The organism is Streptomyces sp. NPDC007808, from assembly GCF_042868655.1.
In the GTDB taxonomy this organism is placed as follows: domain Bacteria; phylum Actinomycetota; class Actinomycetes; order Streptomycetales; family Streptomycetaceae; genus Streptomyces.
On the sequence record NZ_JBIAEQ010000007.1, the window covers coordinates 387,975 to 444,715 of the forward strand.

Below are 56,741 nucleotides of genomic sequence, written 5' to 3' on the forward strand. Positions count from 1 at the left end.
CCGTATGCGGGACCGACGGGATGCTGGACGCGGCATGGGCCACGGACGCCATCGCCCAGATCGCCGCACTGCGGCAGGAGGCGGAGGCCGCAGCGAGCGCGCGCAGCGAACTCCGGTCGGCCGCGCGGGCCGTGCAGGACCTCGTCCACACGCCCCGACAGATCCCCGCCGCCCTGGCCGACCCGTGGCGCGCCTGGACCGCCTGCCGGACGATCAGTGATCCCGGCGAGCTCGCCCAGCGCGCCCACGAGGCCGCCGTGACCCTGGCCGATGCCTGCGCCGCGGTCAAGGAGAACGCCGTCAGGGAACTGGAGAAGCGGGACGAACGCTGGCGCGGGCTCGTCACCCGCCTGGCGGGCTGGGCGGAGAGGGCCCGTGCCGTGGAGGCGAACAAGCCCCGGCTGCGGGACATCAGGAAGGCGAGCACCTGGATCAAGGCGCTGGCCGCCGAGTTGCGGGAACAGCGGATGGAAGGCTTCGCCGACCAGTCGCAGCGCATCTGGGAGCGGCTCCGCCAGGAGAGCAACATCGATCTCAAGGCCGTGAGCCTGAAGGGCAGCGAGAAGGCCACCGTCCGCAAGCTCGTCATGGATGTCACCGTCGACGGCCGGGAGGCATCGGCTCTCGGCGTCATGAGCCAGGGCGAGCAGCACTCCCTCGCGCTGTCTCTGTTCCTGCCCCGGGCCGCCACCGCCGACAGTCCGTTCGGCTTCATCGTCATCGACGACCCCGTGCAGTCCATGGACCCCGCCAAGGTCAACGGACTCGCCCAGGTCCTGCACGAGCTCGGCGAGCACCGGCAGGTCGTGGTGTTCACCCACGACACCCGGCTCCAGCGGGCGTTCACCAGCCAGGGTCTGCCCGTGACGGTGTTCGAGGTCGAGCGGGCCAAGTCGTCCAAGGTGAAGGTCAAGCCTGTGACAGACCCGGTACGGCAGGCACTCGACGACGCGCGGGCCCTCGCCAGTACCAGTGACCTGCCGTCGGCGGCACGGACCCACGTGCTGCCTAGCCTGTGCCGTATCGCCCTGGAGAGCGCCTTCCTCGAAGCCGCCTGGATCCGGCATCACCGCTCCGGCGCGCCCGAGGACGAGCTGCAGGCCGCCGTCGGCAGCGCCGACAAGCTCATGAAGGTCGCGGCGCTGGCCCTGTTCGGCGACGCCGACCGGACCGGCGACGTCTACCGGGAACTGCGCACCCTTTGCGGACCGCGTGCGGTGGACCTCCTCAAGGAGTGCCAGAACGGCTCCCACGCCACGGGAGCGCAGATCACCGACCCCCACCGTTTCGTGGACGACATCGAGATCATGGCGCGGAAGGTGCGCAAGCCGGGGGTGGCCGCGTGATGAGCACTCCCACCACCTCGGTCGAGGAGCTCCTGCTGACGGCGGATCAGCTGCTTGCCGCCCGTACGGCTGCCACGGCCGCCGGCCGGCACCGTGGAGCCTCCCTCGCTCTGCGGACCGCCCTGGAGCTCTCCATCGACCGCGTGCTCGACGCCGCGGTGCCAGGGCTCGCCGACACCACGAGGCGGGCCAAGCTGCTGTGCCTCCACTGCTACACCGCGGCGGAGACCGCCCGCCGCGCCAACGCCGTCTGGTCGCACCTCTGCCTGGGATGCCACTACCACCAGTACGAGATCGGCCCCACGCACGACCAGGTTCGCGCCTGGCGGACGGAGGTCGGCGAGCTGGTCGGGACGTTGGCTATCTGACTGTTTGTTACCAGCAGGTCTCTGATAGCTATTTCGGCGGGGCCGGGCGTAATGCCTGTCGCAGCACCCTCCGGGGTGTTGCAGGGGGAGGGGACATGTACATGGGCACCACCACGCGCGTCGAGATCATCGCCGTCGAGCAGAAGGCGGTGGACCGCGCCTACGACTGCTACGCCGCGCGGTTGGCCGAAATGACAGCGGGCTCGGTCGCCATGGCCTCCGCCGGCGGCAAGGACAGCGTCGCCAACCGGATCACGGCCGAGGAGCGGGCCGCGGCATACGACGGACTCGGCAACGAGTCGCTGGTCATCGGCCGCTTCGACGCACCGGACGAGGACGATCCCGGCAGGGGGCCCAAGACCTGGTACGTCGGCCGACGTGCCGTTTCCGACGTCCTTACCCGCGACACCGTCGTCGTACTGTGGACCAGTCGGCAGGCCCAGAAGTGGTTCGAGGCGCTGCCCGAGGCCCCGGGCGAGGTGCTCCTGCGGCGGCGACTGCGCTGTGTACGGCGTGTCGTCGAGGACTACTTCGACGAGATCACTGCCGCCGCCCCCGTCCCGCAGCCACGGCCGGCGGCAGACGACGCCCAGCGGGAGGCCCAGCACGCGGAACCGGCCACCGTCACGCAGAAGGAGGGAGCACCGAGCCCGCCCGTCCCAACGCCCGCCGACATCGCCCGCCTCCAGCGCCAGAAGCCGCTGCAGCCCGACGACTTCCTCCTCCGCGAGCTTCAGCGCTCTCGCCGCGGCAGCATGCGGGACATCGTCGAGACCATCCGCCGCGACCAGATGGCCCTGGTCACCGGCTCGCCCTCCGACATCCTCGTAATCCAGGGCGGCCCGGGTACCGGCAAGTCGGCGGTCGGCCTGCACCGCGTGACCTGGCTCGTCAACAACGGGCACTTCAAAGCCCAGGACGTCCTCGTCGTCGGCCCCCATCAGCGATTCCTGGAGTACGTGAGCCAGGTGCTGCCCACGCTCGGCACCCGGAACGTCAACGCCGTGCAGGTGACGCGCCTGTGGGACGGCGAGATTCTCGGCACCGACACCCCCACGGCGCGGATGGTGAAGTCCGATGAACGCATGGCGGCCGTCCTGCGGCGGCGCGTCGAGATCGAGTGCCGTCCCGAGGCCGTCGACGAGTTCACCGCCACTGCCTCCTACGAGGGGGCCAAGCCGGAGTTCACCGTCACCGTGGGCAGCACGACCCTGCGGGTTCCGTGCTCCGAAGTGATCGCCCTTCTTGAGGACGTGCGCCAAGGCGACGGCTCCTACCGTGAGCGCCGCGACCGCTTCCGCGGCCTGCTCGTCGACCGCCTGCTGCGGGAACTCGCCGCCGTCGCCCCTCGCCGCAGCCGCGACGACACGATCCGCCGCGGCCTGGAACGCAACCGTCAGGTCGAGCGCCTCATCGAACGTGTCTGGCCTTCGCCCGGCGCCAGGGAAGCCCTCCGCACCCTCTACGACTCCGAAGACCTCCTGCGCACCTGCGCCGAGGGCATTCTCGACGCCTCAGAGCAGGCCGCTCTGCGCCGTCCTCGGGCCGACACGGCCGACGCCGATCCCTGGACGCTCGACGACCAGGTCTGCCTCGAAGAACTGCGGTATCTCATCACCGGGGAGACCCCGCAGCGGTACGGGCACATCGTGGTCGACGAGGCACAGGACCTGACACCCATGCAGGCCCGCTCCCTGCGCAGGCGCTCCGCCGCGCAGGGATCCATGACCATCCTCGGCGACCTCGCCCAGGCCACCGGCCCCCACACCCACACCGACTGGGACCGCCTCGGCACCCTCCTGTCCGACCACGGCGACTGGCGCGTGGCCGAGCTGACCACCAGCTACCGCGTGCCCGCCGAAATCATGGAGTTCGTCGCCCCCCTGGCCCGTACCGTCGCCCCCACACTGCCGTACCCGCAGGCCGTGCGCGCGGCGGGTCAGGACGCCGTACGGACGATGGTGACCGAGCCGTGGAAACTCCTCGACGACACCGTGGCCCAAGCCACCCGCCTCATCGGCACCAGCGACGGACACAGGCTGCGCTCCGTAGCTGTCATCGTCCCCGACGACTCCGGCTGGCTCGACGAGATCAGCCGCCAGCTGGACCTGGCCGAGGGCATCACCGAGCAGGGACGCGAGGCGGTGTCCGTGCTGGCTGCCGCCCAGGCCAAGGGCATGGAGTACGACCACGTCCTCGTCGTCGAACCCGCCACCATCGCCGACCGAGGCCCGGCAGGACTGCGCCAGCTGTACGTCGCGCTCACCCGCAGCACCCAGAGCTTGACCGTCCTGCACACGCCCCCGCTCCCGGAGGCCCTCACGAACACCGACGGCAGCAGTACCGAACCAGCACCCACCGAAGGCGAACCAGGCATGGCAGACGCTGACGTCCCCGACATCGGTACGGACGTCCGAGTCCGCGTGACCGGCCGGGCACCCGGTGGCCGGTACAAGGTCAAGGCCCTGTCGCCCGCAATCGACGTCCCTCTGGTCCTGACCGTCCGCCACGGCTCGGTGCCCCCGCGTCCCGGCGCGGTACTGGACTGCTGGGTGTTCGCTCACGAGACGAACCAGTGCTTGCTCACCGCGGACCAGCGTGGCCGCCAGCCCATCTCGCCGAGAATGGCGGAACGCTACCTGGCGGCGCTCAGCGTTCTCGACGAACTGACCAACGGTGACGGAACCGTTCCGGAGAACACCCGTGATCGTCTGTCCGAGCTCAAGAGCATGGCCAACCGCGTCCTCCGCCGTGACCAGGCGGACTGGGTGGACGTGCGCCGCGTGCTCGGTTCCCCGGACAAGCACCGCCTCAGCCTCCTGCGCGACCTCGCGGCACACACCAACCGCATGCTCAAGGACGGCGACCTGGACCTGAACCACCTCCAGACGGACCTGGCGCGTGCTGGCTGGGGCCAAGCCCTGCACGAAGCCCGGGAGGCCCTCCAGCGCCGGTTCGCCACGGGCGAACCCGAAACCGACGACGCACCCTCCACCGCTGAACAGCAGTCCGAGCAGAAGGAATCCGAGCCCGTGACACCCGCCGAAGACCTGCCCGCCACGCCCGCGCCAGCGCAGGGGCTTCTGCACTCGCTGGAGAGCGCGGCGACCGCCGACCGCACGTGCAGAAAGCACGAGGCGGTACGGCATGCTCTCAAGGCCGCCCTGCTCTGGGAGGACCTGCAGCCGACCGACTCCCCGGTCGTCGACGTCAGCCGGATCGCGGACGACGGCCACTTCCTCTACGAGGTCCTCGGTACCGGCCGCTCCACCTACGCCGACCTCCGCGCGGGAGCCACCCGCCTCCTGGAGATCAACCACACCCTGCCCGCTCCTGCCGACCGCCTCTACCTGGTGCTCTCCGAACCGCCCGCCGAGGACTGGTCGGCCGACACCGTGTTCGGTGTCTTCGGGGTTCAGGTCCTGTGGCGTACCCCCGACAGTTGGGGCGGCCACGACGCGGAAACCGCCCTGGGTTCCGGAGGGGCGTAATCACTTTCGACAGAAGCGCGATTCTTCCGTGCCGGTCGTGAGCTCCTTGGGCGCCCGAAGCGGAGCCAGAGCCCGAAGGCCCGGAGAAGACCGGGCCGGAGCCTGTGCCGGATGATGCTTATCCGCTGGAGAGACTTCGGGGGATCAACTCTCCGTCCGCTCACGCAAACGGCCCCGGACGAGGAGTCCGAGGCCGACTAAAACCCCTCCCGGGGGAGAAATCCCAGGTCAGAGTGGTAATGCATTGTGCCCCCGGCAGGATTCGAACCTGCGACACCCGCTTTAGGAGAGCGGTGCTCTATCCCCTGAGCTACGAAGGCGGGGCCTTGCGTGAAACATGGATGAACACTCTGAGTGACTATTCACCGCGGTCTCGGCAAGGGTGGACCGCCACCGAGGTGGCGGTCCCTGACAGGGTAGCGGATCGGGGTGGGGTGGTGGGCTGAGGTGATGCCTCAGCCCACCCATGATCGGCAGGGATTGTCGGCGCCGTTGCTGAGGGCGGTCCATAGAGAGCGGTCGAACAGACCCGCGCCCAGTCGCTGTTCATACGCACCGCGAGCGCGGCGCACCAGTTGCACGACGGGGGCTCGCGAACCGTCTGCCGGGCAAGCGGGCGGATCTGATCGTCCTCGACCGGGGCATCGCCAAAGTGCCCGTGAAGGACATCCGCGCCACCAAGGTTCAGTACACCCTGATCTCCGGACGAGTGGTCCACGACGCGGACTCCCCGACGGGACGGGCCCGAGCCGAAGCGGCGCAGCGCATCCGCGCGCAGGGCGCCGGCCGGACATCGGGCCCAGGCCGGTCCCGCTCGACGACCCGATGGGTCTCGTGCGGTCATGGACCGCCTTGGTCGTCGGCGGTGAGCCGCTGTTCCAGGTGGCTGAGCAGGTGGGTGCATTTCCGGACCGTGTCGAGGTCGTCGCCCAGGATGGCGGCGAGCTCCTGTGCCCAGGCGGCGCGCAGCACCCGGAGGTTGGCCGCCGCGCGCTCGGTCGGGCGTACGGCGATGCCGCGGCCGTTGGTGGCGGCGCGGGAGACCATCCCCTTGCCCTCGAGGCTGCGCAGCGCCGTGCTGACGTTGGTGCGCTGCAGCCGGGTACGGCGGGCGATCTCGCTCGGCGCGGCCCCGGGGTACAGGTCGACGACCCGCATCACCTGCCGCTCGGTTTCGGTCAGCGTCACCACCTGCGGGCCTTCCGGAGTCCGGGCACGCACCAGCCGGCCGACGTTGAGGATCAGGTCGGCTAGGTCGGCGAGCGGGCCACCGGCGTCCGCGCCGACGGTGTCTTCTGTGTCGCGGGGCATGGCGCCACCCTACTTAATTATGCCAACATAATTATATGTCCATAACTCATGGTGATGCGCAAGATCGGCAGACGGCCGCCACGGCGGAGAGCACCGACGTCCCGAAGCCGGTGAACCGGGGGCGCAGGGCGCGGCTGGCCCTGCTGCTCGGCTCGCTGAGCGCCTTCGGTGCGCTCACGATCGACATGTACCTACCCGCCATGCCGAGCATGGCTCACCAGCTGCACACCAGCGCGCCGCTGGTTCAGACGACCCTCACGGCGTTCGTCGTCGGCCTGGCCTTCTTCCAGATAGTCGTCGGTCCACTGTCGGACGCGTGGGGCCGGCGCCGCCCGCTGCTGGCCGGCATGGCGCTGTACCTGGCGGGGTCGCTGTGGTGCGCGCTGGCGCCCACCGTCGGCTACCTGATCGCCGGCCGGATACTGCAGTCGCTGGGTGCGGCCGCGGGCACGGTCCTGGCGCGGGCCATCGTGCGGGACCTGTTCTCCGGCACCGCCATGACCCGGTTCTTCTCCACCCTCATGGTCGTCAACGGCGTCGCCCCGGTCGTGGCGCCCGTCATCGGCGGCCAACTGCTGACGCTCACCACCTGGCGCGCGGTGTTCCTGGTGCTCGCCGCCGTCGGCGCCGTCCTGCTGCTTGCGGTCGTCTTCGCGCTGCCCGAGTCGCTGCCGGACGCCAAGCGGGCGCCGGCCCACCTGCGCGCGACGCTGCGGACCTTCCGGACGCTGGTCACCGACCTCCAGTACCTGCGGTACGTGCTGGCCGCGGCCCTGATGTTCGCCGCGGTGTTCGCTTACATCTCCGGATCGTCGTTCGTCCTGCAAGACGCCTACGGGCTCACGGCCCAGCAGTTCAGCCTCGTCTTCGGCCTCAACGGTCTGGGCATCGTGCTGCTCGGGCAGGTCAACGGCCGGCTCGTCGGCCGCGCCGCCGACGAGCACACCCTGCTGCGCGTCAGTCTGACCGTGGCGACCCTCGGCTCCGTCGGCGTCCTGACCTGCGCCGTGCTTGGCCTCCCGCTACCGCTGCTGCTGACCTGCCTTTTCCTGGTGGTGTCCATGCTCGGCATCGTGCTGGCCAACGCCACATCCCTGGCGCTGAGCGGCCACGGCTCCGCCGCCGGAGCCGCCTCCTCCCTGCAAGGGCTACTGCAATTCCTTTTCGGCGGCCTCGCCGCCTCCGCCATGAGCCTGCCCGGCCAGGTCACCGCAGTCGCCATGGGCACCACCATGGCCATCTGCGCCGCAGCCGCGCTGGTCGTTCTCAATGCCCGCCGTACGTGAAACACATGCTCATTTCCCCCTCGTCTGCTCTCGTCTCCTGGTCTCCGTAATAGGCGATGGCCGGCGTATCCAGCAGCTCCGGGTCGCGGAGGACCTGTGCATTGGTGCCCCCAACGATTCAATGCGTTTCAGTAGTTCGGCGTCTGTGGCTTCAGGGAAGGCGCGGTGGGGCGCCTGGCCCGGTCCTGATCGGGAGGAGAGGAACAAGTCAGCCAGAGTAGGGCGGGTTGCTCTCGCCGGTGCATTGCCGTCTCGTAGGCGATGGATGCCCCCATGCTGTGGCCGAAGTGGGCGGGTGGGGCATCAATGAATTGCTGGCATGCCTGTGCTGTGGAATACGCCAGCTCTTCCAAGGAGTCGGGCAGTGAGTCGGACGATCGGTCTTCTTGCCCGGGTCGGAGTGGCCGAGGGTCACTCCACCGTTCCTGAACCCCTGCGAAGTTCGGTCGGGTCGTGCTTGACCTCAAGTTCGCTTGAGATTTTACGTTCCTTGTGTGGCCCCCGCCGGGGGCGCAGCGCGATCAGAGGCGCGTACCTCACGACTCACGAATCGAGGCACACCCATGTCTTCGGCCCCGCACAGCCCGGTGATCCCCGCAGCCACCGACCCTGCCCTCCAGAGGCACCAGCCGACGCCCCCGCTGAAGATCGGCGTGCTCATCGGCAGCGTTCGCCCCGGCCGCTTCGCCGACAAGGTGGCCCGTTGGTTTCTGACGGAGATCGAGCAGCGCGACGACATGGAGACGCATGTCATCGATCTGTCCGAGCCCGCGCTCGCCGACGAGCTCAAGCTCACCCTTGAGCGGTCCACCGATCCGGACTCCACCCCGGACGCCCCTCCGACCCTGGCCGAGCGCATCGGCGGGCTCGACGGGTTCGTCGTGGTGACGCCCGAGTACAACCACGGGTACCCGGCCGCCCTGAAGCTGGCCATCGACTACGTCTACCGGGAGTGGCGGGCCAAGCCCGTGGGCTTCGTCTCCTACGGCGGTATGGCCGGGGGACAGCGGGCCGTGGAGCAGCTGCGGCAGGTCTTCGCCGAGCTGCACGCCGTCACCCTGCGGGACACGGTCAGTTTCCACATGGCCTGGGAGCGGTTCGACGACGAGGGCCGCCCCCACGACCAGGACGGCACCGCCAAGGCCGCCGCCGTGCTGCTGGACCAGCTCGCCTGGTGGGGGCTGACCCTGCGCGAGGGGCGTGCCGTCCGGCCGTACGACGGGTGAGAGAGCAGCGGGCAGGGTCCCGGGCCGCTTCCTGGGCGGCCGCCCGTCTCAGGACATCGCCACGCCCGCGAACCGCCCCGCCACCCCCAGGTCCCCCTCCACCCGGCTCGCCGTCTCCATCAGGTCCGGGAGCACGTCCCGAACGCACTCCTGCACCGAGCGTCGAGCCGCATGCATCGCCACGTTCACCGCGGCGACCGCCCGGCCGGTCCGGTCGCGCACCGGGACCGCCACCGACCGCAGGCCCTCCTCCAACTCCTCGTCGACCAGGGCGTACCCGCGCGCTCGAACGTCCTCCAGCTCGGCCGTCAGGGTCGCGGGGTCCGTGATCGTACGAGGGGTGAGCGGGCGCAGATCCGCAGGACCGGGCCACCGCCCTGCCGTCGTGGCCCGGTCCGGTACGTCCGCCAGCAGCACCCGGCCCGACGACGTCGCGTAGGCCGGCAGCCGCGTGCCCACCGCGACATTGACGCTCATCACACGGCCGGTGGCGGCCCGGGCCAAGTACTGGATCTCCTCGCCCGACTCGGTCAGCACCGCCAGTGACGCCGACTCGTGGACCCGGTCGGCGAGTTCGGCCAGGTGGGGGGCGGCGATCTCGGCGAGGGACGTACGGGACAGGGGCGGGAAGCCCAGGGACAGCACGCGCGGCGTCAGCACGAAACCGCGGCTGCCCGAAGGGCGGACCAGGCCGAGATGCTCGTACGTGATGAGCGCCCTGCGCGCGGTCGCCCGCGACAGCCCCGTCGCCCGTGCCACGTCCGTGAGCGTCAGCTCGGCCCGTCCCTCCCCGAAGGCGGTCAGTACGGTCAGCCCGCGCGCCAGCGACTCGACGAACTCCCGGCCCAACTCCTGCTTGGAGGCCCCCGTCCAGATCGCCAGGCCCTCGGGAGCCGTCCCGGACTGCGGCCGCGGCGCGTCGCGCAGTTCGCGTTCCATCTCCGCGACCGCCGCGCGCAGTCGGGGCAGGAGTGTGTCGCGCAGGTCGTCGGCCGTATGGCGGCTCGTGTGGCTCACCACGCTCGCCACGCAGGCGACTCGTCCGTTCGCGCGTGGCTCCCGCACGGGTACGGACACGGCGACCAGGCCGGGCTCGATCAGCTGGTCGTCCAGCGCCCAGCCGTCCCGGCGGGCCCGCGCCGCCCGGCGTTCGAAGTCGGCGTCGGGCGCCGCGTGCTCGCGGGGCGGTACGGCGGGGAAGCCCCGGTCCTGCGGGTCCGTCGCCCGGCGCTCGCGCCAGGCCTGCCACTGCGCGTCCGTCCACTGCGTCGCGAACAGCGGGCCCGGTGCGGTGCGTTCGGCCGGGAGCAGGTCGCCGATGCGGAAGCTGAGGGACATCGCCCGGCGGCGGGTCGCCTGGTGGATGAAGCGGATGCCGTCCAGGTCACCGACCGCCAGCGACACCGACTCGTCCAACTCGTCGGCGAGGGCGTCCGCGTGGGAGGAGAGAAGGGCGGGCAGGCGGAGGGCGGCCAGGTAGGCGTTGCCCAGTTCCATCACGCGGGGTGCGAGCAGCACGTCGCGGCCGTCGAGGCGGACGTACCCCATGCGGGCGAGCGTGGAGGTGATCCGGTCCACCGTGGAGCGCGCCAGGCCGGTGGCCCGCTCCAACCCGCTCGCGCTCAGCGTCCCGCCGGCCTCCGTCAGCCGCCACAGCACCGCGACGCCCCGGATCAACGGCGTCACCGCCTCCGCCGGCACAGCACGGTCGTCCAGGGTCGTCTTCGCGGGCATCGGCTCTCCGTACGGCGTCGCAGCAGCCCTAACGGTAATCCCGCCCCGCGCGCGCGTACGCCTACGTCGCCCCGCGCGCGCGTACGCCTACGTCACCGTCCCGCGCGCGCGTACGCCTACGTCATCGTCTCGCGCGCGTAAGCCTCCGCATGGTTCCCGAACGCCCACCCCTGCATCCCAGCCGCTTACGTCCCACCCGCTCACCCCGAGGCCCCCTCCCGCTACCCCCTCGTGACCCGCACCCGGTACACCCCCGCCAGATCCACCGCCACCACCTCCACCCGCACCCCCCGCTTCGTGTCCCGGAACTCCTCGCCCGGTGCGAAGGTCGCGTCGGACAGTTCGGCGTGGACGTTCGGGCTGCGGGTGCAGCCCCCGCTGTCCTGCCGGGAGTCGTGGACCAGTACCGGGCCCATCCCGGTGTCCACCTCCGCGTCGACCTTGTAGACCAGGACGCCGGGGCGGCACACCGCCTCGTCGTTGCCTTCCTTGGTGCGCACCTCGACGGCGTAGCCGCTGCGGTGGTCCAGGGGGATGAAGACCAGCTTCGGGCCGCCCTCGCGGGCCAGCGGAGTCAGGGCGTGCTCGGTCGTCCCGGAGGTGGCCGCGCAGCGTATCTGGGATGTGTCCAGCCAGCCCAGCTTCCACTTGTGCCAGCCGAGCAGGTCGTTGTTGGCCCCCCAGTCCTCGCTCATGATGTCCCAGTGGCCGACCGCGCCCCCGCCCTCCGCGGTGTAGAGGTCGGGCAGGCCGAAGACATGGCCGTTCTCGTGGGGGAGGACCCGGTAGCCGGTGCGGCGGTAGGAGCCGGAGCCGTCGTCCTGGCGGGAGTAGACGAAGGACGCGTTGGCGACGGAGACACCGTCGGCCACCGGTGCCTCGGTGTTGCCCGCGAACGACACCGACAGGACCGTGTCCAGGGCGGAGGGGCCGGCGTTCGGCGTGACCAGCACGTTCAGGAAGTCGTACGAGCGGAAGTCCACCCTTGGATCGGCCGCGGCCACGATGTCCTGGACCAGCTGCCGGTATCCGGGTTCGAAGGGCGCGCCGCGCTCTATGCCGTACGCCCTGAAGGACTTCGGCATGCGCAGCCAGTCGCGGATCGGGGTCTTCGGGCGGTAGTCGAGGCGGCCGTAGGAGCTGGTGCGGAACCACTTCTGGGTCTGCGGGAAGAACTCCGCGAAACGGTCGAGCGCGGGGCCCGGGCCGGGCGCGTCGGGGAAGTCGATCATCAGGGTCAGGGCGTGGACCGTGCCCGTGGAGCGGGAGTAACCGCGTGCCGTCGGTACCCCCTCGGACATCTGGACCGTCGGCCGTCCGGCGATCATGCAGGGGCCGAGGGGAGAGGAGCGGGCCGGTGCTATCGGTCCGCCTCCGGCCGCCGTCGGGAGGCCCGCCGTGTGGCCGCCGGTGCCTGCCGAGGTGCTGACCGCCAGGGTCAGGGCGGTCACGGAGGCGAGGGCGGCCCCACGGCGGGGGCGTATCCGACGGCGTGGCTGCATGCAGGGGCCCTTCCGTCCATGGCAGCCGCCTGACCGCGCGCTGCACCCTCTCGATCACCCTGTGTCGAGGGATGCGCGGGCGCGCGCTGGAAGAGACCGAACGTGGGTTCTCACGCGAGAGATCGTGACCCGGGTCACAAGAAATCTCTGGCGTGGCGGGAAATAAGCGGGGATCCCTTCCCCGTTTAGTCAGGTGTCCGAGCGAAACGGGGGAACTTTCCCCGGATCGCCCTCACCGGGAGCCTGACCGCTCCCACCTGGAACTCAGGAGTACGCCGTGCAGACCGCACACCCCGTACCGCGCAAGGCGACCCGGCCGCGCGCCGACGCACTGCGCAACCGGGAGCGGATCGTCACCGCCGCCCGGGAGTTGTTCGTCGAGTTCGGCCCCGACGTGCCGCTGGACGACATCGCCCGCCGGGCCGGCGTCGGCAACGCCACGGTGTACCGCAACTTCCCCGACCGGGACGCGCTGGTCCGCGAGGTCGTCTGCTCCGTCATGAACCGTACGGTGGCGGCGGCCGAACTCGCGCTCGCCGAGACCGGGGACGCCTTCGAGGCTCTGGAGCGGTTCGTGCACACCGCGGCCGACGAGCGGATCAGCGCGCTGTGCCCGATGGTCGAGAGCACGTTCGACCAGCATCACCCGGATCTGGTGGCCGCACGTGAGCGGGTCGAGCAGCTCGTCGGGGGGATCATGGGCCGCGCCAAGGCGGCCGGCCAGCTCCGCCCCGACGTGGACGTCGGCGACCTGCTGCTCGCCGCCGCCCAGCTCAGCCGGCCCCCGGCCGGAACCGGGTGCCACATCGCCGACCGCTATGTCCACCGCCATCTCCAGCTGTTCCTGGACGGACTGCGGGCCCCGGCCCGTTCGGTCCTTCCGGGCACGCCGATGACCATGGAGGACCTGCGCCAGGCCTGACCGATCAATTCAGGGCACCACAGCAGTCACCACAGCAGTCACCGCGGCAGTCACCACAGCAGTCACCACAACAGTCACCGCGGCAGAACTCCACAAGTCACAGCCGACGAGTCGTCCCTCTCCTTTCGCTCTCCCTTCGCTTTCTTTCACTTTTTCCGTCACGAAGTCCCGAAGTGGGTACCCCCATGTCTGAAACGGCCGCAAAGGCTCCAAGAAGCACCCTCGGTGCCGCCGACCCCAACCGCTGGAAAGCGCTCGTCTTCATCGCGCTGGCCCAGCTCATGGTCGTCCTCGACGCGACCATCGTGAACATCGCCCTGCCCTCCGCCCAGCAGGACCTCGGCATCTCCGACGGCAACCGGCAGTGGGTCGTCACGGCCTACGCCCTCGCCTTCGGCGGTCTGCTGCTGTTCGGCGGCCGGATAGCCGACCTGTGGGGCCGCAAGCGGGCCTTCGTCGTCGGTCTGGGCGGTTTCGCCGCAGCCTCGGCGCTGGGCGGCGCGGCCACCAACGAGGCCATGATGTTCGGCGCCCGCGCCCTCCAGGGCGTCTTCGGCGCGCTGCTCGCCCCGGCCGCGCTCTCCCTGCTCGCGGTGATGTTCACGGACGCCAAGGAGCGCGCCAAGGCGTTCGGCATCTACGGTGCGATCGCCGGCGGTGGCGGTGCCGTGGGTCTGATCCTCGGCGGTTTCCTGACCGAGTACCTGGACTGGCGCTGGACCTTCTTCGTCAACATCCCGTTCGCCATCGTCGCGGCGGCCGGTGCCTGGTTCGTCATCCGTGAGCCGGAGGGCGGCCGCAACCGCTCCCCGCTCGACATCCCCGGCGTGATCCTGTCCACCCTCGGTCTGGTCGCGCTGGTCTACGGCTTCACCCGCGCCGAGTCCGACGGCTGGGGCGACGCGACGACGGTCGGCATGTTCGTCGCCTCCGGCGTGCTGCTTCTGGCCTTCGTCCTGGTCGAGGCGAAGGTCAAGGCCCCGCTGCTGCCGCTGCGCGTGGTGACCGAGCGCAACCGCGGCGGTGTCTACCTCTCGCTCGGCCTCGCGATCATCGCGATGTTCGGCCTGTTCCTGTTCCTCACGTACTACCTGCAGATCGTCAAGGGGTACTCGCCGGTGAAGACCGGCTTCGCCTTCCTGCCGATGATCGCGGGCATGATCACCGGGTCCACGCAGATCGGCACCCGTCTGATGACCCGGGTCGCCCCGCGCCTGCTGATGGGTCCCGGCTTCCTGGTCGCCGCCCTCGGGATGCTGCTGCTGACCCAGCTGGAGATCGGCTCCTCCTACGCCGCGCTCCTGTTGCCGGCGATGCTGCTGCTCGGCCTCGGCATGGGTACCGCGTTCATGCCGGCCATGTCCCTGGCCACCCAGGGGGTCGAGCCGCAGGACTCCGGTGTCGCCTCCGCGATGGTCAACACCTCTCAGCAGGTGGGCGGCGCGATCGGTACGGCGCTGCTGAACACCATCGCCGCCTCGGCGACCACGGCGTACGTGGCCGACCACATCGCCGGTGCCACCAGCCGGTCCCAGCAGCAGCTGGTCCAGCTGGAGGGCATGGTGCAGGGCTACGCCAGCGCGATCTGGTTCGCCGTCGGCATCCTCGTGGTGGCCGCGGCCATCGCCCTGACCTTCGTCAACGCCGGCCGCCCGGGCGGTGCGACGGCGGCGTCCCTGGAGGAGGGCGCCGAGGGCGAGGTGCCGGTGCCGGTCGTCGCGCACTGAGCCCGACGACGGCCGTCCGGTCGTACCCCATGGGACCAGGCGTACGTACGGGGATGGGGACGCTCCGTACGTACCGCCTTCAGGACCTGCCCCGGCTTCGCTGAACGATCCGTCAGCGCAGCCAGGGCAGGTCCGCCCCCGCTTCGCTGGGCTGCAGGCCCTCGGCGACGATCCGCATGATCTCGCCGAGGGCCTTCTGCTGTTCGGGGGTGAGCCGGTCGAACATGGCCTGGCGCACGGCCTCCACATGGCCCGGCGCGGTCTGCTCCAGCACGCGCAGGCCTTCCTCGGTCAGCACCGCGAACTGGCCCCGCTTGTCGTCGGGGCAGTCCTCGCGCCGCACCCAGCCGTTCTTCTCCAGCCGGGCAACGGCGTGCGAGAGCCGGGAGCGGGTGATCTTCGCGAACATCGCCAGCTCGGTCATGCGCAGCCTGCGCTGCGGGGACTCGGCGAGTTTGACCAGGAGGCCGTAGTAGATGTGCGGCATGCCCGCGTCCCGCTGGAGCTGACGGTCCAGAAAGTCGTCGAGCAGGGTGGTCGCGTCGATGTAGGCGCGCCAGACGCGCTGCTCCTCGTCGGTGAGCCAGCGCGGCTGCCCCGCCGCCCCGGACGAGGGCGCGGACGCGGGTGGCTCGGAAGTCGATGCCGTGTTCATGTGCTCCACTGTACGAGAGTGCTCCTTGAAACTTTAACTACTTGGTCGTACCGTCGTAACCGAGGGAAGTTTTAGATTTGAAGCAAGTGGAGCTTCAGCCCCCTCGGAAGGAGTGACCGCCATGTCCGCCGCCCTGCAGGAGCGCATGCCCGCTCTGTACCTCAGCCACGGCGCCCCTCCGCTCGCGGACGACCCGGTCTGGCCCGGCGAACTCGCCGCCTGGGCCGCACGGCTGCCGCGCCCCGAGGCGATCCTCATCGTCTCCGCCCACTGGGAAGAAGCCCCCCTCGCGATCGGCGCCGTCGAGACGGTCCCCCTGGTCTACGACTTCTGGGGGTTCCCTGAGCACTACTACCAGGTGAGGTACGCCGCCCCGGGCGCACCGGAGCTCGCCGCGTCCGTACGGAAGCTGCTGCGCGCCCCCGGCACACCCGTCCAGGACATCCCGGACCGCGGCCTCGACCATGGCGCCTACGTCCCGCTCGTCGAGATGTACCCCGACGCCGACATCCCCGTCCTGCAGATCTCCATGCCGACCCTCGACCCCGTGCGGCTCATGGACATCGGCCGCAAGCTGGCCCCGCTGCGCGAGGAGGGCGTCCTGATCGTCGGCTCCGGCTTCTTCACCCACAACCTCGCCGCCCTGCGGCAGGGCGGTGTCCCCGCCTGGTCGGTGGAGTTCGACGACTGGGGTCGCCGGGCGCTGGAGAGCCGCGACTGGGACGGCCTGCTGGACTTCCTCCACAAGGCCCCGGCCGGTCGCTACGCCCACCCGCGCACCGAGCACTTCGCCCCGCTCTTCGTGACCATGGGCGCGGCGGACGCCGCCGGTGAGCTGGACGGGCAGAAGTCGGTGATCGACGGGTTCTGGATGGGGCTCGCGAAGCGCTCGGTGCAGTTCGGCTGAAGGGCCGAGGCGCAACCTGCGGCCGGTGCGAGCCGTCTTCAGGTTCACAGGGGCGGTCAAGGGCGACGCTCCTACGGCTTTACCGGGGCGGTCAAAGGCGACGCTCCTCCGGCGCGAAGACCGCGGTGGCACATGTGACGGGAATCTCACGTACCTGGGTACAGGGGCTGTTGAGGACCTTGAGGTCACGCGCGGGTGTCCGCCTGACCAGCACCTTTGTGCGTGTCTAGGGCACCTTGTCCCCCGTGCGGCCGGACAGGGTACTGCAAGATCAGAAAAATAGAGGGGCGGGTTGGGAATTCTGTCCTGATTCCAGTCGTTGTTTCCATCGGATGCCGGGCACTCGACAAGAGTCCCAAGCGTTCACAGGACCACCCGCCAGCCCACATCGCAAGGGAGCACGCATGGCAACCCGTGCCGTCGCCCGTCGTCAGTCCGCCACCGGCGAGGCCGTCGACGCGGCAAGCAGTGTTCGCGCCCATGGCGGCGAGATCGCGGACCGCGACCTGGTCGGCATGTACCTCGACGAGATCGCGCGTACGCCGCTTCTCGACGCAGCCAAAGAGGTCGAGCTGTCGCAGATCATCGAGGCGGGTGTGTTCGCAAGGCAGGTCCTCGACGGATACGAGGAGTCCCAGGCGGACGCCACCCGCGAGGAGCTGGAAGCCCTCGTCGCCGACGGCGAGCGGGCCAAGGACATCTTCATCCGCTCCAACCTCCGCCTGGTCGTCGCGGTGGCCCGCCGCTACCCGCGCAGCGGCCTGCCCCTCCTCGACCTGATCCAGGAGGGCAACGCCGGCCTGGTGCGCGCGGTGGAGAAGTTCGACTACCGCAAGGGCTTCAAGTTCTCGACGTACGCGACGTGGTGGATCCGACAGGCCATCACCCGCTCGATAGCCGACCAGTCCCGCACCATCCGGCTCCCCGTCCACCTGGTGGAGGAGCTGGGCCGTATCCGCCGCGTCCAGCGCGAGTTCAACCGGGAGAACGGCCGGGACCCGGAGCCCGCCGAGATCGCCGCCGAACTCGGCTCGACCCCGGAGCGCGTCTCGGACGTCCTGGACTGGGCCCGCGACCCGGTCTCCCTCAACATGTCGGTGGACGACGAGGGCGAGACGCAGTTCGGCGATCTCCTGGAGGACACCTCGGCGGTCTCCCCGGAGCAGTCGGTCCTCACGCTCCTGCGCAGTGAGGAACTGGACGACCTGATCGGCCGCCTGGACCAGCGCACGGCGTCCATCATCAAGATGCGCTACGGCATCGAGGACGGCCGCGAGCGCACCCTGACCGAGGTCGGCAAGGAACACGGCCTGACGCGCGAACGCATCCGCCAGATCGAGAAGCACGCCCTGCTGGAGCTGAAGAAGCTGGCCCGCAGCACCGGGTTCGACGCGGCGGCGTGACCTTCGCCGGCGGGCGGCCCGGCCGGGTCCGCCCGCCGACACCGTCGGGGGTGTGCGATCGGCGTCGGCCGCCCCGCCGGCACCGTGCGGGGCGTGCGATCGGCGTCGGCCGCGTACGCCGGGTGGCGAAAGACCGCGCAAACATGGCGATGTAACGCCGCTTCAAGCAGTGGGGCCCAGGGAACAAGACCTCAGGGCAAAGGAGTTCGAGTACCGGGCTCAAGTACCGAGTTCGAGGCGCCGGTTCCGAGACGGCCGGTCCTGCCCCGCCCGCACCACGACCTTCGGACCACGTCCCGACGCACTCCCCCCGGCGCCGGGACTTCCTCAGAGCCGGGCTTCGGCGCCCGTCCCCCCTGGGTGCCGGGGCCCGGCTCCATCTCTCCCGCGTTATGACGGATGGGCCACCCCGTACCTGAACCACGGGGTGGCCCACCCGAATGGCAGATTGTGCCACATGGGCATAGCGTGCCGAACGTGAGCAGCTCCGCACGCCCCTCTACCGCCTCTGGCTCCCTGACGGAGCGCCGCAAGGCGGCGACCCGTATGGAGATCGCACGCGCCGCGGCCGGTCTCTTCGTGAAACAGGGCCTACGGGCCACCCGGGCCGAGGACATCGCCCAGGCCGCCGGTATCGCGCCGCGCACCTTCTACCGCTACTTCGCCACCAAGGAGGAGGCGGTGGCGCCCCTCTACGCGGCCGGCGCCGACCGCTGGTACGAGGCCGTCCGCGGCGCCCCGCCCGAACTCCCCGTGCCCGAAGCCCTGGAGCACGCCGTCCGCCACACCCTGGCCCCCGGCACCGCGGTGTCGGCCGCCTCCTGGGAGTGGGTCCGCACCCTGGTCAACCTGGCCACTTCCAGCCCGGCTCTGCGCAAGGTCTGGGCCGAGGTCTGCCGTGAGGCGGAGACGAGCCTGGCGGCGGTGCTGGCGGAGCGGGGCGCGCGAAGCGCGGGCGCCGAGCCCGCCGACAACGTTGCCGAGCCGAGCCGGCCGCCCTCCCCGCAGCTCCGCTTCGCGGCCGCGGTGGCCGCGGCGGCCGTACGGGTGGCGGTGGAGACCTGGGCCGCCGGATCGGCCCCCGCCCAGGGCCCGCACGGCCCGGCCGCCCTGGCGCTGCGCAACCTGGAGGCGCTGCGCGACTTCCCCTGGGAGAACTCCGCGGGGTGAAGCGCGGCGATACCGCGCAGCCCCTCCCTCACCCGGCCGCGCGGCTCAACCGTTCCCCCAACTCCGCCACGCACCGCACCAGTTCCTCGGGGGACTCCACCACGAACTCGCAGTCCACCATCGCCAGCCGCACCGCCATCCACTCCACGGCGTCCCCCACGGACCCCCGCAACCGGCACCGCCGCCCCTCGTCGATCGCCTCCGGCGTTCCCAGCCACCTGGGCAGCCGGGCGGTGACGAACTCCACGGGCGCACCGAACGTCACTGAGAACTCGTACGTCTCCTGCCGCCGCCACATCGACTGCCGCAGATACTCCGCCGCACTCCCGGCCGGCAACTCCCGCGGGGCGAACCGCGCCCCCGTGGCGAACGGTTCGCTCACCCGGTCGACGCGGAAGGTCCGCCAGTCCTCCCGGTCCAGGTCGTACGCCACGAGATACCAGCGCCGCCCCGTCGACACCAGCCGGTACGGCTCGACCGAGCGACGCGACTGTGTGCCGTCCCCCGCCTGGTACGCGAACCGCAGCCGCTCCTGCCCGGCCACGCTCGACGCCATCACCGTCAGCGTCTCGGGCGCGATGCTCGCACCGTCCCCACTGGTGAGCGGCATCGTCGCCGCCTGCAACGTGGACACCCGATGCCGCAGCCGCGCCGGCAGCACCTGCTCCAGCTTCGCCAGCGCCCGTACCGACGCCTCCTCCACTCCCTCGACCGCGTGCCCGGCACCGGCCCGCAGGCCGACCGCGATCGCCACGGCCTCCTCGTCGTCGAGCACCAGGGGCGGCATCGCCTTGCCCGCGACGAGCCGGTAGCCCCCGTCGGCCCCCTTGGTCGCCTGCACGGGATATCCCAGTTCCCGCAGTCGGTCGATGTCCCGTCGTACCGTGCGCCGCGACACCCCGAGCCGGTCGGCGAGCTCGCCACCGGGCCACTCGCGGGGCGTCTGAAGGAGGGAGAGGAGCGTCAGCAGCCTTGCCGGAGTATCCGTCGTCATGCTTTCGAGAGTGCCGCACAAGTAGGACACGATCTGACCTAATGAGGGAATAGCTTCTTGCCATGACCTCAGCCGAGACGCAGCGCGCGACCGCTACACAGACAGAACCCACGCCTCCCACCGCCGACCGCCGACGCTGGTTCGCGCTCGCGATCGTGATGACCGCGGCCTTCATGGACCTCGTCGACGTCACGATCGTCAACATCGCCATCCCGTCGATCCAGCGCGACGCCGGCGCGACCTTCGGCCAGATCCAGTGGATCACCGCCGGTTACGCCCTCGCCTTCGCCGCGGGCCTGATCACGGGCGGCCGTCTCGGTGACATACACGGCCGCAAGCGCGTGTTCCTCATCGGCATCGGCGGCTTCACCCTCGCCTCGGCGCTGTGCGGCTTCGCCGCGAACTCGGAGATGCTGGTCGCCTCCCGCCTCCTGCAGGGCGCGATGGCGGCGCTGATGGTCCCGCAGGTCCTGTCGATCGTGCACGCCACCTTCCCGGCACACGAACGCGGCAAGGTCTTCGGCCTGTTCGGCGCGGTCGTCGGCCTCGGCGCGGTCACCGGACCGCTGCTGGGCGCGCTGCTCACGGAGTGGAACCTGTTCGGCCTCGAATGGCGCCCGATCTTCCTCATCAACCTCCCGGTGGGCATCGCGGGCCTGATCCTCGGCAGCCGCTTCATCACCGAGTCCAAGGCTCCGAAGGCCCTGAAGCTGGACCTCGTCGGCGTCGCCCTGGTCACCCTCGGCCTGCTGATGCTGCTGTACCCGCTGACCCGCGGCCGCGAGCTGGGCTGGCCGACCTGGGGGTATGTGTCGATGGCCGGCGCCCTCGTCGTCCTCGCGGCGCTGGTGGCGTACGAGAGGCGGAAGGCCACCCGCGACGGCTCCCCGCTGATCGAACTCTCCCTGTTCAAGGTGAAGAGCTTCGCGGCCGGCATCGCCGTCCAGACGGTCTTCGGCGTGGCGCTCGGGATCTTCTTCCTGGTCTGGACGATGTACATGCAGTTCGGCCTGGGCTGGAGGCCGCTGAAGGCCGGCCTGACCGGGATCCCGTTCTCGATCGCCGTCTCCACGGCGGCCGGCCTGTCCGTCCAGAAGCTGGTCCCGCGCTTCGGCCGCAAGGTGCTCCAGGCGGGCGCGCTGGTGATGGCGATCGGCGTTCTGCTCTACATGTGGGAGTCCGCCCACTACGGCCTGTCCATCGAGCCCTGGCAGATGGCCCTGCCGCTGATCGTCATGGGTGCGGGCATGGGCCTGATCGTGGCCCCGCTGACGGACGCGATCCTCTCGGAGGTGCCGCGTGAGCACTCGGGCTCGGCGTCCGGCCTCATCAGCACCGTCCAGCAGATGGGCAACGCGCTCGGCCTCGGCCTGGTCTCGGTGGTCTTCTTCGGCGTCATCGACGACCGGCTGTCCGAGGGCGCCCGGGGCCCGGCGGTGGGCGCGGCCTTCGCGGACGGCTTCCAGCACGCCTTGGGCTGGGTGGCCGCGGTGATGGGCGCCATCTTCCTGCTGATGTTCGCGCTGCCCAGGCGCCCGGCACAGCATGTCGAGGGAGCGGCCGACGTTCCGTCGCCGACGGCGGAGAAGGAGCCGGCGCTGGTGTCCTGAGCGGGCACGGCGGTCCAGGAGCGGGGGAGTGGCCCGGCACTTCGGTGCCGGGCCACTCGTGTGTCGTGTGTGGGCGGGCGAGTGCCGGGCCACTGGGATGCCCGCCGTGTGGGCGGTGCCGGGCCACTGCTGGTGTGTCCGCCACGTGGGCGGTGCCGGGCCCCCGCTGGTGTGTCCGCCACGTGGGCGGTGCCGGGCCCCCGCTGGTGTGTCCGCCACGTGGGCGGTGCCGGGCCACTGGCCGTGTGGGCGTCGTCGGACCGCGCTGGTGCGGTGCGGTCCTGGGCGGCGTCCGGCGGCGTGCTCTCCCCGCCCGGTGCGCGTCTCGTCCACTTCCATCCCTTTTCATCCACTTCCGTCCCCGCCCGTCAATCGCCATACGGAAGCCCGATCATGCCTACTTGAGCCCGAATCTGTTTACTTTCCAGAAATCCGGGCGTAGCCTCCCAGCGAAACCACAAGTTCGGGCACAGTTCGGAGGCGAGCGGGCATGTATGCACCGGAGCGGCAGCAGGAGATCCTCCGGCTCGCTCGTGAGGGCGGCAGAGTGGACGTCCTGTCGCTGGCCGAGGAGTTCCAGGTGACGGCGGAGACGATCCGCCGCGATCTGAAGGCCCTCGACCGCGCCGGGCTCGTGCGCCGTGTGCATGGTGGCGCGATCCCGGCCGGGCGCCTGGACTTCGAGCCGGACATCGCCGAGCGCGAGTCCACGGCCGCCGACGAGAAGGACCGGATCGCCAAGGCGGCCCTCGTCGAGCTTCCCACCGAGGGCACGATGATCCTCGACGCCGGTACGACGGTGGCCCGCCTCGCCGCAGCCCTTCCGCTGGACGCGTCCCTGACCGTCGTCACCCACAGCCTGCCCATCGCGGCCCGCCTCGCGGACCACCCCGGCATCCAGCTCCACCTCGTCGGGGGGCGCGTACGGCACCGTACGCGCGCCGCCGTGGACGCCTGGGCGCTGCGCGCGTACGGCGAGATACGCGCCGACGTCCTGTTCGTCGCGGCCAACGGCTTCTCCGCCGACCACGGTCTGACCACCCCCGACCTCGCCGAGGCGGCGGTGAAGCGCGCGGCCGTGGCAGCCGCCCGCCGCGTGGTGCTGCTCGCCGACTCCTCCAAGCACGGCCAGGAGCACTTCGCCCGCTTCGGCGACCTGAGCGACGTGGACCTGCTGATCACCGACAGCGGGCTGAGCCCCGAAGACGCCGCTGCCATCGAGCGCGGCGGCACGGAAGTAGTGCGCGCATGATCCTCACCGTCACCCCCAACCCCTCCCTGGACCGCACCTACGAGGTCCCCTCCCTCGACCGAGGCGAGGTCATCCGCGCCACCGGCGAGCGGATGGACCCGGGCGGCAAGGGCGTGAACGTCTCACGGGCGGTCACCGCCGCCGGGCAGCGCACGATCGCGGTCCTGCCTCTGGGTGGTGCGCCCGGCGCGCTCGTCGCCGACCTGCTCGACGCGCAGGGCATCGAGGTCGCGCCGGTGCCGGTCGCCGGGGCCACCCGCTCGAACATCGCGCTCGCCGAGTCGGACGGGGTGCTGACGAAGATCAACGCTCCGGGCCCCGAGCTGTCGCCGGCCGAGCAGGAGCTGCTGCTGGAGACGGTGCGCGAGCAGTCGCGCGACGCGGACTGGATCGCCTGCTGCGGGAGCCTGCCCCGGGGGCTCGCGCCGTCCTGGTACGCCGATGTGGTCGGGCGGGCGCACGCCGGGGGCGCGCGGATCGCCCTGGACACCTCCGGGCGTGCCCTCCTCGAAGCCCTGCGGGCCCGGCCGGACGTGGTGAAGCCGAACGCCGAGGAACTCGCCGAGGCCGTAGGGCGCCCCCTGGCCACCGTGGGTGACGCCCTGAAGGCGGCCGAGGAGGTGCGCGGGATGGGTGCGCAGGCCGTGCTCGCGAGTCTGGGCGCCGACGGGCAGTTGCTGGTCGACGGCTCGGGTGCCTGGTTCGGCAGCGCACGCGTCGACGTCGTTCGCAGCAATGTCGGCGCCGGCGACTCCTCCCTCGCCGGCTTCCTGATCGCCGGGGGCAGCGGACCGCAGGCCCTCGCCTCGGCGGTCGCCCACGGTGCGGCGGCCGTGCAGCTGCCCGGCAGCGTGATGCCGTCCCCCGACGACCTGGACCTGTCGGCGGTCACGGTCACGTCCGAGGTGCCGGAGAGCCGCGTACTCAAGGAGCCGGCGTCATGACGAATGTCGTGGTTGTCACAGTTCTTGCGGATCTGCCCGGTGAGCGGCGAAGCTCGCCCTTACTCACGGCCGCGGACGGACGGCAGCGCCCCCTGAGCCGCTCTGCCGCCCCGGGGAGGCGGGGTTTCCCCGGCCTCACCTCCCCCTCCACCCCCCACCGCGTTCCCGCCACCCCCTCTCGCACCCCCGTCCCCCTCCCCGCCCAGCAGACTCCCCGGGCGATACGCGTGCTAAGGAGCCCGCGATGAGCGACATGATCACCGCGGACCTGGTCGATCTCGACCTGTCCGCCGACACGAAGGAAGCGGCGGCGCGTGCCCTCGCCGAGCGCATGGTGGCTCTGGGCCGGGTCACCGACCTGGACGGCTTCCTCGCCGACGTGGCCGCCCGCGAGGCGCAGATGCCGACCGGCCTCGACGGCGGCATCGGTATCCCGCACTGCCGCAGCGAGCACGTCACCGAGCCGACGCTCGCCTTCGGACGCAGCGCCGCCGGCATCGACTTCGGCGCGGCGGACGGTCCCGCGGACCTGATCTTCCTGATCGCCGCTCCGGCCGGCGCGGACGACGCCCATCTGACGATCCTGTCCTCGCTGGCCAGGCAGCTGATGAACGCCGAGTTCACGGACGCGCTCCGGTCGGCCGGCGACCCGGCGACGGCGGCGGCGCTGATCCGGGGCGAGGAGCCCCCGGCGGCCGAGGCCGGCGAGGAGCCCCCGGCGGCCGAGGCCGCCGACGTCCGTTCCGAAGACTCCGTGGCGTCGTCGGCGGCGGCCTCCGCCGACGACGCCACGGGCACCACCCCCGACGCCCTGACGAAGCCGTCCGAGGAGCGCCCCTTCCGGATCGTCGCCGTCACCTCCTGCCCGACCGGTATCGCCCACACCTACATGGCGGCCGAGTCCTTGGAGAACGCGGGCCGCGAGGCGGGCGTGGAGGTCGTCGTCGAGACGCAGGGCTCGGCCGGCTTCACCCGGCTCGACCCGGCCGTCATCGCGGCGGCGGACGGCGTGATCTTCGCCCATGACGTGGCCGTACGGGAGAAGGACCGGTTCGCCGGCAAGCCCACCGTGGACACCGGCGTGAAGGCGGGCATCAACCGCCCCGCCGAACTCATCGCCGAGGTGCGCGAGAAGGCGGCCCGCGGCGAGGTCACGGCCGCGGCCCGGCCCGGCACCCCCGTCGAGCGCGCCGGCGAGCCCGGCGAGGGCTACGGCACCAAGCTGCGCAAGTGGCTGATGTCCGGCGTGAGTTACATGGTCCCGTTCGTCGCGGCCGGCGGTCTGCTGATCGCCCTCGGCTTCGCGATCGGCGGCTGGGAGATCGACAAGGCCAAGCCGGTCACCGAGCACTTCGTCTGGCTCCAGGTCGACAGCTGGGCGGCGCTGCTGTTCCAGATCGGCGTCGTCGCGTTCGGCTTCCTGATCCCCGTGCTCGCCGGTTACATCGCGTACGGCATGGCGGACCGGCCGGGTCTCGTTCCCGGCTTCGTCGGCGGCATGATCGCCGCCGACATCAACGCCGGTTTCCTCGGCGGCCTGGCCGCCGGTCTGATCGCCGGTGGCGTCGTCATCGGCATCCAGCGGATCAAGATCCCGCCGGTGCTGCGCGGCATCATGCCGGTGGTCGTGATCCCGCTGATCTCCTCGATGGTCGTCGGCTTCCTGATGCTGGTGGTGATCGGCAAGCCCATCGCCGAGGCCCAGAAGGCCATGACGGACTGGCTGGGCGGCCTCTCCGGCACCAACGCCGTCCTGCTCGGCGTCCTGCTCGGCCTGATGATGTGCTTCGACCTGGGCGGGCCGGTCAACAAGGTCGCCTACGCCTTCGCCACCGCCGGCATCACCGCGCAGGACCCGAGCGACTCCGCGATGAAGGTGATGGCCGCCGTGATGGCCGCGGGCATGGTCCCGCCGCTGGGCATGGCCCTGGCCACCACGGTCCGCAAGAAGCTGTTCACCACCGCCGAGCGCGAGAACGGCAAGGCGGCCTGGGTGCTGGGAGGTTCCTTCATCACCGAGGGCGCGATCCCGTTCGCCGCGGCCGACCCGCTGCGCGTGATCCCGGCCTCCATGGTGGGCGGCGCGGTCACCGGCGCGCTGACCATGTCCTTCGGCTCGACCCTGCGCGCCCCGCACGGCGGTGTCTGGGTCACCCTGCTGATCGGCAAGCCGGTGCTGTACCTGCTCGCCATCGCGATCGGAACGGTGGTCACGGCAGGCCTGGTCATCCTCCTGAAGGGCATGCGCAAGACGACCCCCGAGGGCACGCCTGCCGCCGAGTCCCCGGCCACCGAGGCCACGTCGGCCAAGCAGCCGGTGGCGGCGTAGGTCCTCCGCGCGCCAGGCTCCCGCTTGTCCCTTTGGGGCGCTGTGAGTTGTTCACGGCACCTGCGAGATACGTCACGGTCCGGGCCCAAAGGCCCGGACCGTGGTGTCTACTGGAACGCATGCCTGACCACGCCTCGTTCCTCCAGCTACTGGGCCCGGTCGTCCTCGCCCTGGCTGCCGTGCTGTGGGTGATCGGGCTGGTCCGTGTCCTTCGCGCCACCCGCCCCGGCGCGTCGCCGCGGCACGCGAGCCAAGCGCTTCCCGCGCTCCCGCACCAGCGGCAGACCCCGCCCGAGCGGGAGGCCGTGGAACTCACCCCGGCGGAACGGGATGCCTTCGCCGGACTGGTACGACAGCTCGGCGACCGCCGCTGACCGGCCGTCCGGGGCTTTACGAGACCTGGGCCGCCCGCCGCTCCATCGCGTCCCGCGCCGCGTCCTCGTCGACGTACACCTCGCACATGTGCCGCCCGTCCGGTGTCGCCGTGTGCTCGACCTCCCAGAGGGAGACCTCGCTGCCGTCGAGCAGCAGGAAGGCATGCTCGTAGAGCGAGAAACACAGCCCGGCGCGGCCCACCCGGCACGGCCGTCCGAACGCCTGCGTGATCTGATGCGCGCGCGCCGTGGCGAGCAGCGCGGCCGTCTCCGCGTCCGGCCGGTCGGCGTTCTCGGCACGGCGCAGAAGTCGGCGTGCGTGGTCCGCCGAGCCGTCCGGTACGTAGGCGTGGCGCGGTGAGGGGATCGGCGACAGCTGCACGGTCACCGGCAGTTCGAAGTCCGGCGCGTCCGGCGGCAGCGGCAGCCGGGCGGTCGCGGCGCGCAACTCCTCCTCGTCCACGTACACCTCGTGCTGCGGCGCCCCGTCCCGCGCGGTGTTGTGGACGAGCTCCCACAGGGTGAGCGCCGAGCCGTCCGCGAGCAGCCAGGTGTGCCGGTACGTCTCGCGGTGCAGCCCCGCGCTGTGGTGCGCGGAGTGCAGCGAGCTGTCGTGAGCCAGCGCGCAGTCGAGCAGCCTTATCGTCTCGTCCGGCAACTCGAAGGAGTTCAGGGCACGGCCGAGGAGCCGCGCGAGGTGCTCTTCCGGAGACTCCGGCGACTCGGGTGGTTCGTACGCTGCCGTCTCGTACGGAACGCTCAAGGTTTCTCCCGGCGTTGCTGCATGTCACCTTGTGGGTGCATACCGTAGCCCCTCGGTCGGACATCATGTCCGGGAACCGAGAAAACGTACGTCCGGAGAAACGCTCGGGCCGCGCGAGAAGTTCCCGCGCGGCCCGACGAACTGTCAAGAATCCCTGCTCGGAGGGGCTTCGGTGGTTCAGACAGCGCTGCCCGCGATCCACTGGCTCCACGGCATGTTCCAGCCGTTGAGTCCGTTGTCCGGGGTCACGTTCTTGTCCGGGCTGTTCTTGACGATCACCACGTCGCCGAGAAGCGAGTTGTCGTAGAACCACTTGGACGGCGTGTCCCCCTGTCCGCCCTTCACGTCCTGCAAGCCGACGCAGCCGTGGCTGGTGCCCTGGCGACCGAAGGGCGGGTTGCCCTTGTTGTACCAGTAGTTGCCGTGGATGTAGGTGCCCGACTTGGTCAGACGCATCGCGTGCGGCACGTCCTTGATGTCGTAGGCGTCGGCGAGGTTGACGGTGCGGCTGTCCATGTGGAGCTGCTTGGACTTCTCGGAGATCACCATCTGGCCGTTGTAGGTGGAGAACTCCGAGCTGCCCGCCGAGATCGGCACGGACTTGATCGTCTTTCCGTCCCGCACGACCGTCATCGTCTGCGTGTCGACGTCGACCGTGGAGACCTGCGAGCGCCCGACGGTGAAGGTGACGGTCTTCTTCTGCACCCCGCGGACGCCGTTCGCGCCCTCGACGCCGTCCAGGTCGATCTTCATCGTGACCTTGGAGCCGGTCTTCCAGTACTCCTGGGGCCGGAAGTCGAGCCGCTGCGTCCCGAACCAGTGCCCGACCACCTTCTGTCCACTGCTGGACGTGACCGTGATGTGCGACTGCACGGCCTTCTTGTCGCTGATCGCCTTGTCGAACGTGAACGACACCGGCATGCCGACGCCGACCGTCGTGCCGTCGTCGGGCGTGTACGTGCCGATGAAGCTGCCCGCGGGGGTGACCGTGGTGAACGTCGAGTCGGCGGCGGCCTTGCGCCCGTCGCCGTCCTCGGCGGTGGCCGCGATCCGGTACTTCGTCCCTCGCTCCAGCTGCTCCTTGGGCTTCCAGCTGCCGCCGTCGGCGGACAGGGAGCCCGGCACGGGCTGCCCGGTCTCCGCCACCGTCATCTTCACGGCGGTCAGTTCGCCGTCGCTGACCTTCACGCCGGTCGTGTTGATCGACGCTCCGGTCGAGCCGTCCTTCGCCGAGATCGCTATCCTCGCGGCGGACGTGGACCCGTCCTTGCCGCCGCCCTTGCCGTCCTCCTTGCCGGCGTCGCCGCTCCCGCCGCAGGCGGTGAGAGTCAGGGCGCCGATCATCAGGGCGGCACAGGCCCCCAGCGCGGGCCGTGCTGCTATGTCCGGCGTTGTCACGATCTACTCCATATTCATGCGGTCTGCGGGATCCGTTCCGTTCCACGGTGGAAGAGGCCACCGTCACCGGAGCGGGTTCCCCACGTGCGCAGTGAACGCCATCACGTGACAGAACCGCGACAATCACCCCCACGGGACCGGGGCACCGCCGCGCCCATCCCGCTCGTCACGGGCTCCCGTACAACTCCCGGTACGAAGGCCACACTCCGCCCGGCCCGTCCACCGACTCGGCCGCCCGCACCGCACGCACGATCGCGCGCGTCACCGCGTCCGCGCCCGCCGCGAGAAGCTCGTTCAACGCCAGGGGACGCTCGGCGTCCAGCGGGCGCTCCCCGGTGGCCAGCGCGAACACCGTGTCCCCGTCGTTGAGTAGATGCACCGGCCGCACGGCACGCGCGATGCCGTCGTGCGCCGTACCGGCCAGCTTCTGCGCCTGCGCCTTGGACAGCCGGGCGTCGGTGCCGACCACCGCAAGCGTGGTGTTCAGCGGTGGCGGCGCGTTCTTCACGGCCAGCTCGGCGAGGTGCCGGCGCGCGGCCTGGTGCACGCTCTGCTCCGGGTAGTCCACCCGGCCCTGGAAAAGCTCCCCGTACAGGACCCCCGTTCCCGGATCCACGGCCGACCCCGCCGCGTTGGCCACCACGAGAGCGGCCACCGTGATCCCCGAGTCCAGGACGATGCTCGCCGAGCCGATCCCGCCCTTGACCGGCCCGACCGTGGCCCCCGTACCGGCACCCACGCAGCCCTCCGCCACCGGCGTGCCGGGTTCGCTCGCCGCGGCCGCCTCGACCGCCGCCCGCCCGGTGGCCGCGTCCGGCCGTGCCCGGAAGTCGCCACCCCGCCCGAGGTCGAACACGCACGCCGCGGGCACCACCGGCACCACATGCGCCGGATCCACCCCGACCCGCACCCCACGGCCGCGCTCCTCCAGCCAGGCCATCACCCCGGACGCCGCGTCGAGCCCGTACGCGCTGCCTCCGGTCAGCACGATCGCCTCGACCCGCTGCACGACGTTGCGTGGATCGAGAGCGTCGGTCTCCTTGGTGCCGGGGCCCCCGCCGCGGACGTCCACGGCGGCGACGGCCCCACCCTCGGGTGCGAGGACGACCGTGGTGCCGGTGAGCCAACCGTCGCCGGAACGGGTCGCGTGGCCCACCCGCAGCCCCGCGACATCTGTCAGAGCGTCAACTGTCATGCGCCCAGTCTCGTCCAGCGACCGGCGCCGGCCCATGCCCCCTTCGGGCGAGCCCGAGGCCCTCAAGGCCTGTTCGTTCGGATCAAGCCGGCGTCGCCCGGGCGGCCCTAGGCGACCGGCGCCCGCCCCCGCTGTCCGCTCTCCAGGCCCGTCGTGCGCGCCGTCAGCGTCACCCCCACCGCCACTGTCAGTAGCGAGACCAGGCCGGCCGCCGGCACCGCCCAGTCACCCAGGAACGTGCAGCAGATCACCAGCAGGGCCGCCGTCGGCAGCACCAGCTGATGGGCGATGCCCACCTTGAAGTGACGGGAGTGCAGCGCCCACACGGTGAGCAGATAGAGCGCCGTCGGCAGGGTCACCGCCGCCGACGCGGCCAGTGTCGAGATGTGCGCCTTGCCGATGGCCTGCTCGACCGCCACCTCCAGGCCCGCGCCGATCGCGGCCGCCGAGGCGAAGACCACGTAGTGGCCGTACCCCCACAGGAACGCCTGTCTGTTGCCCCGCAGATGACCGTGGATCGGCACCGCGAAGTAGACCCACCACGCGGCGAAGATGATCAGCAGCCCGCCCGCGGCGATCGGCAGCAGTTCGCCCAGCTCGTCGCTCTCGTCGATCCCGGTCTTGACCGCGATCGTGGCCGCCGCGACGCTCTCGCCGAGCACGATGATGGTGAACAGCCCGTACCGCTCGGCGATGTGACGCGGATGCCAGGACGTGGGATGGTCCTTCTCCGCGTACAGCGGCACGCACATCTCCAGGATCGCCATCACCAGGAACGCCCAGGGCCTGGCGGCCTCGGGCAGGACCACCAGCCCCAGCCATCCGACCTGACACAGCAGCACCCCGCCCGCGTAGCGCAGTGCCGTCGTTCTCTCCGGGCCCTCGCTCGCCCGCGCCGCGCGCAGCCACTGCGCCGCGAGGGCGATCCGCATGATCACGTAGCCCAGCCAGACGGCCAGGAACTCATGGTCCTCGAATGCCCGGGAGATCCCGGCGGCCAGGACCAGCACACCGGCGATCTGCACCAGGGTGGCGATGCGGTAGAGGACGTCGTCGTTGTCGTACGCCGAGGCGAACCAGGTGAAGTTCATCCAGGCCCACCAGATGGCGAAGAAGACCATCGCGTAGTCGAGGATCCCCTCGCCCGCGTGCCCCTCCGCCACGGCGTGCACCAGCTGGATGCCCGCCTGGGCGACGGCCACGACGAAACACAGGTCGAACAGAAGCTCCAGCGGAGTGGCGGCCCGGTGCGCCTCACCACGACCACGGGCCGTGAGCCTGCGCAGCGGGCGGTGGCTCTCGTGCGCGCGGGAGGAGTCAGGCGCGGGACTCGAACTGGACGTCATGGGATCAAGCACAGCAGAAGGGGCGGGGAATTTCTTGCCCAGCGCGTCACCAGCGCGCAAGCCCCACGGCCCACCGGCAGGGGGCCCGCCGCCCGGGGACCCGGCCTGCGCGGGGCCGTACCCTGGACGCATGAGCACCGCCCCCACCCCCGAGCCGCGTCGGCCGAAGCCCGCGTTGATCTTCGACGACCCGCTGGACCAGCAGTCCTCGGACGACACGGACCGCGGATGGGGCGAGCGGCCGGGCGCCGACGGCGACAGCGCCGCCGACCTGAAGCGCTTCCTCGACGAGAAGCCGCCCCACCACCTCTGAGCCGCTACCGCTCGTCGTGCCCCGAGCCGCGCTGCGCGACCAGCGCGTCGCGGATCTCCTTGAGCACCTCCAGCTCGGTCACCTCGATGACCTCCTGAGTGCTCTCCTTCGCCTTGCGGCGCGCCTCCATACGAGCGAGGTACTTCGCCATCGGCAGGACCATCAGGAAGTACACGACGGCCGCGGTGATCACGAAGCTGAGGGCCGCGCCGAGCACGGAGCCCCACAGGATCCGGATGCCCTGCTCGCCCTCGCAGGTCGAGCTCAGACATGAGCTGTAGTGATCGAGGTTCTTGGTCCCGATCGCCCCGACCAGCGGGTTGATGACCCCCTTCACCACCGAGTTCACGATGTTGGTGAAGGCGGCGCCGATGACCACCGCCACGGCCAGATCGACGACGTTCCCCCGCATCAGGAAGGCCTTGAAGCCCTGCAGGACGCTCGGTTCCTTCTTCTCGCTCACTTAGGAGCCACCCCTCGGACGCACAACGTGTGGAACGGACCGCTCCGCAACCTACGTCAGCGCTGGGCCGTCCTGTCCAACGGGCCCCCACCATCGAGGGATCCTTCAGCGGGTCACGCAGGAGGCTGCTCAGCACAGGGTCACCGCCAGCCGCGCCGTGGCACTCGCGCCCGCAAGGCGTGCCGCCGTCGAGCGCGGCACCGAGAGCACGACCAGCGCTCCGCTCCCGGTCGCGGCGTCCAACGGCTCCGGCACCTTGGCCACCCGCGCACCCCGTGCGATCACCTGGGCGTCCCCGCCCGACGCGGCCGCCTGTGCGGCGATCACGTCGACCCGGTCGCCGGGCCGCAGCAGCCGCACGGTCGCCCCGTCGGCGATGCGCACAGGTGCGGACACCTTCTCGACGGCCCGGTGCTGACGAACCGGCTCCGCCACCGGATGCCCGCGCGCCCCGTCGGCCTCCCGCGGGCCCGCCGCCAGGAGCGCCGCCGCGGTCACGGCGAGCCCCGCTGTCAGGGCCCGCCTCCGGTGCCGTAGAAGCCGATGCAGCTGATGGCGTCCGCCGCGCACACGGACCGGGGCGAAGTGCGGCACCTCGCATGTGGCGGGGGCGTCCGTGCCCAGCGGGCGCGGAGCGATCGGGGAGGAAGGAGGAGCGACGGACATGGGGACCACCACCTGCGACGACGGATCGGCTGTCGAAGTCACGATGAGTCATCGCGCCACCGTCCGCTGAGGCCGGTGGACTACCGGCCGGTTGTGGACAACTCCCTCACCCGAAGGAGAGATTCAGCCTCACGCCGGCCCGAGCGCAGCTTCCCGGCAGGACCTCACCCGCCTCCCCGCCAAGGCCCCACACCGCCCCCGCACCGACCCCGCACCGCCCCCGCACCGCCCCCACGCGCGCCCCGAGCCCCCGCTACGGCAGCTCGAACCCGGGATCCATCCCGCCCAGCGCCCCGACGCACAGACAGTCCCGCTCCTCGTTCGCCGGCAGCGCGGCCACCGCGTCGAAGAGAACACCCCGCAGTCGGTCCACGTTCGCCGCGAACACCCGCAGGACCTCGTCGTGCGAGACGCCCTCGCCGGTCTCGGCGCCCGCGTCAAGGTCCGTGACCAGCGTCAACGAGGTGTAGCAGAGCTCCAGTTCGCGAGCGAGCGCCGCCTCGGGGTGGCCGGTCATGCCCACCACCGACCAGCCCTGCGCCTGGTGCCACAGCGATTCGGCGCGGGTCGAGAAACGCGGCCCCTCCACGACCACGAGCGTGCCGCCGTCCACCGGCTCCCAGTCCCGCCCGCGCGCCGCCTTCAGCGCGGCCGCGCGTCCGGTGGGGCAGTAGGGGTCGGCCAGGGAGACGTGGACGACGTTCGGGACGGTGCCGTCGGGCAGCGGCAGCCCGTCGAAGTACGTGCCCACACGGGACTTCGTCCGGTCGACCAGCTGGTCCGGTACGAGCAGCGTGCCCGGCCCGTACTCGGGACGCAGGCCGCCCACGGCGCACGGGCCGAGGATCTGACGCGCGCCGAGCGAACGCAGCGCCCAGAGGTTGGCCCGGTAGTTGATCCGGTGCGGCGGCAGATGGTGGCCGCGCCCGTGCCGGGGCAGAAAGGCGACCCGCCTACCGGCTATCTCGCCGAGGAAGAGGGAGTCACTGGGCGGCCCGTACGGGGTCTCCACCTGTACTTCGGTCACGTCGTCGAGGAACGAGTAGAAGCCGGAGCCGCCGATCACGCCGAGTTGGACGTTCGCCTTGTTCGCCATGCCCGCACCCTAACCGGACCCGGGGACGCCGAGGACCCCGTCGCCGTACGACGACAGGGTCCCGTGATCCCGTAAGGAGTGGTGGGCCTTACGCGGCGGAGCTGGAGGCGGTGCCGCCGCTCGATGCCTTCGAGTCCGAGGAGGACGAGGAGGAGGACGCCGAGGACGAGTCCGACGAGGAGGACGACGACTTCGACGTCGCCGGGGAGCTGCTCGACGAGGCGCCGCGGCTGTCGTTGCGGTAGAAGCCGGAGCCCTTGAAGACGATGCCGACCGCGGAGAACACCTTCTTGAGGCGGCCCTGGCAGCTGGGGCACTCGGTCAGGGCGTCGTCGGTGAACTTCTGCACCGCTTCGAGACCCTCGCCGCACTCGGTGCACTGGTACTGATAGGTGGGCACTGTCTTCCTCCTGGCACTCTCACTCGATGAGTGCTAACGACGGTCCATAGTGACGTATTCCAGCCGCTCAGTCCACTGCTACCGGCACCCGGTGACCGACGCCACGTGCGACCGTACGGCCCTGGGGCCGCACGACCAGCCGCGAGCGCAAGGCCACCAGGGTGGCCAGGGCCAGCAGCGTCCCGCCCATCGGCACCAGGAACCCGGCGCCGCTCCAGAGGCGGTCCTCCAGCTGTCCGGCGACCGTGACGGCGGCGGCCTGGCCGAGGGCCACCGCGCCGGTCAGCCAGGTGAACGCCTCGGTGCGGGCACCGGCCGGGACCAGGCTCTCGACCAGGGTGTAGCCGGTGATCAGCGCGGGCGCGATGCACATGCCGACGACCAGGCCGAGGCCGGCGAGGAAGAGCACCGAGTGCGCGGCCCACAGGCCGGAGGCGGCGAGCGCCAGGGCGGCGTACCCGATGACGAGGCGGCGCTGCGGGGCGGCCTTCCACGCGATGGCGCCGCAGACGAGGCCGGCGAGCATGTTGCCCGCCGCGAAGGTGCCGTACAGGACGCCGTTCAGACCGGGCCGGCCGATCGACTCGGTGAAGGCGGCCAGGGAGACCTGCATGCCGCCGAAGACGGAGCCGATGCCCAGGAAGGTCACGATGAGCACGCGCACGCCCGGGACGCGCAGCGCGGAAACGTGCTCCACGCGCGCGTGAGCGGCGGCGGTGACCGGCGGCTGGGTGCTCTTCTGCGCGGCGAACAGCAGACCGCCCAGCAGCGTCAGGGACGCCTCGGTGACCAGGCCCGCGGCCGGGTCGACGGCGGTGCACAGGGCGGTGGCCAGCAGCGGGCCGACCACGAAGGTCAGCTCGTCGGTGACCGACTCGAAGGCCGCGGCGGTCGTCATCAGGGGCGAGCCCTGGAGTTTCACTCCCCAGCGGGCCCGCACCATGGGCCCGACCTGCGGCACCGAGGCACCGGTGGGCACGGCGGCCGCGAACAGGGCCCACAGCGGCGCGTGGGACAGGGCCAGCGCCGTGAGCGTCAGACCCGAGACGGCGTGGATCAGCACACCGGGGATCAGGACGACGCGCTGTCCGTAGCGGTCGGCCAGACGGCCGCTGTAGGGCGCGAACAGCGCCATGGAGACGCCGGTGACGGCCGCGGCGGCGCCCGCCGCACCGTACGAGCCGGTGGTGTGCTGCACCAGCAGCACGATGGAGATGGTCAGCATCGCGAACGGCTGGCGTGCCGCGAAACCGGGGATCAGGAACGTCCAGGCGCCGCGGGTGCGCAGCAGGTGCCCGTATCCGGGGCGGGAGGAGGCCGACGAGTCCTTCGACGGCTCGGTGGTGACCGTGGACGCCACGGCCCGTGCCTTTCTGCCACCTGGTAGCGCGGCCCCTGTGGGTGGGGGGCGGCGCCGAGAGCTGTCCTCTTGCGCATGTGACTGCGGTAGATACCGGCGCCCGGCAAGGAGGGGCGTCGCGGCCGCCATACGGTCGCGCCAGCTCTGCGTCAGGCAGAGTTGGTTTGATCTGGGTACGCCTGCATAGTACAGGGAGCCGGGCCGGTCGATCCTGTGAAAATGAGCACTTCCGGGCGCTCCGCCTGTGATTAGGCTGCCCCGTTCGTCCCCAGCCATCCGGCCAGCTTGCCGCCCGCTCCCACGGCGCGCAGACGGCGTTCCGCGGCGTCCCGCACCGGGTCGGTGGCGACGACGAGCAGCTCGTCGCCGCGTCGCAGCACCGTCGTCGGCAGCGGAACGAACGATTTCTCGTCGCGCACGACCAGGGTGACCGCGGCTCCGGCGGGCAGTCGCAGCTCGTTGATCTCGACGCCGTGCATCTTCGAGCCCTCGGGGATCGAGAAGGACAGCAGATGCCCCTGCAGCCGCTCCAGGGGCGCCGACTCGATCCCGAGGTCGGTGGCTTCGAGTTCGTCGCCCAGGTGCAGCTTGCGGCCCAGCCAGGGCAGCGTCGGCCCCTGGACCAGGGTGTAGACGACGACCAGGACGAAGACGATGTTGAAGATGCGGCGACTGTCCTCGACGCCGCCCACCATGGGGATCGTCGCGAGGACGATGGGCACGGCGCCGCGCAGTCCGGCCCAGGACATCAGGGCCTGCTCGCGCCAGGGCACGCGGAAGGGTGTCAGGCACACGATCACGCTGAGCGGGCGCGCCATCATCGTCAGGACCAGCCCGATCACGAGCGCGGGCAGGATGTCGTCGCCCAGCTCGTGCGGGGTGATCAGCAGGCCGAGCAGGACGAACATGCCGATCTGGGCGATCCAGCCGACTCCGTCCGCGAACCCGCGGGTGGCGGGCCAGTGCGGCAGCTTCGCGTTGCCCATCACCATCGAGGCGAGGTACACGGCCAGGAAGCCGCTGCCGTGCGCCATCGCGCCCGCCGCGTAGGCGGCGACGGCGATGGCCATGACGGCGATCGGGTAGAGGCCGGAGGCGGGCAGTGCCACGTGCCTGAGGCCCCAGGAGCCCAGCCAGCCCACGGCGATGCCGACGGCGGCGCCGATGGCCAGTTCCAGCGTTATCTCGCCCAGCAGCACGTACCAGTGCTCGATCGGCCCGTGCGTGGAGAAGGCGACGACCAGGATGACCACCGGGGCGTCGTTGAAGCCGGACTCGGCCTCCAGGGTGCCCGTCACGCGCGCGGGCAGCGGAATTCTGCGCAGGACGGAGAAGACCGCGGCCGCGTCGGTGGAAGAGACGACCGCCCCGATGATGAGCGCCTGCCGCCACTCCAGCCCGACCAGGTAGTGCGCGGCCGCGGCCGTGACGCCGACGCTCACCGAGACCCCGACCAGCGCCAGCGCGGTGGCGGCCGGCAGGGCCGGCTTGATCTCCTTCCACTTCGTGCCGAGACCGCCCTCGGCCAGGATCACCACCAGCGCTGCGTAGCCGATGACCTGGGTCAGCTCGGCGTCGTCGAAGCGGATGCCGCCGATGCCGTCCTGGCCCATGAGCATGCCGATGCCCAGGTACACGAGCAGGCTGGGGAGCCCGCTGCGCGAGGAGATCCGGACCGCTGCGACGGCGACGAGCAGGACGAGCGAGCACACGAGCAGGAGCTGGTTGAGGTCGTGGACAGTCAGCGGCCGTTCCCTTCCCTGGCCCGCGCACACACGCGCGTGGGCTCCCGTACATAGGACACGAGGAGGCGGTCCTCCGTATCCAACTACTTCGTTACCTTACCTAACTCTTGACGATTTCTTGACGCTTCGCGGTGCATGATCGAACGCCCGTCCGTGCGGGTTCACCAGTCCGCGTCAAGGGCGACCGGGCCCTGCGCCTATGGTTGCTCCAGCGCTCATTCAAAAGGACAGCCCGCTTTGCCGCTCGCGTTAGGACAGCAAGGACAGCGATGCCCCCCAACACCACCGCCTCCACGGGTCAGCAGCCCGGCAAGTCCGGCAGGAAGAAGGGGCGCAGAGCCCGTCTGTTCGTGCTCGTGCTGGTCCTGGCCGTCCTGGCAGGCGTGACCGGCGGGGCGTACTGGTCCATCAGCACCGTGCGCGCCTCCTTCCCGCAGACCAAGGGCTCGATCACGCTCGACGGCCTGTCCGGACCCGTCGACGTCAAACGTGACGGCTACGGCATCCCGCAGATCTACGCCTCCTCCGACGAGGACCTGTTCATGGCGCAGGGCTACGTCCAGGCTCAGGACCGGTTCTACGAGATGGACGTACGCCGCCACATGACGTCCGGGCGCCTGTCGGAGATGTTCGGCAAGAGCCAGGTCGACAACGACGAGTTCCTGCGCACCCTGGGCTGGGACCGGATCGCCGAGCAGGAGTACGACAAGACGCTGTCGGCCTCCACCAAGAAGTACCTGCAGGCGTACGCCAAGGGCGTCAACGCCTACCTGGCGGGCAAGGGCAGCAAGGACATCTCCCTGGAGTACGCGGCTCTGGGGTTCACCAACGACTACAAGCCGCAGAAGTGGACCCCGGTCGACTCGATCGCCTGGCTGAAGGCGATGGCCTGGGACCTGCGCGGCAACATGCAGGACGAGATCGACCGGGCGCTGATGACCAGCCGCCTCGGCCCCAAGGAGATCGCGGACCTGTACCCGCAGTACCCGTACAGCCGGAACAAGGCGATCGTCCAGACGGGCCGGTACGACGAGCTGACCAAGGCGTTCCAGCCGGGCGGCTCCGCGTCCACCGCGGGGTCGTCCACCGGGTCGGCGAACGGCTCCACGGGCGCCTCGACGGGTACGGCCTCCGGTCCCTCCGGCTCCGGCACCGCGAGCCTGCAGAGCCAGCTCTCGGGCCTTCAGAAGGTCCTGGACGGCCTCCCCACGGCCGTCGGCGTGAACGGCAACGGCATCGGCTCCAACTCCTGGGTGGTCGCCGGGAAGCACACCATCACCGGCAAGCCGCTGCTGGCCAACGACCCGCACCTGTCGGCCTCGCTGCCGTCCGTCTGGTACCAGATGGGCCTGCACTGCCGCTCGGTCTCCAGCACGTGCCAGTTCGACGTCAGCGGCTACACCTTCGCGGGCATGCCCGGCGTGATCATCGGCCACAACCAGAACATCTCCTGGGGCATGACCAACTCCGGCGTCGACGTCACCGACCTCTACCTGGAGAAGCTCTCCGGCGACGGCTACCTGCTGGACGGCAAGACGGTGCCCTTCAAGACGCGCGAGGAGACCATCGCGGTCGCCGGCGGCACGTCCAAGAAGATCGTCGTCCGCGAGACGAACAACGGCCCCCTGCTCTCCGACCGCAGCTCCGAGCTGGTCAAGGTCGGCAAGAAGGCCACCGTCGACACCGCCGCCCCCGACCGCGGCGACGGCTACGGCATCTCGCTGCGCTGGACCGCGCTCGACCCGGGCACCTCCATGGACGCCGTCTTCGCCATGGACAAGGCGGCGAACTGGAACGACTTCCGTGCCGCGGCCGCCCTGTTCGACGTCCCCTCGCAGAACCTGGTCTACGCCGACACCAAGGACCACATCGGCTACACGCTGCCCGGCAAGATCCCCACGCGGGCCAAGGGCTACGACGGCTCGGTCCCGGCACCGGGGTGGGACTCGCGGTCCCGCTGGACCGGCTACATCGACGAGGACGAGCTGCCGTACGAGTACGACCCGGCCCGCGGCTACATCGTCACCGCCAACCAGGCCGTGGTCGACAAGGACAAGTACCCCTACACGCTCACCACGGACTGGGGCTACGGCGCCCGCAGCCAGCGCATCACCGACCTGATCCAGTCGAAGATCGACGGCGGCGGCAAGATCTCCACCGAGGACATGCGCCAGATGCAGCTCGACAACAGCAGCGAGATCGCCAAGCTGCTCGTGCCCAAGCTGCTGAAGATCGACATCGAGGACGAGGACGTCCGAGAGGCCCAGGAGCTCCTGGAGGGGTGGGACTACACCCAGGACGCCGACTCCGCGGCGGCGGCCTACTTCAACTCGGTCTGGCGCAACATCCTCAAGCTCGCCTTCGGCAACAAGCTGCCCAAGGAACTGCGGGTCAAGGGCCAGTGCCTGTACGTCGACCCCGTCAACACCACCGGCCCCGCCGACGAGGCGGAGAACGTCCGCGAGTGCGGCGAGCGTGAGGCGGAGCAGGCGCAGCCGGACGGCGGCGACCGCTGGTTCGAGGTCGTGCGGGTCCTCATGGACGACGACGACAGCGACTGGTGGAGCACCCCGAAGTCGGGCACCCGCCCCGGGGCCACCGACCGTGACCAGCTGTTCAAGCGCGCGATGATCGACGCCCGCTGGGAGCTGACCGCGAAGCTCGGCAAGGACATCGACACCTGGAGCTGGGGCCGGCTGCACCGCCTGTTCCTGAAGAACCAGACCCTCGGCACGGCGGGCCCCGGCTTCCTCCAGTACGTCCTCAACCGCGGCCCCTGGAAGCTCAGCGGCGGCGAGGGCACGGTCAACGCCACCGGCTGGAACGCCGCGGGCGGCTACGGCGTGGTCTGGGTCCCGTCGATGCGGATGGTGGTCAACCTCGGCGACCTCGACAAGTCGAAGTGGATCAACCTCACCGGTGCCTCCGGGCACGCCTACAACGCCCACTACACCGACCAGACGGACAAGTGGGCCGACGGTGAGCTGCTCGACTGGTCGTTCTCGGACGACGCGGTCACCAAGAGCACGAGCGACACCCTGGTGCTCAAGCCGTGACCCGCTGACGGCGAACGTTCGAGGGCCCTCCACGCGCGCGTGGAGGGCCCTCGGGCATCAAGGGCGTGGCGGGATCAGGGCGCCCGGAACCGGTGCACACCCGAGGGCGTCACGGCCGCGTCCACCGGCCGGTCGTGCGGCTCCCGGGGGACGTGCTCCACGACCTCGGCGTCGTACAGCAGCACCACGAGCGACGGACGGGCCCCCGCTTTCTCCAGCCGGGCGAGTACACGGTCGTACGACCCGCCGCCGCGGCCCAGCCGCATCCCGCGCGCGTCGACCGCGAGGCCCGGCAGCAGCACGACGTCGGCCTCGGTCACGGCCTGCGGGCCGAGACGTTCCCCCGCGGGCTCGAAGAGCGCCATCCTGGCGCCGTGTTGGACGCGGGCCAGGGAGCCCTCTCCCGTGTACGCGCCCCAGTCCAGGTCGTTGTCCGGCAGCAGGGCGGGCAGCAGGACGCGTACGCCCCGCGCGCGCAGCGCGTCGAGCAGCGCGAGCGTGCCGGGCTCGCTCCCTACCGAGACGTACGCCGCGACCGTGCGCGCGTGCGCCAGCTCGGGCAGCTCCAGGGCCCGTCCCGCCAGCGCGACCGCCGATTCCCGCACGTCATCCGCCGTCAACCTGTTTCTCACCACGAGGAACTCCCGCCGCAACATGCGCTTGTCAGGCTCGGTTCCGCGTCCGTTGTGACTCAAGTCGCCTTCGTACCCTTCCCAATGTGCTCATATGAGAGCCAAATAACCGGAGCCTCAGATTCCCTCCAAAGGCACCGGATAAGGTTGCGGACATGACTCAGTCCAACCCTCGGATCAGCAAGGCTGTCATCCCCGCAGCGGGTCTCGGTACCCGCTTCCTGCCGGCCACCAAAGCCACTCCCAAGGAGATGCTGCCGGTCGTGGACAAGCCGGCGATCCAGTACGTGGTCGAAGAGGCCGTCTCCGCCGGCCTCGACGACGTCCTCATGATCACGGGCCGCAACAAGCGCCCCCTTGAGGACCACTTCGACCGCAACTACGAACTCGAGTCGGCCCTGGAGAAGAAGGGCGACGCCGAACGGCTCGCCAAGGTCCAGGAGTCCAGCGACCTCGCCACCATGCACTACGTCCGCCAGGGCGACCCCAGGGGCCTCGGCCACGCCGTGCTGTGCGCCGCCCCGCACGTCGGAGACGAGCCCTTCGCCGTCCTGCTCGGCGACGACCTGATCGACGCCCGCGACCCGCTGCTCAAGCGGATGATCGAGGTCCAGGAGCGGCACGGCGGCAGCGTCATCGCCCTGATGGAGGTCGCGCCCGAGCAGATCCACCTCTACGGCTGTGCGGTCGTCGAGGAGACCGAGGACGGGGACGTCGTCAGGGTCAGCGGCCTGGTCGAGAAGCCGGACGCGGCCGACGCACCGTCGAACTACGCGGTCATCGGCCGCTACGTCCTGGCCCCGCAGATCTTCGACATACTGCGCAAGACCGAGCCGGGCCGCGGCGGCGAGATCCAGCTCACCGACGCCCTCCAGCAGCTCGCCGCGGACGAGAAGGTCGGCGGCCCCGTGCACGGCGTCGTCTTCAAGGGCCGCCGCTATGACACCGGCGACCGCGGCGACTACCTGCGTGCCATTGTCAGACTCGCATGCGAACGTGAAGACCTGGGCCCGGAGTTCCGGACCTGGCTTCGCAGTTTCGTAGCCGAGGAGATGTAGCCAGTTGAGCACCGCCGCGCCCCGCCCCGCCGCTCCGGACCACCTCTGGTCGGTGGACGAGCACCTGGAGGACATCCTCGCGACCGTCCGCCCCCTCGAACCCATCGAGCTGCAACTGCTCGACGCCCAGGGCTGCGTCCTGGTCGACGACGTCACGGTGCCGGTCTCCCTGCCGCCGTTCGACAACAGCTCCATGGACGGGTACGCGGTGCGGGTCGCGGATGTCGCGGGCGCGAGCGAGGAGTTCCCCGCCGTCCTGGAGGTCGTCGGGGACGTCGCGGCGGGCCAGGCCGAGCTGCTCCACGTGGGCCCCGGCCAGGCCGCCCGCATCATGACCGGCGCCCCGTTGCCTCCGGGCGCCGAGACCGTGGTCCCCGTCGAGTGGACCGACGGCGGACTCGGCGAGGGCCCCGTCACCGGCATGCGCGCCCGCAGCCTGGCCCCCGAGGCCGCCGCCGGCGAGGTGCACGTCTACCGGCCGGCCGAGGCACGCGCGCACGTGCGCGCCGAGGGCAGCGACGTGAAGGCCGGAGTCCGGGCGCTGGAAGCCGGCACGATCCTCGGGCCGCCGCAGATCGCCCTGCTCGCCGCGATCGGTCGCGGCAGCGTCCGCGTGCGCCCGCGTCCGCGCGTGGTCGTCCTCTCCACCGGCAGCGAACTCGTCCAGCCCGGCGAGGAGCTGGCCGACGGCCAGATCTACGACTCCAACAGCTTCGCCCTCACCGCGGCCGCCCGGGACGCCGGCGCCATCGCCTACCGCGTCGGAGCCGTCGCCGACGACGCCGAGACGCTGCGCTCCACCATCGAGGACCAGCTGGTCCGCGCCGACCTCATGGTCACCACAGGCGGCGTGAGCGTCGGGGCGTACGACGTGGTCAAGGAGGCGCTGTCGCACGTCGGTGACGAGGACGAGCCCGGCAGCGGCGTGGAGTTCCGCAAGCTCGCCATGCAACCGGGCAAGCCCCAGGGCTTCGGCTCCATCGGCCCCGACCACATCCCGCTGCTCGCGCTCCCGGGCAACCCGGTGTCGTCGTACGTCTCCTTCGAGCTGTTCGTGCGTCCCGCGATCCGCACCCTGATGGGCCTGGACGACGTGCACCGGCCGTCCACCACGGCGAAGCTCGTGGCGGACGAGGCCCTGAGTTCCCCGAAGGGGCGCCGACAGTTCCTGCGCGGGACGTACGCCGACGGCGAGGTGCGGCCGGTCGGCGGCGCCGGATCCCATCTGATCGCGGCCCTCGCCCACGCGGACGCGCTGATCGTCGTCCCCGAGGACGTGGAGAGCGTCGAGCCCGGTGCCGAGGTCGAGGTGGTCCTGCTCGGCTGAGCCGTGCTGGTTGGCGGTACCGTGTCGCGCACAGCAGGCCCGTGCGCCGCACCGCGACGGGCCCGGACCGGGAGCGCCACACGATCATGACTGTGCCTTCCCGGGGGGAGACCCCCGGACCCCCTGTGCAGGACCGACTCACGCACATCGACGACGCGGGCGCGGCCCGTATGGTCGACGTCTCGGAGAAGGACGTGACCGCGCGTACGGCCCGCGCCAGCGGACGCGTCCTCGTCTCGCCCCGCGTCGTCGAGCTGCTGCGCGGCGAGGGAGTACCCAAGGGCGACGCCCTCGCCACCGCGCGTATCGCGGGCATCATGGGCGCCAAGCGCACACCGGACCTGATCCCGCTGTGCCACCCGCTCGCGGTGTCCGGTGTGAAACTGGACCTGTCGGTCGCGGACGACGCCGTGGAGATCCGGGCGACCGTGAAGACCACCGACCGCACGGGCGTCGAGATGGAGGCCCTCACCGCGGTCTCGGTCGCCGCGCTCACCGTGATCGACATGGTGAAGGCGGTCGACAAGACAGCGGTCATCACGGACGTGCGGGTCGAGGAGAAGACGGGCGGCAAGTCGGGAGACTGGAGCCGGGCATGACATATCGCGCTCTTGTGGTCACCGCCTCCAACCGGGCCGCCGCCGGGGTCTACGAGGACAAGGGCGGCCCACTGGTCGCCGACGGCCTCGGGCGCCTCGGGTTCGCCGTCGACGGGCCGCAGGTCGTGCCGGACGGCGATCCGGTCCGGGCGGCGCTGCACGCCGGGGTCGACGCCGGGTACGACGTCATCGTGACGACCGGCGGGACCGGCATCTCGCCCACCGACCGCACCCCCGAGGCGACCCGTGCGGTGATCGATCACGAGGTGCCGGGCATCGCCGAGGCGATCCGGGCGTTCGGACGGGAGAAGGTGCCGACCGCGGTGCTGTCGCGGGGCCTGGCGGGAGTGGCGCGAAGGACGCTGATCGTCAACCTGCCGGGCTCGACCGGCGGGGTCAAGGACGGCCTGGCCGTCCTGGAGCCCCTCCTGATCCACGCCGTCGACCAGATCCGTGGCGGCGACCACCCCAGACCCAGCAGCGGGGGTGCGAGCTGAACAGCCCATCCTGGCCCGTCGTGCTGGGGGACGGCGATGTCGTCCTCCGGCCGATAAAGATGCGCGACCAACGGGCCTGGCGCGAGGTCAACCGGCGCAACCGCGACTGGCTGCGCCCGTGGGAGGCGACGATTCCGCCGCCCACGCCCAGCGGGCCGGTCGCACACCGGCCGACCTACCGCCAGATGGTCCGTCACCTCAGGTCCGAGGCGAGCGCGGGCCGGATGCTGCCGTTCGTCATCGAGTACCAGGGGCGGCTGGTCGGGCAGTTGACGGTCGCCGGGATCACCTGGGGTTCGATGTGCTCCGGGCACGTCGGCTACTGGGTGGACGAGGCCGTGGCGGGCCGCGGGGTGATGCCGACCGCCGTGGCGCTCGTCGTGGACCACTGTTTCCGCACGGTCGGCCTGCACCGCATCGAGGTCTGCATTCGCCCCGAGAACCGGCCCAGCCGCCGGGTCGTGGAGAAACTCGGATTCCGCGAGGAGGGGCTGCGTCCGCGATATCTCCACATCGACGGAGCCTGGCGCGACCATCTCGTCTTCGCGCTCACGGCGGAAGAGGTGCCGGACGGGTTGCTGGGCCGCTGGCACCGGGCACGCTCCCAGGAGGAGCCGCGGACGAAGCCGCAGAACACCCGGGGGAATCCCGCGTAGGGGGCCGCCATCCCCGGAAATTGAATACATGTTCGAAATTGATCGCCTGATGACCGGCTCGGGGCATTAAATTCGCCCCCTCGGAGGGCTGCTGATCGCATCGGTCACAAAAAAAGTTCGAAATATCAGCCAGATCGTGCGACACACCGGCTCAATTGGCAGATGGCCTCACGCAAACCCCTCTACCGTGTGAGGCGTGAGCAGCAGCGGCCTCATCTACGCAGTCATTGTCGGGGCCTGGGCCGCCTACTTGGTGCCGATGTGGCTCCGTAGGCAGGACGAGCTGAACGAGGCCCGTCCGACGGAACGCTTCAGCACAGCCATCCGGTTGCTGTCCGGACGGGCGGGGATGGAGCGCCGATACGCCAAGGACCTGCGCGCGCGCTCCGCCGACGAGGGGGAGCCCGACGCCGATGAACCGGGCGATGTCACCGAGTCGGTGGACGTCCGGGCCTTCGCCATGCCTCCGACCCGTCCGCAGACCCAGGCGGCGGTCCAGGCACAGGCGCCCGAATCCGGCTCCAGACAGGCACCGGAACGCGGCGGCACCAGCGCATCCGAAGCGGACACCGGCCCCTCGGACGCCGAGCGCAAGCGGGTGCCCGCCGCCCGCCGGCCCCCGTCCTCGGAGGCGGCCGCGGCCCGGGCCCGGCGCACCAAGGTGCTCGCGCGCCGACGGCGCACCACCATGGTGCTCTTCCTCGCCTTCACCCTCGGCGCGGTCGTCGCCGCCATCGGAGGGCTCGCGTTCCTGTGGGCGCCCGGCGTTCCCGCCGTGCTGCTCAGCGGCTACATCGCGTACCTGCGCAGCCAGGAGCGCCGCCGCTTCGCGTACCAGATGGACCGGCGCCAGGCCGAGGCCGCCGCGCAGCGGCTGCGTGAGCACGCCCGCCAGTCCCGCCGGCGCGGCCCGGCCGACGGCGGTGACGGCGTCGACGAATCCGACGAGGGGTCCGAACCAGGCACCGACACCGGGCTGTCCGCGCTCGCGGCGGACCGGCGCGCCCTGGTCGAGCAGACCGATCACGCCGAGTGGGTCGACCAGCAGCGCGAGCGGCAGCGTCGGCCGGGGCACGGGGAGAGCTGGGACCCGGTCCCGGTGCCGTTGCCGACGTACGTGACCGCGCCGGTCGCCCCGCGGGCGACCTCCGACGTCGATCTCGGCGCTCCGGACGCGTGGAGCTCGGCGCGGTCCAGTTCCGTCGCCCGGGACCGGGAGGCGGGCGCCGGCTCCACCGAGGCCGACGGTGAGGCCGAGTCGGCCGCTACGGCCGGCGGAGAGGAGCGGGCCGACGGCGGCGGGCGAGGCGACGCCCTTCCCCACGCTCGGACCCGCTCACGCGGGGCGGGCCCCACGGCGGCCTCCGCCCGCCGGGCCCGCGAGCGGGGCCGCACCCCGCTGTTCGACCAGTACGAGGACGGCGACCGGCCGCGCGCGGCCAACGAGTGACGGGGCATCCGCCGCGCAGGTCGGCCGACCGGAAACGGATTTTTGAGCAGGCCGATCGGGGTGCTAAAGTTTCACTCGTTGCAAGGGCCTGTGGCGCAGTCCGGTAGCGCACCTCGTTCGCATCGAGGGGGCCAGGGGTTCAAATCCCCTCAGGTCCACCGCAACAACCCTCCGGGGAAACCTGGGGAGTTGGAAAGATCCCGTCCGATCACCGATCGGGCGGGATCTTTTTGTGTCCAGGCGCATGCTCTGAGGGGGAGGCATGGAGAAGGTCGCCGCGGACTTACCGGTGAACCGCTCGGCGCCGCTGCGGACCGCGGCCTTCCGGCGGTTTTGGGCGGCCAACCTCGTCTCCGCCACCGGGTCGGCCATGGCCCCCCTCGCGCTCGCCTACTCCGTGATCGGGGAGGGCGGCGGTGCCGGGGATCTCGGTCTGGTGCTGACCACCAACACCGTGCCGACCGTTCTGCTCCTCCTCGTGGGCGGAGTGCTCGCGGACCGGCTGTCCCGCAGCCGGATGCTCTTCCTCGGCAATCTCGTGGCGGCAGCCGCCCAGGGGGCGCTCGCTGTGATCGTCGCCACGGGGCAGGCGTCGACCGGTTCCATCGCGGCCTGCGGCTTCGTCTCAGGGGCGGCGGTGGCCTGCACCGTGCCCGCCGCCCAGGGCGCCGTGGGCCAGATCGTCCCCGCGGAGCACATGCAGCAGGCCGGCGCCCTGCTCAGGCTGCCGGGCAACGCCGTCAAGGTGCTGGGACCGGCCGTCGGCGGAGTCGTCGTCGCTGCCGGCGGCCCGGCCTGGGCGCTGGCCTGGGACGCGCTGACGTTCGCCGTGGCCGCCGTACTGCTGCTCGGGCTGCGGCTGGACGCGCCCGTCACCGTCACCGGTGCGCTGCGTGATCTGCGGGAGGGATGGCGCGGCTTCTGGTCGCGTACCTGGTTGTGGACCTACACGGCGGCCGGGGCCGTCCTCGTGGCCGCCTGGCTGGCGGGCTTTCAGCTGCTCGGGCCGGTCGTAGCGGCCCAGCACTACGCGGGGGCGCGGGACTGGGGGCTGGTGCAGGCCGCGTTCGCGGCCGGGCTGCTGGCGGGGACGGTGGTGTGTCTGCGCTGGCGGCCGTACCGGCTGCTCCTGGTGTCCGTCGTGACGGGGATGCCGCTCGCCATGCCGTTGCTCACCCTGGGGTGGCAACTGCCGCTGCCCTGGGTGATGCTGGCCACGTTTCTCGCGGGGGTCGGGCTCGATATGGCGATCGTCACGTGGGCGACCGCGTTCCAACAGCACGTACCGCAGCGGGAGTTGGGGCGCATGAGCGCCTTCAACAGCGTCGGCGAACGGCTGGCGATCCCGCTCGGCTATGTGCTGACCGCCCTCGCGGTGGGCGTGTGGGACAACCGGGGTGTGCTGGTGGCGTGCGCGGGGCTCGTCGTGGCCGCCGTCGTCCTGAATCTGTGCGTGCCGGACGTGTACCGCGTCAACCGGCGTGCGGGGGACGGCTGACGCCGGCCCGTCTCACAGCGCCTTGGCGAAGCACATGCTCAGCTCATGGAAGCGGTAGTAGCCGAACTTGGCGCACGGCTCGTACCCGCTGGACGTGTACAGAGCCACCGCCTCCGGCTGCCTGGCCCCGGTCTCCAGCACCATGCGCCTGCGGCCCGCCGCCCGCGCGTCCTCCTCCAGCGCGGCCAGGATGCGCCGCGCGAGGCCCCGCCCGCGCATGTCCTCGACGACGTACATCCGCTTCAGCTCGGCGTCCCCGTCGAGGTTGCCCTCGCCGTTCTCGTCCTGGGCGCGCCAGCCGCCGGAGGCGACGGGGCCGCCGAGAAGGTCGTACGCGATCAGGTACAGGCCCTTCGGCGGATCGAAGTCCGTGGGGGCCAGCGGGGTGGCGTCGCCGCCGTCGCCGTAGCGGACGCCGTACTCGGCCTGGACCTGGTCGTTGAGCTTGACGGCGTCGGGGTGGTCGAACGAGACGCGGCGTATGTGCATGCCAAACACGGTATAGGAGCTCGATTTCAGTAGGGGTCCAGAATCGGACTCGTTCCAGTGTGCCGGTATCGTGCCGGGGTGCTCACTGTGACCTCTGTGAATGTGAACGGGCTGCGGGCCGCCGCGAAGAAGGGTTTCGTGGAGTGGCTCGCCGGTACCGAGGCCGATGTGCTGTGCCTGCAGGAGGTGCGCGCCGAGCCGCAGCAGCTGCCCGAGCAGGCCGGCAGCCCGGACGGCTGGCACGTCGTGCACGCGCCCGCCGCCGCCAAGGGCCGGGCCGGTGTCTCCCTCTACACCCGTCGTGAGCCCGACCGCGTCCAGGTCGGTTTCGGGTCGAGCGAGTTCGACGACAGCGGGCGTTATGTCGAGGCCGACCTGCCGGGTGTGACGGTCGCCTCCCTCTACCTGCCGTCCGGAGAGGTCGGCACCGAGCGGCAGGACGAGAAGGTCCGCTTCATGGGCGAGTTCCTCGCCCACCTCAAGGGACTGCGCGAGCGCGCCGCCGCCGACGGGCGCGAGGTCGTCGTCTGCGGTGACTGGAACATCGCCCACCAGAAGGCCGACCTGAAGAACTGGCGCGGCAACACCAAGAACTCCGGTTTCCTGCCGGAGGAGCGGGAGTGGCTCTCCCGCGTGCTGGACCCGGCGGACGGCGGCTACGTCGACGTCGTACGCGCCCTGCACCCGGACGAGGAGGGGCCCTACTCCTGGTGGTCGTACCGGGGGCGGGCCTTCGACAACGACACCGGATGGCGCATCGACTACCAGATGGCCACGCCGGGGCTCGCCGCCAGGGCGCTCAAGGGGTACGTCGAGCGCGCGGCGACGCATGCCGAGCGCTGGTCGGACCACGCGCCGGTGACGGTGGTCTACGACCGCTAGGGCCTCGCTCTAGGACGGACCCTGCTCCCGCCCGCTCTGCTTGCGCAGCCGTCGGTCCAGTGCCAGGGACAGCTCGGCCTCCACGACGCTCCGGGCGAGCGGGCGCAGGCGTTGCAGGTCGTCCTCGCCGGTGTGGCGCAGGACCAGGTCGGCGAACATCTCGGCGAGGTCGTCGACGTGTTCGCGGACGCGTTTGCCCGCTGCCAGCACCTCCGCGAGGGGGATGCCCTCGCCGACCAGGGCCGAGGAGACGTCCAGCAGGCGGCGGCTGATGTGGACGATCTCGTCGCCGTCGGTGCCCAGGTAGCCGAGCTCCAGGGCGGCGGCGAGGTTCTCGGGGGTGACCTGGCCCTCGAAGCGGGCGGCGAGTTCCTCGGGGGTGAGGCGGACCGGCTCCTCCTCGGTGGGGGCGACACCGAGGACGTCGGCGACGTCCCGGCCGTTGTCGAGGGCCTCCGCCAGCTCCGCGATGCCCGTGAGGGTGTGGCCGCGTTCCAGCAGGGCCGCGATGGTGCGCAGGCGGGCCAGGTGGTGGTCGTCGTACCAGGCGATGCGACCCTCGCGGCGGGGCGGTGGGATCAGTTTGCGTTCGCGGTAGAAGCGCAGGGTGCGCACCGTGATGCCGGCCAGGCGGGCCAGCTCCTCCATGCGGTATTCACGCTTCTCGGTCACCTGGGCACCCTAGTTCGTACCGGGGGTAACTTTCCTCGGCCGCCCCCTACCGGTCGGTACGGTCCTCCTCTACTCTCCCCATTGTGCCAGTGTTCACTGGCGCGGTTCCGGTGGAGTGTGGGAGGCACAGGCATGGCCGAACGCGAACATGTGCGGGTCGCGGTGGTCGGGTCCGGGTTCGGTGGGCTGGGTGCCGCCGTGCGGCTGCGGCGCGAGGGCGTCACCGACTTCGTCGTCCTGGAGCGGGCCGGCAGCGTCGGCGGCACATGGCGGGACAACAGCTATCCGGGGTGCGCCTGCGACGTGCCCTCCCATCTGTACTCCTTCTCCTTCGCGCCCAACCCCGACTGGCCGCGCACCTTCTCCGGGCAGGAGCACATCCGCGCCTACCTGGAGCACGTCACGGACGTCTTCGGACTGCGCCCCCACATCCGCTTCGACTCGGAGGTGAAGCGGATGACCTGGAACGGCGAGCGGCTGTGCTGGGACATCGAGACCAGCAGCGGGGAACTCTCGGCCGACCTCGTCGTCTCCGCCACCGGGCCGCTGTCCGACCCGAAGATCCCCGACATCCCGGGCCTGGACTCCTTCCCCGGCGAGGTCTTCCACTCCGCCCGCTGGGATCACGGGCTCGACCTGCGCGGCAAGCGCGTCGCCATGGTCGGCACCGGCGCCTCCGCCATCCAGATCGTGCCGTCCATCCAGCCCGAGGTCTCTCGGCTGACCGTCTTCCAGCGCACTCCGCCCTGGGTCATGCCCCGTATGGACCGCGCCATCAGCGGCGCCGAACGCGCCCTGCACCGCGCCCTGCCCGCCACCGCGCAGCTGCGCCGCGGACTGCTGTGGGGCATCCGGGAGTTGCAGGTCCAGGCGTTCACCAAGCGCCCGAACGAGCTCGGCCTGGTCGAGCGGCTGGCCAGGCGCAACATGGCCCGGTCCATCAAGGACCCCGTCCTGCGCGCCAAGCTGACGCCCGACTACCGCATCGGCTGCAAGCGGATCCTGCTGAGCAGCGCGTACTACCCGGCACTCGCCCAGCCCAACGTGGACGTCGTCGCCGGCGGTCTGAGCGAGATCCGCGGCTCGACCCTCGTCGCCGCCGACGGCAGTGAGGCCGAGGCCGACGTGATCGTCTTCGGTACGGGGTTCCATGTCACCGACATGCCGATCGCCGAGCGGGTGGTGGGCGTTGAGGGCAGGACGCTCGCCGAGGTCTGGAAGGGCGGGATGGAGGCGCTGCGCGGTGCCTCGGCCGCGGGGTTCCCGAACTGGATGACCATCATCGGGCCCAACACGGGGCTCGGGAACTCCTCGATGATCCTGATGATCGAGTCCCAGCTGAACTATCTGGCCGACTTCGTACGGCAGTTGGACGTCCTCGGCGGCAGGGTGGCCCTCGACGCGCGGCCGAGCGCCGTGTCCGCCTGGAACCGGAAGGTCCAGGACCGGATGAAGCGGACGGTGTGGAACACCGGCGGGTGCACGAGCTGGTACCTCGACGCGAACGGCCGTAACACCACCGTCTGGCCCGGTACGACGACCGAGTTCCGGCGGGCCGTGCGGCGCGTGGATCTGTCGGAGTACGCCGTGGTCCGTGCCGCGGTCAAGGAATCCCAGGAGAACAGCGAGGTGTCCGCGTGAGCCGTCTCATGCACGTGAAGTCCGGTCCGTACGCCCCACCCGTCGCGGCCCGTGAGCTGACGGCGGTCTCCGCCGACGGCGCCCGGCTGCACACGGAGGTCCACGGCCCCGAGGGCGCGCCCGCCGTCGTCCTCGCGCACGGCTGGACCTGCTCGACCGCCTTCTGGGCTGCGCAGATACGCGACCTCGCCGTCGACCACCGGGTCATCGCCTACGACCAGCGCGGCCACGGACGCAGCCCGGCGAGCCCGGCGTGCAGCACCGACGCCCTCGCCGACGACCTGGAAGCCGTACTGAAGGCGACCCTCGCGCCCGGTGAACGTGCCGTGCTGGTCGGGCACTCCATGGGCGGCATGACGGTGATGGCCGCCGCCACCCGCCCGGCGCTGCGCGAGCACGCGGCCGCGGTCCTGCTGTGCAGCACCGGCGCCTCACGGCTGGTCGCCGAGTCGACGGTCGTACCGATGCGGCCGGGGCGGCTGCGGACCTGGCTGACCAAGCACATCCTCGGATCACGGGCGCCGCTCGGGCCGGTCACACCACTGGCGAGGGCGATCCTCAAGTACGCGACGATGGGACCGGGTTCGGCCCCGCACATGGTCGAGGCGTGCGCGCGGATCGTGCACGCGTGTCCGCGCAAGGTCCGCCACGCCTGGTCGCACGTGCTCGACCTGCTCGACCTCGACCACGGGGCACGGGAGTTGGCGATGCCGACCGCGGTGATCGTCGGCACGGCCGACCGGCTCACCCCGCCGGTGCACGCGCGCTCCCTGGCCGCCGCGCTGCCGAACTGCCTCGGCGTCACCGAACTGCCCGGCCTCGGGCACATGACACCCGTGGAGGCGCCCGCGGTGGTGACCGGGAGGATACGGGAGCTCGTCACGACGTACGCGCGGGGCGGGAACCAGCAGGCCGACACGTACCCGCAGGTGAAGGAGGGCGCATGAGCAGGGTGAGCCTCGAAGGACAGGTCGCCGTCGTCACCGGGGCGGCGCGGGGCGTCGGCGAGTTGCTCGCCCGCAAGCTCTCCGCACGGGGCGCGAAGGTGGCGCTCGTCGGTCTTGAGCCGGACCTCCTCAAGCAGGTCTGCGAACGGCTGCACGGCGACAGCGACCACTGGCATGCCGATGTCACCGACCACGAGGCGATGGCACGGGTGGCGCGGGAGGTCAAGGAGCGGTTCGGAAAGGTCGACATCGTCGTGGCCAACGCGGGTGTCGCGACCGGCGGACCGTTCGTCGACTCCGATCCGCAGGCGTGGCGGCGGGTCATCGAGGTCAACCTCATCGGGTCGGCGGTGACGGCCAGGGCCTTCCTGCCGGTGCTGATGGAGAGCCGGGGCTACCTGCTGCAGATCGCCTCGCTGGCCGCCATCACTCCGGCGCCCATGATGACGGCGTACTGCGCCTCCAAGTCCGGGGTGGAGGCGTACGCGCACAGCCTGCGGGCCGAGGTCGGCCACCGGGGCGTGCGGGTGGGGGTCGGGTACCTGTCCTGGACCGACACCGACATGGTGCGCGGAGCCGATCAGGACGAGGTCATGCGGGAGTTGAGGAAGCGGCTGCCGTGGCCGTCGAACAAGACCTATCCGCTGGGGCCGGCGGTCGACCGGATCGTGGCCGGGATCGAGCGGCGGTCGAGCCATGTGTACGGGCAGTGGTGGCTGCGCGGGATGCAGGGCGTGCGCGGATACCTGCCGGGGATCATCGGGACCGTGGGGCAGCGCGAGATGCGGCGGTTCGCCGGACGCCTGGACGGGATGCGGTCGGGGCTGGTCGGAGCGGGCGGCGCCGCCGATGAGCAGGAGCGCGTCACACGGCGTAACTGATCGACATGCGGGGGGTGATGGCCCGTGTGAACCTGGTCGAGGCCCCACCGAGGGGCCTACCCCCACCCACTACGGGAGTGAACCCACATGGGCATGAAGGACCAGTTCCAGGAGAAGTCCGAGCAGCTGCAGCAGCGTGCGCAGCAGGCGCGGGAGCAGGCTCAGCAGCGTGGGCGCCAGCAGCGGCCGCAGCGGGACGAGGAGTCCGAGCGGATGCGCGAGCGTGAGCGTGAGGACCACGAGCGCTTCGACGAGGACTACGACCGGTAGTCGTCGCGCCCGTTGAACGCGGGGCGCCCCCTGAGGGTGGGTGCCCCGCGTTTCGCCTGTCCCGATCGTGCAGTGCCCTTCGCCCCTCAAGGGCGTGGCGGAAGCTTCGGTCGTGAGCGGTCCGGTACGTGTGCATAGCCGGGCGGCGTCGCCGGGGGGTTGGTCTCCAGGAGCTTCAGGGCCAGTTCCACCGCGTCCGTCAGCTGGGCGTGGCGGCCCTCCGCCCAGTCCAGCGGGGTGCGCAGGACCTCGACGTCGGGGGTCACACCCTTGTTCTCGACGGACCAGCCGTACGCGTCGAACCACGCCGCGTTCATCGGGACCGTGATCACCGTGCCGTCGCCCAGGCGGTGGCGGCCGGTCATGCCGACGACTCCGCCCCAGGTGCGCTGGCCGACGACCGGGCCCAGTCTCAGCAGCTTGAAGGCGGCCGTGATCATGTCGCCGTCGGACGAGGTTGCCTCGTCCGCGAGGGCGACCACCGGGCCGCGCGGGGCGTTGGAGGCGTACGACACGGGCTGGGCGTTGCGTGTGAGGTCCCAGCCCAGGATCGTGCGGGTCAGCTTCTCCATGACCAGTTCGCTGATGTGGCCGCCCGCGTTGCCGCGCACGTCGACGATCAGGGCGGGGCGTGACATCTCCATGCGCAGGTCCCGGTTGAACTGGGCCCAGCCGGAGCCGCCCATGTCCGGGATGTGGAGGTAGCCGCAGCGGCCGCCGCTCAAGTCCCTGACGACGGACCGGCGTTTGGCGACCCAGTCCTGGTAGCGCAGGGGCCGTTCGTCGATCAGGGGGACCACCGCCACACGGCGGGCACGGCCCGCCTCGCCCTCCGCGGGGGTGAACGTCAGCTCCACCGTGGTGCCGCCGGCGCCGGCCAGGAGCGGGTAGGGGCCGGTGACCGGGTCCACCGGGCGTCCGTCGACATGGGTGAGGACCGCGCCCTGCCGGATGCCGGTGCCGGCCAGCGGGGAACGGGCCTTGGAGTCGGAGGACTCGCCCGGCAGGATCCGCTTGACCACCCAGCCCTCGTCCCGGCGTACGAAGTTGGCGCCGAGCAGGCCCTGCCAGCGCTGGTAGTGCGGCGGGCCCTCGTTGCGGCGGGCGGCGGAGACGTAGGCGTGCGAGGTGCCGAGTTCACCCAGCACCTCGCGCAGCAGGTCCGCGAACTCGTCGGGGGAGGCGACCCGTTCGACGAGCGGGCGGTACTGGGCGAGAACGGCGTCCCAGTCGATGCCGCACATGTCCGGTTCCCAGAAGTACGCCCGGATCAGCCGGCCCGCCTCTTCGTACGCCTGCTTCCACTCGGCCGCCGGGTCCACCTCGTGCAGGATGCGGCGCGAGTCGATCCAGACCGTCGAGTCGCTGTCACCGGACTCACTGGCGGGCACCGCCCGCAGGTCGCCCTCGTCGACCAGGACCAGGCGGGTGCCGTCGCCGCTCACCGCGAACCAGTCGAGATGGTCGACGAGTTCGGTCTTCTTCGCCTTGCCGATGGTGAAGTGCTCCAGGGTCGGCCGTCCGGTCGTGTCGTCCGGGTTGGCGAACGTCTCGCCGAGCGCGCCCGAGATCGGCCAGCGCAGCCAGACCAGTCCACCGCCCGCGACCGGGTGCAGCGCCGAGTACTTGGAGGCGGCGACCGGGAACGGCGTGACCCTGCTCTCCAGCCCTTCTGCCTCGACGGTCGTCGTCCCGGCCTCCCCGCCCTCCTCGTCGTCCAGGGGGTCCAGACCGCCGGCCGCGGGGCGGCCCTCGGGGTTCAGGGCGAAGGGGGAGGGGGTCGCGGAGGACAGCGGCACCAGGTAGGGGCGGCAGCCCAGCGGGAAGGACAGGTCGCCGGTGTGCACGTCGTACACCGGGTCGAAGCCCCGCCAGGAGAGGAAGGCGAGGTAACGGCCGTCCCGCGTGAACACCGGGTTCTCGTCCTCGAAGCGGCCGGTTGTGACGTCGACGATGAGGCGGTCCTTGATCCGGGCCAGCTTGATCTGGCGCAGGGAGCGTCCGATCAAGGGGTGGGACCAGGTCAGCCAGCTGCCGTCCGGGGAGAAGGCCAGGTCGCGTACGGGCCCGTTGACCGACCGGATCACCTCGGTGACCTCGCCGTTGGAGTCCTCCGTGACGTCCAGCAGGAGGAGCCGTCCGTCGTGGGAGGCGATCGCGAGGCGTTCCCCGTTCGGGTCGGCGACCATCTCCAGGACCCGGCCCAGCTCGCCCGAGGCGAGTCGGCGCGGCCCGCGCTCGCCGGTGGCCCGGGGCAGGTAGGCGATCTCGACGGCGTCCTCCCCTTCCGCGTCCGTCACGTACGCGACCTGGCCGACGGAGCCGAGCATCTCCGGAAGCCGGACCCGGACGCCGGGGGTGTCGGTGAGGGTGCGGGCCGGGCCGTCGCGGTGGGTCAGCCAGTACAGGCTGCCGCGTACGACGACGGCGCTCGCGCGTCCCGTCTCGTCCACGGAGATGCCGTCGACGTGCTGGGCGGCGGGCACCTGGTAGGCGCGGCGGCCCGCGCGCGGCCCGCTCAGCCGTACGTCGAGTCTGCGCGGCTCGGAGTCGGCGGCGAGGTCGTCCACGATCCACAGGTCGCCCGCGCACTGGTACACCACCCGGGTGCCGTCACTGGCGGCGTGCCGGGCGTAGAAGGCGTCGTGGTCGGTGTGACGGCGCAGGTCGGAGCCGTCGTGGGCGCAGGAGTAGAGGTTGCCGACGCCCTCGTGGTCGCAGAGGAAGGCGATACGGCCGCCGACGAACATGGGGGAGTGGAGGTGGCCGCCGATGTCCGGGAGCAGGCGCTCGCCGTGCAGCCACAGGCGGCCCGTCGCCCCGCCCCGGTAGCGCTTCCAGGAGGCAGGTTCGTGCGGCGGGGTGCCGGTGAGGAGCAGGGTCTTGCGCT

General features: G+C 71.2%; 49 protein-coding genes and 2 tRNA genes (2 of these 51 cut by a window edge). 30 read left to right on the plus strand and 21 right to left on the minus strand.

The features are described 5' to 3' along the window. From ACFYNL_RS27320 to ACFYNL_RS27330, 3 genes are all read left to right on the plus strand, one after another. Positions 1-1,346, plus strand: partial view of an AAA family ATPase gene (locus ACFYNL_RS27320; RefSeq protein ID WP_388807675.1) — the 3' portion only. Its footprint begins 1,120 nt before the window's first position; 1,346 of the gene's 2,466 nt are visible here — the last part of the coding sequence; its start codon lies off the left edge, out of view; its stop codon occupies positions 1,344-1,346. Next, on the plus strand, positions 1,346-1,714 hold the full coding sequence (locus ACFYNL_RS27325; RefSeq protein WP_388807677.1) for a hypothetical protein: 369 nt from the start codon (positions 1,346-1,348) through the stop codon (positions 1,712-1,714). Before ACFYNL_RS27320 ends, ACFYNL_RS27325 begins: the two co-directional genes overlap by 1 nt. A gap of 101 nt (positions 1,715-1,815) precedes the next feature. Then, positions 1,816-5,205: a HelD family protein gene (locus ACFYNL_RS27330; protein ID WP_388807678.1), complete on the plus strand. Its 3,390-nt coding sequence runs from the start codon at positions 1,816-1,818 to the stop codon at positions 5,203-5,205. 247 nt (positions 5,206-5,452) lie between these two features. Here ACFYNL_RS27330 and ACFYNL_RS27335 read toward each other — a convergent pair. Continuing rightward, positions 5,453-5,525, minus strand: a tRNA-Arg gene (locus ACFYNL_RS27335). A gap of 520 nt (positions 5,526-6,045) precedes the next feature. Then, positions 6,046-6,516 carry a MarR family winged helix-turn-helix transcriptional regulator gene (locus ACFYNL_RS27340; protein WP_388807679.1) on the minus strand — a complete coding sequence of 157 codons (471 nt, stop codon included), beginning with the start codon at positions 6,514-6,516 and terminating at the stop codon, positions 6,046-6,048. 35 nt (positions 6,517-6,551) lie between these two features. Here ACFYNL_RS27340 and ACFYNL_RS27345 point away from each other — a divergent pair, with 35 nt between their 5' ends. Next, positions 6,552-7,802, plus strand: coding sequence for a multidrug effflux MFS transporter (locus ACFYNL_RS27345; RefSeq protein ID WP_388807680.1), 1,251 nt, complete (start codon positions 6,552-6,554; stop codon positions 7,800-7,802). Positions 7,803-7,930: 128 nt separating this feature from the next. Here the strand turns inward: ACFYNL_RS27345 and ACFYNL_RS27350 are convergent, their stop codons facing one another. Next, complete coding sequence (locus ACFYNL_RS27350; protein ID WP_388807681.1) at positions 7,931-8,269, minus strand: thioesterase domain-containing protein; 339 nt, start codon at positions 8,267-8,269, stop codon at positions 7,931-7,933. Between the two features lie 96 nt (positions 8,270-8,365). Here ACFYNL_RS27350 and ACFYNL_RS27355 point away from each other — a divergent pair, with 96 nt between their 5' ends. Next, complete coding sequence (locus tag ACFYNL_RS27355) at positions 8,366-9,028, plus strand: NADPH-dependent FMN reductase (protein WP_388807682.1); 663 nt, start codon at positions 8,366-8,368, stop codon at positions 9,026-9,028. 48 nt (positions 9,029-9,076) lie between these two features. On the opposite strand, the gene ACFYNL_RS27360 is transcribed toward ACFYNL_RS27355, so the two are convergent. Next, on the minus strand, positions 9,077-10,762 hold the full coding sequence (locus tag ACFYNL_RS27360; protein ID WP_388807684.1) for an IclR family transcriptional regulator C-terminal domain-containing protein: 1,686 nt from the start codon (positions 10,760-10,762) through the stop codon (positions 9,077-9,079). Between the two features lie 221 nt (positions 10,763-10,983). Continuing rightward, positions 10,984-12,264 (minus strand): M6 family metalloprotease domain-containing protein, encoded by a 1,281-nt coding sequence (locus ACFYNL_RS27365; protein WP_388807685.1) that lies wholly within the window; start codon positions 12,262-12,264, stop codon positions 10,984-10,986. Positions 12,265-12,541: 277 nt separating this feature from the next. On the opposite strand from ACFYNL_RS27365, the gene ACFYNL_RS27370 reads away from it, so the two are divergent. Together ACFYNL_RS27370 and ACFYNL_RS27375 are read left to right on the plus strand one after the other, a co-directional pair. After that, positions 12,542-13,186 carry a TetR/AcrR family transcriptional regulator gene (locus tag ACFYNL_RS27370; RefSeq protein ID WP_388807687.1) on the plus strand — a complete coding sequence of 215 codons (645 nt, stop codon included), beginning with the start codon at positions 12,542-12,544 and terminating at the stop codon, positions 13,184-13,186. Positions 13,187-13,371: 185 nt separating this feature from the next. Then, a complete protein-coding gene (locus tag ACFYNL_RS27375) occupies positions 13,372-14,913 on the plus strand; it encodes an MFS transporter (protein WP_388807689.1) in 1,542 nt (513 codons plus the stop codon). A gap of 112 nt (positions 14,914-15,025) precedes the next feature. Here ACFYNL_RS27375 and ACFYNL_RS27380 read toward each other — a convergent pair whose 3' ends face one another. Then, positions 15,026-15,568, minus strand: a complete 543-nt coding sequence (locus ACFYNL_RS27380; RefSeq protein ID WP_388807690.1) for a MarR family winged helix-turn-helix transcriptional regulator — start codon at positions 15,566-15,568, stop codon at positions 15,026-15,028. Between the two features lie 121 nt (positions 15,569-15,689). Here ACFYNL_RS27380 and ACFYNL_RS27385 point away from each other — a divergent pair, with 121 nt between their 5' ends. From ACFYNL_RS27385 to ACFYNL_RS27395, 3 genes are all read left to right on the plus strand, one after another. After that, positions 15,690-16,475, plus strand: coding sequence for a dioxygenase (locus ACFYNL_RS27385; RefSeq protein ID WP_388807692.1), 786 nt, complete (start codon positions 15,690-15,692; stop codon positions 16,473-16,475). A 404-nt stretch (positions 16,476-16,879) separates the two neighbouring features. Continuing rightward, entirely contained in the window at positions 16,880-17,878 is a 999-nt protein-coding gene (locus ACFYNL_RS27390) for an RNA polymerase sigma factor RpoD/SigA (protein WP_388807694.1), read from the plus strand. A gap of 546 nt (positions 17,879-18,424) precedes the next feature. Continuing rightward, complete coding sequence (locus ACFYNL_RS27395; protein WP_388807977.1) at positions 18,425-19,048, plus strand: TetR/AcrR family transcriptional regulator; 624 nt, start codon at positions 18,425-18,427, stop codon at positions 19,046-19,048. A 28-nt stretch (positions 19,049-19,076) separates the two neighbouring features. Here the strand turns inward: ACFYNL_RS27395 and ACFYNL_RS27400 are convergent, their stop codons facing one another. Then, positions 19,077-20,042 carry a helix-turn-helix transcriptional regulator gene (locus ACFYNL_RS27400; protein ID WP_388807695.1) on the minus strand — a complete coding sequence of 322 codons (966 nt, stop codon included), beginning with the start codon at positions 20,040-20,042 and terminating at the stop codon, positions 19,077-19,079. A 62-nt stretch (positions 20,043-20,104) separates the two neighbouring features. Between ACFYNL_RS27400 and ACFYNL_RS27405 the strand changes: the two genes are divergently transcribed. From ACFYNL_RS27405 to ACFYNL_RS27425, 5 genes are all read left to right on the plus strand, one after another. Beyond that, positions 20,105-21,652 (plus strand): MFS transporter, encoded by a 1,548-nt coding sequence (locus ACFYNL_RS27405; protein ID WP_388807697.1) that lies wholly within the window; start codon positions 20,105-20,107, stop codon positions 21,650-21,652. Between the two features lie 490 nt (positions 21,653-22,142). After that, on the plus strand, positions 22,143-22,904 hold the full coding sequence (locus ACFYNL_RS27410; RefSeq protein WP_388807699.1) for a DeoR/GlpR family DNA-binding transcription regulator: 762 nt from the start codon (positions 22,143-22,145) through the stop codon (positions 22,902-22,904). Further along, positions 22,901-23,848: a 1-phosphofructokinase gene (gene pfkB, locus ACFYNL_RS27415; RefSeq protein WP_388807700.1), complete on the plus strand. Its 948-nt coding sequence runs from the start codon at positions 22,901-22,903 to the stop codon at positions 23,846-23,848. Before ACFYNL_RS27410 ends, pfkB begins: the two co-directional genes overlap by 4 nt. Positions 23,849-24,092: 244 nt before the next feature. After that, entirely contained in the window at positions 24,093-26,177 is a 2,085-nt protein-coding gene (locus ACFYNL_RS27420; RefSeq protein ID WP_388807701.1) for a fructose-specific PTS transporter subunit EIIC, read from the plus strand. Between the two features lie 119 nt (positions 26,178-26,296). Next, complete coding sequence (locus ACFYNL_RS27425) at positions 26,297-26,551, plus strand: hypothetical protein (RefSeq protein WP_388807702.1); 255 nt, start codon at positions 26,297-26,299, stop codon at positions 26,549-26,551. Between the two features lie 16 nt (positions 26,552-26,567). On the opposite strand, the gene ACFYNL_RS27430 is transcribed toward ACFYNL_RS27425, so the two are convergent. The 4 genes from ACFYNL_RS27430 to ACFYNL_RS27445 all read right to left on the minus strand — a co-directional run bounded on the left by ACFYNL_RS27430 (position 26,568) and on the right by ACFYNL_RS27445 (position 31,253). Continuing rightward, a complete protein-coding gene (locus tag ACFYNL_RS27430; RefSeq protein WP_388807704.1) occupies positions 26,568-27,314 on the minus strand; it encodes a DUF6227 family protein in 747 nt (248 codons plus the stop codon). A 177-nt stretch (positions 27,315-27,491) separates the two neighbouring features. After that, positions 27,492-28,712: an Ig-like domain-containing protein gene (locus ACFYNL_RS27435; protein ID WP_388807706.1), complete on the minus strand. Its 1,221-nt coding sequence runs from the start codon at positions 28,710-28,712 to the stop codon at positions 27,492-27,494. 166 nt (positions 28,713-28,878) lie between these two features. Next, positions 28,879-29,907, minus strand: coding sequence for a P1 family peptidase (locus tag ACFYNL_RS27440; RefSeq protein ID WP_388807708.1), 1,029 nt, complete (start codon positions 29,905-29,907; stop codon positions 28,879-28,881). A gap of 107 nt (positions 29,908-30,014) precedes the next feature. Beyond that, positions 30,015-31,253: a low temperature requirement protein A gene (locus ACFYNL_RS27445; protein WP_388807710.1), complete on the minus strand. Its 1,239-nt coding sequence runs from the start codon at positions 31,251-31,253 to the stop codon at positions 30,015-30,017. Between the two features lie 130 nt (positions 31,254-31,383). Between ACFYNL_RS27445 and ACFYNL_RS27450 the strand changes: the two genes are divergently transcribed. Then, a complete protein-coding gene (locus tag ACFYNL_RS27450) occupies positions 31,384-31,566 on the plus strand; it encodes a hypothetical protein (RefSeq protein WP_388807712.1) in 183 nt (60 codons plus the stop codon). 4 nt (positions 31,567-31,570) lie between these two features. On the opposite strand, the gene mscL is transcribed toward ACFYNL_RS27450, so the two are convergent. The 6 genes from mscL to ACFYNL_RS27480 form a co-directional block, all read right to left on the minus strand. Next, positions 31,571-32,029, minus strand: coding sequence for a large conductance mechanosensitive channel protein MscL (gene mscL / locus ACFYNL_RS27455; RefSeq protein ID WP_388807713.1), 459 nt, complete (start codon positions 32,027-32,029; stop codon positions 31,571-31,573). A gap of 129 nt (positions 32,030-32,158) precedes the next feature. Then, positions 32,159-32,695 carry a hypothetical protein gene (locus ACFYNL_RS27460; RefSeq protein ID WP_388807978.1) on the minus strand — a complete coding sequence of 179 codons (537 nt, stop codon included), beginning with the start codon at positions 32,693-32,695 and terminating at the stop codon, positions 32,159-32,161. A 253-nt stretch (positions 32,696-32,948) separates the two neighbouring features. After that, positions 32,949-33,791: an S-methyl-5'-thioadenosine phosphorylase gene (locus ACFYNL_RS27465; protein ID WP_388807715.1), complete on the minus strand. Its 843-nt coding sequence runs from the start codon at positions 33,789-33,791 to the stop codon at positions 32,949-32,951. Between the two features lie 88 nt (positions 33,792-33,879). Then, the gene (locus ACFYNL_RS27470) at positions 33,880-34,191 is read right to left on the minus strand and encodes an FmdB family zinc ribbon protein (RefSeq protein WP_388807717.1); all 312 of its coding nucleotides are present in this window, start codon (positions 34,189-34,191) and stop codon (positions 33,880-33,882) included. 67 nt (positions 34,192-34,258) lie between these two features. After that, on the minus strand, positions 34,259-35,551 hold the full coding sequence (locus tag ACFYNL_RS27475; protein WP_388807719.1) for an MFS transporter: 1,293 nt from the start codon (positions 35,549-35,551) through the stop codon (positions 34,259-34,261). A 248-nt stretch (positions 35,552-35,799) separates the two neighbouring features. Then, entirely contained in the window at positions 35,800-37,326 is a 1,527-nt protein-coding gene (locus ACFYNL_RS27480) for a potassium/proton antiporter (protein ID WP_388807721.1), read from the minus strand. A gap of 239 nt (positions 37,327-37,565) precedes the next feature. On the opposite strand from ACFYNL_RS27480, the gene ACFYNL_RS27485 reads away from it, so the two are divergent. Beyond that, a complete protein-coding gene (locus ACFYNL_RS27485) occupies positions 37,566-40,352 on the plus strand; it encodes a penicillin acylase family protein (protein WP_388807722.1) in 2,787 nt (928 codons plus the stop codon). 74 nt (positions 40,353-40,426) lie between these two features. Here the strand turns inward: ACFYNL_RS27485 and ACFYNL_RS27490 are convergent, their stop codons facing one another. Next, positions 40,427-41,008 carry a 5-formyltetrahydrofolate cyclo-ligase gene (locus tag ACFYNL_RS27490; RefSeq protein ID WP_388807979.1) on the minus strand — a complete coding sequence of 194 codons (582 nt, stop codon included), beginning with the start codon at positions 41,006-41,008 and terminating at the stop codon, positions 40,427-40,429. A 131-nt stretch (positions 41,009-41,139) separates the two neighbouring features. On the opposite strand from ACFYNL_RS27490, the gene galU reads away from it, so the two are divergent. From galU to ACFYNL_RS27530, 8 genes are all read left to right on the plus strand, one after another. Next, a complete protein-coding gene (gene galU / locus ACFYNL_RS27495; protein WP_388807723.1) occupies positions 41,140-42,042 on the plus strand; it encodes a UTP--glucose-1-phosphate uridylyltransferase GalU in 903 nt (300 codons plus the stop codon). A 4-nt stretch (positions 42,043-42,046) separates the two neighbouring features. Then, complete coding sequence (glp, locus tag ACFYNL_RS27500) at positions 42,047-43,369, plus strand: gephyrin-like molybdotransferase Glp (RefSeq protein ID WP_388807724.1); 1,323 nt, start codon at positions 42,047-42,049, stop codon at positions 43,367-43,369. Between the two features lie 86 nt (positions 43,370-43,455). Next, on the plus strand, positions 43,456-43,968 hold the full coding sequence (gene moaC, locus ACFYNL_RS27505) for a cyclic pyranopterin monophosphate synthase MoaC (protein ID WP_388807725.1): 513 nt from the start codon (positions 43,456-43,458) through the stop codon (positions 43,966-43,968). Next, complete coding sequence (locus tag ACFYNL_RS27510; protein WP_388807727.1) at positions 43,965-44,465, plus strand: molybdenum cofactor biosynthesis protein B; 501 nt, start codon at positions 43,965-43,967, stop codon at positions 44,463-44,465. Before moaC ends, ACFYNL_RS27510 begins: the two co-directional genes overlap by 4 nt. A gap of 20 nt (positions 44,466-44,485) precedes the next feature. Then, a complete protein-coding gene (locus ACFYNL_RS27515) occupies positions 44,486-45,121 on the plus strand; it encodes a GNAT family N-acetyltransferase (RefSeq protein WP_388807728.1) in 636 nt (211 codons plus the stop codon). A gap of 196 nt (positions 45,122-45,317) precedes the next feature. Continuing rightward, positions 45,318-46,571, plus strand: a complete 1,254-nt coding sequence (gene glpR, locus ACFYNL_RS27520; RefSeq protein WP_388807729.1) for a gephyrin-like molybdotransferase receptor GlpR — start codon at positions 45,318-45,320, stop codon at positions 46,569-46,571. Positions 46,572-46,655: 84 nt separating this feature from the next. Beyond that, positions 46,656-46,729: transfer RNA gene (locus tag ACFYNL_RS27525), tRNA-Ala, on the plus strand. Between the two features lie 104 nt (positions 46,730-46,833). Further along, positions 46,834-48,069: an MFS transporter gene (locus tag ACFYNL_RS27530; protein ID WP_388807730.1), complete on the plus strand. Its 1,236-nt coding sequence runs from the start codon at positions 46,834-46,836 to the stop codon at positions 48,067-48,069. A 12-nt stretch (positions 48,070-48,081) separates the two neighbouring features. On the opposite strand, the gene ACFYNL_RS27535 is transcribed toward ACFYNL_RS27530, so the two are convergent. Next, positions 48,082-48,558, minus strand: a complete 477-nt coding sequence (locus ACFYNL_RS27535) for a GNAT family N-acetyltransferase (RefSeq protein ID WP_388807731.1) — start codon at positions 48,556-48,558, stop codon at positions 48,082-48,084. A gap of 78 nt (positions 48,559-48,636) precedes the next feature. Here ACFYNL_RS27535 and ACFYNL_RS27540 point away from each other — a divergent pair, with 78 nt between their 5' ends. Further along, a complete protein-coding gene (locus ACFYNL_RS27540) occupies positions 48,637-49,440 on the plus strand; it encodes an exodeoxyribonuclease III (protein WP_388807732.1) in 804 nt (267 codons plus the stop codon). Between the two features lie 9 nt (positions 49,441-49,449). On the opposite strand, the gene ACFYNL_RS27545 is transcribed toward ACFYNL_RS27540, so the two are convergent. Next, the gene (locus ACFYNL_RS27545) at positions 49,450-50,088 is read right to left on the minus strand and encodes a MerR family transcriptional regulator (RefSeq protein WP_388807980.1); all 639 of its coding nucleotides are present in this window, start codon (positions 50,086-50,088) and stop codon (positions 49,450-49,452) included. A 156-nt stretch (positions 50,089-50,244) separates the two neighbouring features. Here ACFYNL_RS27545 and ACFYNL_RS27550 point away from each other — a divergent pair, with 156 nt between their 5' ends. The 4 genes from ACFYNL_RS27550 to ACFYNL_RS27565 all read left to right on the plus strand — a co-directional run bounded on the left by ACFYNL_RS27550 (position 50,245) and on the right by ACFYNL_RS27565 (position 53,851). Next, the gene (locus ACFYNL_RS27550) at positions 50,245-51,753 is read left to right on the plus strand and encodes a flavin-containing monooxygenase (protein ID WP_388807734.1); all 1,509 of its coding nucleotides are present in this window, start codon (positions 50,245-50,247) and stop codon (positions 51,751-51,753) included. Next, a complete protein-coding gene (locus ACFYNL_RS27555; RefSeq protein WP_388807735.1) occupies positions 51,750-52,700 on the plus strand; it encodes an alpha/beta fold hydrolase in 951 nt (316 codons plus the stop codon). The genes ACFYNL_RS27550 and ACFYNL_RS27555 overlap by 4 nt, the downstream gene beginning before the upstream one ends. Continuing rightward, positions 52,697-53,581 (plus strand): SDR family oxidoreductase, encoded by an 885-nt coding sequence (locus tag ACFYNL_RS27560; protein WP_388807736.1) that lies wholly within the window; start codon positions 52,697-52,699, stop codon positions 53,579-53,581. Before ACFYNL_RS27555 ends, ACFYNL_RS27560 begins: the two co-directional genes overlap by 4 nt. Positions 53,582-53,668: 87 nt before the next feature. After that, a complete protein-coding gene (locus ACFYNL_RS27565; protein WP_019755363.1) occupies positions 53,669-53,851 on the plus strand; it encodes a hypothetical protein in 183 nt (60 codons plus the stop codon). Positions 53,852-53,937: 86 nt separating this feature from the next. On the opposite strand, the gene ACFYNL_RS27570 is transcribed toward ACFYNL_RS27565, so the two are convergent. Beyond that, a protein-coding gene (locus ACFYNL_RS27570) for a S41 family peptidase (RefSeq protein WP_388807737.1) crosses the window boundary here: on the minus strand, positions 53,938-56,741 show its 3' portion. The gene runs 430 nt beyond the window's last position; only the last 2,804 of its 3,234 coding nucleotides appear in the window; its start codon lies off the right edge, out of view; its stop codon occupies positions 53,938-53,940.

Excerpts from the sequence above, each read along its gene's own strand:
- ACFYNL_RS27550 (WP_388807734.1), top strand. The coding sequence starts at position 50,245 with ATGGCCGAACGCGAACATGTGCGGGTCGCGGTGGTCGGGTCCGGGTTC.
- ACFYNL_RS27560 (WP_388807736.1), top strand. The coding sequence starts at position 52,697 with ATGAGCAGGGTGAGCCTCGAAGGACAGGTCGCCGTCGTCACCGGGGCG.
- ACFYNL_RS27330 (WP_388807678.1), top strand. The coding sequence starts at position 1,816 with ATGGGCACCACCACGCGCGTCGAGATCATCGCCGTCGAGCAGAAGGCG.
- ACFYNL_RS27395 (WP_388807977.1), top strand. The coding sequence starts at position 18,425 with ATGGAGATCGCACGCGCCGCGGCCGGTCTCTTCGTGAAACAGGGCCTA.
- ACFYNL_RS27465 (WP_388807715.1), bottom strand. The coding sequence starts at position 33,791 with ATGGCGAACAAGGCGAACGTCCAACTCGGCGTGATCGGCGGCTCCGGC.
- ACFYNL_RS27530 (WP_388807730.1), top strand. The coding sequence starts at position 46,834 with ATGGAGAAGGTCGCCGCGGACTTACCGGTGAACCGCTCGGCGCCGCTG.
- ACFYNL_RS27360 (WP_388807684.1), bottom strand. The coding sequence starts at position 10,762 with ATGCCCGCGAAGACGACCCTGGACGACCGTGCTGTGCCGGCGGAGGCG.
- ACFYNL_RS27445 (WP_388807710.1), bottom strand. The coding sequence starts at position 31,253 with ATGACGTCCAGTTCGAGTCCCGCGCCTGACTCCTCCCGCGCGCACGAG.
- ACFYNL_RS27510 (WP_388807727.1), top strand. The coding sequence starts at position 43,965 with ATGACATATCGCGCTCTTGTGGTCACCGCCTCCAACCGGGCCGCCGCC.
- ACFYNL_RS27325 (WP_388807677.1), top strand. The coding sequence starts at position 1,346 with ATGAGCACTCCCACCACCTCGGTCGAGGAGCTCCTGCTGACGGCGGAT.
- ACFYNL_RS27440 (WP_388807708.1), bottom strand. The coding sequence starts at position 29,907 with ATGACAGTTGACGCTCTGACAGATGTCGCGGGGCTGCGGGTGGGCCAC.
- ACFYNL_RS27380 (WP_388807690.1), bottom strand. The coding sequence starts at position 15,568 with ATGAACACGGCATCGACTTCCGAGCCACCCGCGTCCGCGCCCTCGTCC.
- ACFYNL_RS27425 (WP_388807702.1), top strand. The coding sequence starts at position 26,297 with ATGCCTGACCACGCCTCGTTCCTCCAGCTACTGGGCCCGGTCGTCCTC.
- ACFYNL_RS27365 (WP_388807685.1), bottom strand. The coding sequence starts at position 12,264 with ATGCAGCCACGCCGTCGGATACGCCCCCGCCGTGGGGCCGCCCTCGCC.
- ACFYNL_RS27385 (WP_388807692.1), top strand. The coding sequence starts at position 15,690 with ATGTCCGCCGCCCTGCAGGAGCGCATGCCCGCTCTGTACCTCAGCCAC.
- ACFYNL_RS27535 (WP_388807731.1), bottom strand. The coding sequence starts at position 48,558 with ATGCACATACGCCGCGTCTCGTTCGACCACCCCGACGCCGTCAAGCTC.
- ACFYNL_RS27460 (WP_388807978.1), bottom strand. The coding sequence starts at position 32,695 with ATGTCCGTCGCTCCTCCTTCCTCCCCGATCGCTCCGCGCCCGCTGGGC.
- ACFYNL_RS27340 (WP_388807679.1), bottom strand. The coding sequence starts at position 6,516 with ATGCCCCGCGACACAGAAGACACCGTCGGCGCGGACGCCGGTGGCCCG.
- pfkB (WP_388807700.1), top strand. The coding sequence starts at position 22,901 with ATGATCCTCACCGTCACCCCCAACCCCTCCCTGGACCGCACCTACGAG.
- ACFYNL_RS27490 (WP_388807979.1), bottom strand. The coding sequence starts at position 41,008 with ATGTTGCGGCGGGAGTTCCTCGTGGTGAGAAACAGGTTGACGGCGGAT.
- ACFYNL_RS27485 (WP_388807722.1), top strand. The coding sequence starts at position 37,566 with ATGCCCCCCAACACCACCGCCTCCACGGGTCAGCAGCCCGGCAAGTCC.
- ACFYNL_RS27410 (WP_388807699.1), top strand. The coding sequence starts at position 22,143 with ATGTATGCACCGGAGCGGCAGCAGGAGATCCTCCGGCTCGCTCGTGAG.
- ACFYNL_RS27375 (WP_388807689.1), top strand. The coding sequence starts at position 13,372 with ATGTCTGAAACGGCCGCAAAGGCTCCAAGAAGCACCCTCGGTGCCGCC.
- ACFYNL_RS27400 (WP_388807695.1), bottom strand. The coding sequence starts at position 20,042 with ATGACGACGGATACTCCGGCAAGGCTGCTGACGCTCCTCTCCCTCCTT.
- galU (WP_388807723.1), top strand. The coding sequence starts at position 41,140 with ATGACTCAGTCCAACCCTCGGATCAGCAAGGCTGTCATCCCCGCAGCG.
- ACFYNL_RS27450 (WP_388807712.1), top strand. The coding sequence starts at position 31,384 with ATGAGCACCGCCCCCACCCCCGAGCCGCGTCGGCCGAAGCCCGCGTTG.
- ACFYNL_RS27355 (WP_388807682.1), top strand. The coding sequence starts at position 8,366 with ATGTCTTCGGCCCCGCACAGCCCGGTGATCCCCGCAGCCACCGACCCT.
- moaC (WP_388807725.1), top strand. The coding sequence starts at position 43,456 with ATGACTGTGCCTTCCCGGGGGGAGACCCCCGGACCCCCTGTGCAGGAC.
- ACFYNL_RS27565 (WP_019755363.1), top strand. The coding sequence starts at position 53,669 with ATGGGCATGAAGGACCAGTTCCAGGAGAAGTCCGAGCAGCTGCAGCAG.
- ACFYNL_RS27545 (WP_388807980.1), bottom strand. The coding sequence starts at position 50,088 with ATGGAGGAGCTGGCCCGCCTGGCCGGCATCACGGTGCGCACCCTGCGC.
- ACFYNL_RS27390 (WP_388807694.1), top strand. The coding sequence starts at position 16,880 with ATGGCAACCCGTGCCGTCGCCCGTCGTCAGTCCGCCACCGGCGAGGCC.
- ACFYNL_RS27420 (WP_388807701.1), top strand. The coding sequence starts at position 24,093 with ATGAGCGACATGATCACCGCGGACCTGGTCGATCTCGACCTGTCCGCC.
- ACFYNL_RS27345 (WP_388807680.1), top strand. The coding sequence starts at position 6,552 with ATGTCCATAACTCATGGTGATGCGCAAGATCGGCAGACGGCCGCCACG.
- ACFYNL_RS27405 (WP_388807697.1), top strand. The coding sequence starts at position 20,105 with ATGACCTCAGCCGAGACGCAGCGCGCGACCGCTACACAGACAGAACCC.